At 58.6% G+C, this 56,252-nt stretch carries 55 protein-coding genes (1 of these 55 only partly in view); 30 read left to right on the forward strand and 25 right to left on the reverse strand.

From position 1 onward, the window contains the following. Positions 1-57 precede the first annotated feature (57 nt). From R1T46_RS06040 to R1T46_RS06060, 5 genes are all read left to right on the forward strand, one after another. Positions 58-279, forward strand: a complete 222-nt coding sequence (locus R1T46_RS06040; protein ID WP_075194203.1) for a hypothetical protein — start codon at positions 58-60, stop codon at positions 277-279. A 179-nt stretch (positions 280-458) separates the two neighbouring features. Further along, the gene (locus tag R1T46_RS06045) at positions 459-1,490 is read left to right on the forward strand and encodes a lipase secretion chaperone (RefSeq protein WP_317307670.1); all 1,032 of its coding nucleotides are present in this window, start codon (positions 459-461) and stop codon (positions 1,488-1,490) included. A 138-nt stretch (positions 1,491-1,628) separates the two neighbouring features. Next, on the forward strand, positions 1,629-2,624 hold the full coding sequence (hemB, locus tag R1T46_RS06050; protein ID WP_317308269.1) for a porphobilinogen synthase: 996 nt from the start codon (positions 1,629-1,631) through the stop codon (positions 2,622-2,624). 58 nt (positions 2,625-2,682) lie between these two features. Continuing rightward, positions 2,683-4,821 carry a polyphosphate kinase 1 gene (gene ppk1 / locus R1T46_RS06055; protein WP_317307671.1) on the forward strand — a complete coding sequence of 713 codons (2,139 nt, stop codon included), beginning with the start codon at positions 2,683-2,685 and terminating at the stop codon, positions 4,819-4,821. Positions 4,822-4,884: 63 nt separating this feature from the next. Then, positions 4,885-6,177 (forward strand): DUF945 family protein, encoded by a 1,293-nt coding sequence (locus tag R1T46_RS06060; protein WP_317307672.1) that lies wholly within the window; start codon positions 4,885-4,887, stop codon positions 6,175-6,177. 45 nt (positions 6,178-6,222) lie between these two features. On the opposite strand, the gene coaD is transcribed toward R1T46_RS06060, so the two are convergent. The 4 genes from coaD to R1T46_RS06080 form a co-directional block, all read right to left on the reverse strand. Beyond that, positions 6,223-6,705: a pantetheine-phosphate adenylyltransferase gene (coaD, locus tag R1T46_RS06065; protein ID WP_091642508.1), complete on the reverse strand. Its 483-nt coding sequence runs from the start codon at positions 6,703-6,705 to the stop codon at positions 6,223-6,225. 138 nt (positions 6,706-6,843) lie between these two features. After that, positions 6,844-8,436 carry a GMC family oxidoreductase gene (locus tag R1T46_RS06070; protein ID WP_317307673.1) on the reverse strand — a complete coding sequence of 531 codons (1,593 nt, stop codon included), beginning with the start codon at positions 8,434-8,436 and terminating at the stop codon, positions 6,844-6,846. Between the two features lie 18 nt (positions 8,437-8,454). Next, on the reverse strand, positions 8,455-9,099 hold the full coding sequence (locus tag R1T46_RS06075; protein ID WP_317307674.1) for a hypothetical protein: 645 nt from the start codon (positions 9,097-9,099) through the stop codon (positions 8,455-8,457). A gap of 52 nt (positions 9,100-9,151) precedes the next feature. Next, positions 9,152-10,597: a coniferyl aldehyde dehydrogenase gene (locus R1T46_RS06080; protein ID WP_317307675.1), complete on the reverse strand. Its 1,446-nt coding sequence runs from the start codon at positions 10,595-10,597 to the stop codon at positions 9,152-9,154. Positions 10,598-10,827: 230 nt separating this feature from the next. Here R1T46_RS06080 and R1T46_RS06085 point away from each other — a divergent pair, with 230 nt between their 5' ends. The 6 genes from R1T46_RS06085 (at position 10,828) to R1T46_RS06110 (ending at position 16,310) form a co-directional block, all read left to right on the forward strand. After that, positions 10,828-11,526 carry a TetR/AcrR family transcriptional regulator gene (locus R1T46_RS06085; RefSeq protein WP_317307676.1) on the forward strand — a complete coding sequence of 233 codons (699 nt, stop codon included), beginning with the start codon at positions 10,828-10,830 and terminating at the stop codon, positions 11,524-11,526. A gap of 263 nt (positions 11,527-11,789) precedes the next feature. Next, positions 11,790-12,800, forward strand: coding sequence for a TRAP transporter substrate-binding protein (locus R1T46_RS06090; RefSeq protein ID WP_036210843.1), 1,011 nt, complete (start codon positions 11,790-11,792; stop codon positions 12,798-12,800). Positions 12,801-12,860: 60 nt separating this feature from the next. Continuing rightward, positions 12,861-13,445, forward strand: coding sequence for a TRAP transporter small permease subunit (locus R1T46_RS06095; protein ID WP_041332510.1), 585 nt, complete (start codon positions 12,861-12,863; stop codon positions 13,443-13,445). Then, positions 13,445-14,761, forward strand: a complete 1,317-nt coding sequence (locus tag R1T46_RS06100; protein WP_036210847.1) for a TRAP transporter large permease subunit — start codon at positions 13,445-13,447, stop codon at positions 14,759-14,761. Before R1T46_RS06095 ends, R1T46_RS06100 begins: the two co-directional genes overlap by 1 nt. A gap of 1 nt (position 14,762) precedes the next feature. Then, entirely contained in the window at positions 14,763-15,290 is a 528-nt protein-coding gene (locus tag R1T46_RS06105) for a gluconokinase (protein WP_317307677.1), read from the forward strand. Positions 15,291-15,311: 21 nt separating this feature from the next. Further along, positions 15,312-16,310: a substrate-binding domain-containing protein gene (locus R1T46_RS06110; RefSeq protein WP_317307678.1), complete on the forward strand. Its 999-nt coding sequence runs from the start codon at positions 15,312-15,314 to the stop codon at positions 16,308-16,310. Here R1T46_RS06110 and yihA read toward each other — a convergent pair whose 3' ends face one another. Beyond that, positions 16,311-16,937: a ribosome biogenesis GTP-binding protein YihA/YsxC gene (yihA, locus tag R1T46_RS06115; protein ID WP_317307679.1), complete on the reverse strand. Its 627-nt coding sequence runs from the start codon at positions 16,935-16,937 to the stop codon at positions 16,311-16,313. Between the two features lie 174 nt (positions 16,938-17,111). Here yihA and R1T46_RS06120 point away from each other — a divergent pair, with 174 nt between their 5' ends. The 3 genes from R1T46_RS06120 to R1T46_RS06130 all read left to right on the forward strand — a co-directional run bounded on the left by R1T46_RS06120 (position 17,112) and on the right by R1T46_RS06130 (position 19,426). Further along, positions 17,112-17,720, forward strand: a complete 609-nt coding sequence (locus tag R1T46_RS06120; protein WP_317307680.1) for a c-type cytochrome — start codon at positions 17,112-17,114, stop codon at positions 17,718-17,720. Positions 17,721-17,867: 147 nt separating this feature from the next. Beyond that, positions 17,868-18,506 (forward strand): thiol:disulfide interchange protein DsbA/DsbL, encoded by a 639-nt coding sequence (locus R1T46_RS06125; RefSeq protein ID WP_317307681.1) that lies wholly within the window; start codon positions 17,868-17,870, stop codon positions 18,504-18,506. Positions 18,507-18,565: 59 nt separating this feature from the next. Next, complete coding sequence (locus R1T46_RS06130; RefSeq protein ID WP_317307682.1) at positions 18,566-19,426, forward strand: endonuclease/exonuclease/phosphatase family protein; 861 nt, start codon at positions 18,566-18,568, stop codon at positions 19,424-19,426. A 53-nt stretch (positions 19,427-19,479) separates the two neighbouring features. Here the strand turns inward: R1T46_RS06130 and rpmG are convergent, their stop codons facing one another. From rpmG to radC, 3 genes are all read right to left on the reverse strand, one after another. After that, positions 19,480-19,635, reverse strand: a complete 156-nt coding sequence (rpmG, locus tag R1T46_RS06135; protein WP_008173465.1) for a 50S ribosomal protein L33 — start codon at positions 19,633-19,635, stop codon at positions 19,480-19,482. Positions 19,636-19,646: 11 nt separating this feature from the next. Then, on the reverse strand, positions 19,647-19,883 hold the full coding sequence (gene rpmB, locus R1T46_RS06140) for a 50S ribosomal protein L28 (RefSeq protein ID WP_027829915.1): 237 nt from the start codon (positions 19,881-19,883) through the stop codon (positions 19,647-19,649). A 215-nt stretch (positions 19,884-20,098) separates the two neighbouring features. Continuing rightward, positions 20,099-20,773 carry a RadC family protein gene (gene radC / locus R1T46_RS06145; protein ID WP_317307683.1) on the reverse strand — a complete coding sequence of 225 codons (675 nt, stop codon included), beginning with the start codon at positions 20,771-20,773 and terminating at the stop codon, positions 20,099-20,101. A gap of 163 nt (positions 20,774-20,936) precedes the next feature. Between radC and coaBC the strand changes: the two genes are divergently transcribed. From coaBC to argA, 7 genes are all read left to right on the forward strand, one after another. Beyond that, positions 20,937-22,151, forward strand: a complete 1,215-nt coding sequence (gene coaBC / locus R1T46_RS06150) for a bifunctional phosphopantothenoylcysteine decarboxylase/phosphopantothenate--cysteine ligase CoaBC (protein ID WP_317307684.1) — start codon at positions 20,937-20,939, stop codon at positions 22,149-22,151. 12 nt (positions 22,152-22,163) lie between these two features. After that, on the forward strand, positions 22,164-22,625 hold the full coding sequence (gene dut, locus R1T46_RS06155; RefSeq protein WP_317307685.1) for a dUTP diphosphatase: 462 nt from the start codon (positions 22,164-22,166) through the stop codon (positions 22,623-22,625). Between the two features lie 83 nt (positions 22,626-22,708). Then, a complete protein-coding gene (locus tag R1T46_RS06160; RefSeq protein ID WP_317307686.1) occupies positions 22,709-25,336 on the forward strand; it encodes a phosphomannomutase/phosphoglucomutase in 2,628 nt (875 codons plus the stop codon). 48 nt (positions 25,337-25,384) lie between these two features. Beyond that, complete coding sequence (gene argB / locus R1T46_RS06165) at positions 25,385-26,281, forward strand: acetylglutamate kinase (RefSeq protein ID WP_317307687.1); 897 nt, start codon at positions 25,385-25,387, stop codon at positions 26,279-26,281. A 67-nt stretch (positions 26,282-26,348) separates the two neighbouring features. Then, complete coding sequence (locus R1T46_RS06170) at positions 26,349-27,587, forward strand: acetylornithine deacetylase (RefSeq protein WP_317307688.1); 1,239 nt, start codon at positions 26,349-26,351, stop codon at positions 27,585-27,587. A gap of 26 nt (positions 27,588-27,613) precedes the next feature. After that, positions 27,614-28,774: an acetylornithine deacetylase gene (gene argE, locus R1T46_RS06175; protein WP_317307689.1), complete on the forward strand. Its 1,161-nt coding sequence runs from the start codon at positions 27,614-27,616 to the stop codon at positions 28,772-28,774. A 102-nt stretch (positions 28,775-28,876) separates the two neighbouring features. Beyond that, positions 28,877-30,187: an amino-acid N-acetyltransferase gene (gene argA / locus R1T46_RS06180; RefSeq protein ID WP_317307690.1), complete on the forward strand. Its 1,311-nt coding sequence runs from the start codon at positions 28,877-28,879 to the stop codon at positions 30,185-30,187. Here the strand turns inward: argA and R1T46_RS06185 are convergent. Beyond that, positions 30,158-31,228 (reverse strand): aminopeptidase, encoded by a 1,071-nt coding sequence (locus R1T46_RS06185; protein WP_317307691.1) that lies wholly within the window; start codon positions 31,226-31,228, stop codon positions 30,158-30,160. The two genes, argA and R1T46_RS06185, sit on opposite strands and share 30 nt — an antisense overlap. Before the next feature lie 168 nt (positions 31,229-31,396). Here R1T46_RS06185 and R1T46_RS06190 point away from each other — a divergent pair, with 168 nt between their 5' ends. Both R1T46_RS06190 and R1T46_RS06195 read left to right on the forward strand, forming a co-directional pair. Beyond that, the gene (locus tag R1T46_RS06190) at positions 31,397-35,146 is read left to right on the forward strand and encodes a DUF1631 family protein (RefSeq protein ID WP_317307692.1); all 3,750 of its coding nucleotides are present in this window, start codon (positions 31,397-31,399) and stop codon (positions 35,144-35,146) included. An 18-nt stretch (positions 35,147-35,164) separates the two neighbouring features. Beyond that, entirely contained in the window at positions 35,165-36,031 is an 867-nt protein-coding gene (locus R1T46_RS06195) for a phosphoribulokinase (protein WP_317307693.1), read from the forward strand. A gap of 6 nt (positions 36,032-36,037) precedes the next feature. On the opposite strand, the gene R1T46_RS06200 is transcribed toward R1T46_RS06195, so the two are convergent. From R1T46_RS06200 to R1T46_RS06215, 4 genes are all read right to left on the reverse strand, one after another. Then, a complete protein-coding gene (locus tag R1T46_RS06200) occupies positions 36,038-36,895 on the reverse strand; it encodes a pirin family protein (RefSeq protein ID WP_317307694.1) in 858 nt (285 codons plus the stop codon). 35 nt (positions 36,896-36,930) lie between these two features. After that, positions 36,931-37,533: an FMN-dependent NADH-azoreductase gene (locus tag R1T46_RS06205; RefSeq protein WP_317307695.1), complete on the reverse strand. Its 603-nt coding sequence runs from the start codon at positions 37,531-37,533 to the stop codon at positions 36,931-36,933. A gap of 155 nt (positions 37,534-37,688) precedes the next feature. Continuing rightward, positions 37,689-38,480 (reverse strand): adenosylmethionine decarboxylase, encoded by a 792-nt coding sequence (speD, locus tag R1T46_RS06210; protein WP_300493482.1) that lies wholly within the window; start codon positions 38,478-38,480, stop codon positions 37,689-37,691. Between the two features lie 256 nt (positions 38,481-38,736). Further along, positions 38,737-39,159, reverse strand: a complete 423-nt coding sequence (locus tag R1T46_RS06215) for an OsmC family protein (protein WP_317307696.1) — start codon at positions 39,157-39,159, stop codon at positions 38,737-38,739. Between the two features lie 236 nt (positions 39,160-39,395). On the opposite strand from R1T46_RS06215, the gene crp reads away from it, so the two are divergent. Further along, complete coding sequence (crp, locus tag R1T46_RS06220) at positions 39,396-40,037, forward strand: cAMP-activated global transcriptional regulator CRP (RefSeq protein ID WP_007153756.1); 642 nt, start codon at positions 39,396-39,398, stop codon at positions 40,035-40,037. Between the two features lie 130 nt (positions 40,038-40,167). Here the strand turns inward: crp and modC are convergent, their stop codons facing one another. From modC to R1T46_RS06250, 6 genes are all read right to left on the reverse strand, one after another. Beyond that, positions 40,168-41,244, reverse strand: coding sequence for a molybdenum ABC transporter ATP-binding protein (modC, locus tag R1T46_RS06225; protein WP_317307697.1), 1,077 nt, complete (start codon positions 41,242-41,244; stop codon positions 40,168-40,170). Continuing rightward, entirely contained in the window at positions 41,241-41,921 is a 681-nt protein-coding gene (gene modB / locus R1T46_RS06230) for a molybdate ABC transporter permease subunit (RefSeq protein ID WP_317307698.1), read from the reverse strand. Before modB ends, modC begins: the two co-directional genes overlap by 4 nt. Next, a complete protein-coding gene (modA, locus tag R1T46_RS06235; protein WP_317307699.1) occupies positions 41,921-42,721 on the reverse strand; it encodes a molybdate ABC transporter substrate-binding protein in 801 nt (266 codons plus the stop codon). Before modA ends, modB begins: the two co-directional genes overlap by 1 nt. Positions 42,722-42,744: 23 nt before the next feature. Then, entirely contained in the window at positions 42,745-43,542 is a 798-nt protein-coding gene (locus R1T46_RS06240; RefSeq protein ID WP_317307700.1) for an SDR family oxidoreductase, read from the reverse strand. A gap of 64 nt (positions 43,543-43,606) precedes the next feature. Continuing rightward, on the reverse strand, positions 43,607-44,524 hold the full coding sequence (locus R1T46_RS06245) for an alpha/beta fold hydrolase (protein WP_317307701.1): 918 nt from the start codon (positions 44,522-44,524) through the stop codon (positions 43,607-43,609). Between the two features lie 98 nt (positions 44,525-44,622). Continuing rightward, the gene (locus tag R1T46_RS06250) at positions 44,623-45,546 is read right to left on the reverse strand and encodes a sterol desaturase family protein (RefSeq protein ID WP_317307702.1); all 924 of its coding nucleotides are present in this window, start codon (positions 45,544-45,546) and stop codon (positions 44,623-44,625) included. A 134-nt stretch (positions 45,547-45,680) separates the two neighbouring features. On the opposite strand from R1T46_RS06250, the gene R1T46_RS06255 reads away from it, so the two are divergent. Next, positions 45,681-46,694, forward strand: coding sequence for a helix-turn-helix domain-containing protein (locus R1T46_RS06255; protein ID WP_317307703.1), 1,014 nt, complete (start codon positions 45,681-45,683; stop codon positions 46,692-46,694). On the opposite strand, the gene R1T46_RS06260 is transcribed toward R1T46_RS06255, so the two are convergent. Continuing rightward, positions 46,684-47,421, reverse strand: coding sequence for a glutathione S-transferase family protein (locus R1T46_RS06260; RefSeq protein ID WP_317307704.1), 738 nt, complete (start codon positions 47,419-47,421; stop codon positions 46,684-46,686). The genes R1T46_RS06255 and R1T46_RS06260 overlap by 11 nt on opposite strands. Positions 47,422-47,560: 139 nt before the next feature. On the opposite strand from R1T46_RS06260, the gene R1T46_RS06265 reads away from it, so the two are divergent. Continuing rightward, on the forward strand, positions 47,561-48,337 hold the full coding sequence (locus tag R1T46_RS06265) for an META domain-containing protein (RefSeq protein WP_317307705.1): 777 nt from the start codon (positions 47,561-47,563) through the stop codon (positions 48,335-48,337). Here R1T46_RS06265 and R1T46_RS06270 read toward each other — a convergent pair. The 4 genes from R1T46_RS06270 to R1T46_RS06285 form a co-directional block, all read right to left on the reverse strand. Beyond that, the gene (locus tag R1T46_RS06270; protein WP_317307706.1) at positions 48,312-49,178 is read right to left on the reverse strand and encodes a substrate-binding periplasmic protein; all 867 of its coding nucleotides are present in this window, start codon (positions 49,176-49,178) and stop codon (positions 48,312-48,314) included. The genes R1T46_RS06265 and R1T46_RS06270 overlap by 26 nt on opposite strands. A gap of 104 nt (positions 49,179-49,282) precedes the next feature. Beyond that, complete coding sequence (locus R1T46_RS06275; protein ID WP_036210930.1) at positions 49,283-50,341, reverse strand: betaine/proline/choline family ABC transporter ATP-binding protein; 1,059 nt, start codon at positions 50,339-50,341, stop codon at positions 49,283-49,285. Between the two features lie 11 nt (positions 50,342-50,352). Continuing rightward, a complete protein-coding gene (locus R1T46_RS06280) occupies positions 50,353-51,387 on the reverse strand; it encodes an ABC transporter permease (protein ID WP_075194224.1) in 1,035 nt (344 codons plus the stop codon). A gap of 104 nt (positions 51,388-51,491) precedes the next feature. Further along, a complete protein-coding gene (locus R1T46_RS06285; RefSeq protein WP_317307707.1) occupies positions 51,492-52,460 on the reverse strand; it encodes an ABC transporter substrate-binding protein in 969 nt (322 codons plus the stop codon). A gap of 298 nt (positions 52,461-52,758) precedes the next feature. Between R1T46_RS06285 and R1T46_RS06290 the strand changes: the two genes are divergently transcribed. From R1T46_RS06290 to R1T46_RS06305, 4 genes are all read left to right on the forward strand, one after another. Continuing rightward, a complete protein-coding gene (locus tag R1T46_RS06290; RefSeq protein WP_036210939.1) occupies positions 52,759-53,859 on the forward strand; it encodes a M14 family zinc carboxypeptidase in 1,101 nt (366 codons plus the stop codon). 2 nt (positions 53,860-53,861) lie between these two features. Next, complete coding sequence (locus R1T46_RS06295) at positions 53,862-54,596, forward strand: alpha/beta fold hydrolase (RefSeq protein WP_085678759.1); 735 nt, start codon at positions 53,862-53,864, stop codon at positions 54,594-54,596. A 96-nt stretch (positions 54,597-54,692) separates the two neighbouring features. Next, positions 54,693-55,310: a glutathione S-transferase family protein gene (locus R1T46_RS06300; protein ID WP_317307708.1), complete on the forward strand. Its 618-nt coding sequence runs from the start codon at positions 54,693-54,695 to the stop codon at positions 55,308-55,310. 4 nt (positions 55,311-55,314) lie between these two features. Then, positions 55,315-55,923 carry a DUF4202 domain-containing protein gene (locus R1T46_RS06305; RefSeq protein WP_317307709.1) on the forward strand — a complete coding sequence of 203 codons (609 nt, stop codon included), beginning with the start codon at positions 55,315-55,317 and terminating at the stop codon, positions 55,921-55,923. Between the two features lie 21 nt (positions 55,924-55,944). On the opposite strand, the gene trpC is transcribed toward R1T46_RS06305, so the two are convergent. After that, positions 55,945-56,252 carry the end of an indole-3-glycerol phosphate synthase TrpC gene (gene trpC, locus R1T46_RS06310; protein WP_317307710.1) on the reverse strand. It continues 505 nt past the right edge of the window, so 308 of the gene's 813 nt are visible here — the last part of the coding sequence; the start codon falls outside the window, past its right edge; the stop codon is at positions 55,945-55,947.

The raw sequence follows: 56,252 nt of genomic DNA on the forward strand, positions 1-56,252 counted from the left end.
CCGTGCCATAACAGGCTTGGCGCGCTCGTTGTACTGTTTTCGTTGATGGAGAAAATCATGAGTGAATTCGACGAAAGCAATCTGGAGCAATCCGGTAGCTGGACACATGACAGCGACGATACACATTCCATTGCCGGCCGTGCGCGAATCCGCGCTCAGCTTCAGCAGGATATTGAATCGTTTCTGAGCCAGGGCGGCAGAATTCAGGAAGTGGATACAGCATTCCGTTCGGACCCCTCCCGCAAGGTGGATGTCGGTTTCAATAATCGCTCCCTCTGAATTCATGAAGCCGCAGCCTCTGAGGCTGCGGCCTGTTTGCGTTCGTGGCTTACGGTTGTTTTGACGCCGGTCTCACCGCTGTATCCCATATTCCTCTATGCTGCGTTCTGCAGGATAGCGTGTTCCGTGCACCATGACCGTTACTTACCCCACATTCGACCCGTAGACAGGCCGCGTTCATGAGAGGATTCCTTCGTTTTGCAACCACGGCGCTCGTCGTTATGGCGCTGATCGCGGCGGGCATGGTCATTTTCTTTGGTGATACCCCGACCCCCTCCCAGGAAACGGTTGATGCAACCACCGATACAGATAGCAGCGTTGTGCCCATAGCGGATTCGGAGTCCGGGCGTGGGACGCCTTCAAAACTGGTGGGCGAAACCACGGTAGCGGTGCCGGATACCTTGCCTGCGTCGCTGGCGGGAACCAGCGTGCCTGGCGGCTGGGTCGAAACCGACGCTAATGGCTCCCTGGTCCCCACGCCGCAGTTGCGCCAGTTGTTTGAATATTACCTGGCGGCGCTGGGCGAGGAGACGTTACCCCAACTGGTTGCCCGAATAGAGCAGGCGTTGGCCAGACTTGAAGAACCAGCTCGATCGGAAGCCCTGGACACCCTGGGGGATTATCTGGACTACAAGTTGGCTCTGGGTGACCTGGAGGCAGCTTACGGCGCTGCCTCCACAACGAATGCAGAGGACATGCAACGGCGAATGGCGGAAATACGTGCCCTGCGACGCACCTGGATGGATGCGCAAACCGCTGACGCCTTTTTTGCAACGGACGAGGCTGTTGATAGGTTCCAGGTCGAGCAACTGCGTATCCGAACGGACTCGTCGCTGTCGGATGGCGAGCGGGAGCAGGCGCTGGCAAATGCTGAGGAGGCGTTACCGGAACCGCTACGCCAGGCTCGCCGGGAAACCCGAAAATTCACCGACTACCAGCGTGCGCAGTCGGAATTTGCGGATGATCCCGCCGCCCTGCGCGCCTGGAGGGAGGAACGCTTTGGTGCCGAGGCCGCCCGTGAACTGGAGAAAGTGGAAGCCGAACAACAGGTATGGGAGGCCAAGTGGCAAGCCTACAGCCAGGATCTGGCGGAGCTTGACGACATGGGGCTTGCGGGTCCGGAGCGCAAAGCCGCCATTGACGCGCTCAGGGACGATTATTTCGAAGGTGCTGAAAAGCTGCGTGCCGAGGCCCTTGATTCCATCCGGTAACAGTCCTTTCATCTGAACGTAGTAGCCTGATGGTGTGGCTCGGCTGTAAGCCCTGCCACCGCCGCTTATGGGCGTGTATGATGGGGCGGTAGCCCCATTTTCCACAGGAGGTATTCCGTGAGCTTTTCGGCCAATCGCATGTTCCCAGCCACTCGTCTGCGTCGTAACCGGGTTGACGGTTTTTCCCGGCGCCTGGTACGGGAGAATCAGCTCAGTGCCGACAACCTGATTTTTCCGGTGTTCGTACTGGAAGGCGAAGGCCAGCGGGAGGCCGTGCCTTCCATGCCTGGCGTCGAGCGCCTGAGCGTTGATCTTCTGGTGGAACAGGCGGCCGAACTGGTGGCTCTGGGGATTCCGGCGGTGGCGCTGTTTCCCGTGGTGCCTGCGGAGTACAAGAACCTGTCCGGATCTGGCGCGTGGGATTCCGATGGCCTGGCCCAGCGTGCGGTGCGTGCGCTGAAGGACGCCTACCCGGAGTTGGGTGTTATTACCGATGTGGCACTGGACCCATTCACCACCCATGGCCAGGACGGCATCATCGACAACGATGGCTATGTGCTGAACGACGTGACCGTGGAGGCGCTGGTCAATCAGGCGTTGTCCCATGCCGACGCGGGTGCGGATATTGTGGCGCCGTCCGACATGATGGACGGCCGAGTCGCCGCCATCCGCGAGGCCCTGGAGTCCGCTGGCTATGTGAACACCCGTATTCTGGCCTATTCTGCCAAGTATGCCTCCAGTTATTACGGGCCGTTCCGTGATGCGGTCGGCTCAGCGGGCAACCTGGGCAAAGGCAACAAAGCCACCTATCAGATGGACCCGGCCAACAGCGATGAGGCGCTTCAGGAAGTGGTGATGGACATCGCCGAGGGTGCCGACATGGTGATGATCAAACCCGGCATGCCGTATCTGGATATCGTTCACCGGGTAAAACAGGAACTGCAGGTGCCAACGTTCGTCTATCAGGTCAGTGGCGAGTATGCCATGCACATGGCCGCTGCGGAGAACGGATGGCTGGATGGCGACGCCGTGATGATGGAGAGCCTGATGGCCATGCGCCGTGCCGGTGCAGACGCCATCCTTACCTATTTCGCCGTCAGGGCTGCACGGCTGATGCGTGATAAACGCACCTGACAGGTTACAGTCAACAGCAGGGTGCCTTATGGTCTCTGATAAATGGAAGCAGTAAGCAATGACTACTGAATCTGCAAACAAGCTAAAGGCTGTCGATGTTCCGGACGTGCCGGCGCCTGTGGACGCATCATCCCCCGGCGTGGATGTTAATGTGGCCGCCCAGGAAAACTATTTCAATCGCGAACTGAGCCAGCTTCAGTTCAACTACCGGGTGCTCAAGCAGGCCCTGGATACCACGCATCCGTTGATTAACCGGCTGATGTTCTGCTGCATTTTTAGCAGCAACATGGACGAGTTCTTCGAGATCCGGGTGGCGGGCCTACGCCAGCAGATCAAGTATGGTCGTGAAACCTTGGGCTCCGACGGCATGATGCCGGAGCAGGTGTTGGGCGAAATCAGCCGGGTGGCCCATGAGTACATCCGGGAACAGTACGACATCCTGAATAACGTGCTGATCCCCGAGATGGAGCAGGAGAACATTCACTTCGTCCGGCGTCGTGAATGGACCGAGGCTCAGGCCGACTGGGTGCGCCGTTACTTCGAAGAGGAAATCCTGCCGGTGGTCAGCCCCATCGGGCTGGACCCCTCGCACCCGTTCCCGCGTCTGGTCAATAAAAGCCTGAATTTCATTGTTGAACTGGACGGCAAGGATGCCTTCGGTCGTGAAACCGGGATGGCCATTGTGCCTGCGCCACGTTCGCTGCCGCGCCTGGTGAGACTGCCCGATGACGTCTGCAACGGGGGCGACAATCTGGTGTTCCTGTCCTCCATGATCCACGCCCACACCGATGAGCTCTTCCCCGGCATGGAAGTGAAAGGCTGCTATCAGTTCCGCCTGACCCGTAACGCGGACCTTGAACTGGAGGACGATCTTGAAGATCTGGCCTCCGCCCTGCGCGGCGAATTGCTGAGCCGGCGCTTCGGCGACGGCGTGCGGCTGGAAGTGGCGGACAACTGCCCGGAAGAACTGGTGCATTTTCTGCTGCGCGAGTTTGGACTGACGGCTCGTGACCTTTATCAGGTTCACGGCCCGGTCAACCTGACACGTTTGATGGCCGTCGGTGGGCTGGTGGATCGCCAGGACCTCACCTATTCCGGCTTTTCGCCGTCGATTCCAAGGCAGATCCGTGCCAAGGAATCCATGTTCGATGCCATCCGCAAGCGCCCGCTGCTGTTGCTGCATCCCTATGAAAACTTCAGTCCCGTGACCGACCTGTTGCGGCAGGCTGCAAAAGACCCACAGGTCCTGGCTATCCGCCAGACCCTGTATCGCACCGGTGCCGACTCGGAAATCGTCGAAGCGCTGATGGACGCCGCCCGGCGTGGCAAGGAGGTGACTGCGATCATCGAATTGCGAGCCCGGTTCAGCGAGGCGGAAAACCTGGAGCTGGCCAGCCGGCTGCAGGAAGCGGGTGTGATCGTGGTTTACGGTGTGGTGGGTTACAAGACCCACGCCAAGATGATCCTGATCGTGCGCCGTGAGGAAGGAAAACTGCGGCGTTACGTACACCTGGGTACCGGGAACTACCATGCCGGTAACGCCCGCCTGTACACTGACTACAGCTACATGACCAGCGACGAATCCATCGGTGACGACGTCAACAAGCTGTTCCAGCAGCTGACGGGGATGGGCAAGGCCTTGAAGATCAAGAAGCTGTTTCACTCACCCTTCACACTCCATTCCCGTCTCCTGGGCCTGGTGGACCGTGAAGCGGAACTGGGGCCCAAAGGCCGGATTATTTTCAAGTTTAACGCCCTCACAGAGCGCGAGTTGATCAAGGCGCTGTATCGCGCGTCCCAGGCTGGCGTGAAAATCGATCTGATCATCCGCGGCATATGCTGCCTGAGGCCGGAAGTGCCGGGGCTGTCGGACAACATCCGGGTACGCTCCATCATTGGCCGTTTCCTGGAGCACACCCGAGTTTACTATTTCGGCAACAACGGCCGGCCGGAAGTCTATGGGTCCAGCGCAGACGGCATGGAGCGGAACCTGCTGAGCCGCGTGGAAACGGCCTTTCCGATTGAGGATCCGGCGTTGATTGCCCGTGTCCGCGAAGACCTGGACACCTATCTGGCGGACAATTGCCAGTCCTGGGTCTTGCAGCCAGACGGCAGTTACATTCAGAATCAGGCAGCCGAGGGCGAGGATCGCCTCGCGTCCCAACTGGTCCTGCTTGAACGCCTGACCGGGAAATAACGATAACCCGCATACGCCTGCCCCAGTGCAGGCGATGTGGGCGCTGTAATGGAGTAAAGGCAGTTGAAAAAACAATGGATGGTTGCCGGTGCAGCCGTACTGGCTGTTGGTGTAGCTGCGCCCTGGGCCGTTGGTTATGTAACCGAACAGCAGTGGCAGAGTGTCACGGCGAACGTCAATCAGGCGCAGCCCCTGTTCAAGCTGCAAACCCGCGATTATGACCGGGGCTACATGGGAGCCGAGTTCGCCGGCACCATCACGATCCAGGATCCGGACACCGGCGACGAGCACTCATTCGACTATCAGGCACGGGTAAGCCATGGGGTTACCGGCAGCCTGATTGATTTTACCCCGCCTCCTGAGCTTGACGCTGAAGTTGAGAAGATCTTCCCTGACGAAAAGCCCCGGCTGACCCTGGAGACCCGCCTGTGGGGAACGGCGATCGCCGAGCTTTCCGTGCCGGCTGTGAGTGTGATCGACGAGGAAACCGGCGAGTCCTTTGATATGTCGGAAAGCTTTAGCCGGGCAGAAATCAGTGGCAATGGGTCACAGGCCGATATCCTTATGCTCTGGCCAGGCGCCGTGATTCGGGGGCCAGACCTGCGCATCAGTATCGAGGATTTTCGCCTTGAACAGACCATGGAACACCTGGCAGGCGACGTCTGGCTGGGTGACGGGGACATGTCGCTGGCGCGGCTTGAAGTGGCGGCCCGGGGCGAGCCGACCCTTCGCTTTGACGACTTTTCGATGAGTGGTGAGACTACTACCGACGATGACGGGAAGAGCATTGATTCCGAGGCTGTCGTTACTTTGGAAAAGGTAACGGCGGACGACGAGAGCTTCGGCCCTCACCGTATGGAAATGGTGTTAAGCGGCCTGGACGTGCAAAGCTGGAGTGACCTGACAACCGCCATGACGGACATGCAGGCGGCTGCTCTCAACACTGCAGGCGGCGACTCGAGTGCCATGATGCAGCAGCAGATGGAATCCATGAATCGGATCAATCAGGCCATGCTGGGGCTTGCGGCCAACGGTTTTTCATTCGGGTTTCCGGAGCTGTCCTTTGCCACGCCTTATGGCCCGGTCAATGGCGAGATCATGGTGCAGCACCCGTCGCTGTCTGACGACGAGAAAGACCAGATGATGATGGTGATGCAGCGGCTGACCGGCAACCTGGATGTCAGCATGCCGCTGGCCCTGGTGGAGCAGCATCCGGAGTTGGGGATGCAGGTGGCGCCTTTGATCAAGCAGGGCATGGTGGTGCAGGAGGGTGACCGCCTGCGAATCCAGGGCACACTGGAAGATCTGGCCCTGGATATCAATGGCAACGTGATTCCGCTGCCACCGATATTCTGATCCTTTGTTCTGTGCTGCCCGGTATGGGCAACGCTTTCCCGTTTGTCAGTCCTTGATGAATTTCTGTTTGAGCGCGGCTTCCACGGCCGGGTCGACAAATTCGGAGACGTCACCGCCCAGTGAGGCGATTTCGCGGATCAGGGTGGAGGAGATGTACGACAGGTGGTTGGAGGGTGTCAGGAACACGCTTTCCACTTCCGGCGCCAGGCGGCGGTTCATGTCGGCTAGCTGGAATTCGTACTCGAAGTCGGAGACGGCTCGCAGTCCGCGGATAATCACGGTGGCGTTCTGTTCCCGGACGAAATCGGCGAGCAGATTGCTGAAGCCGGTGACGCTGACGTTGGGCAGGTGGGCGGTGGCTTTTTCCACCAGTTCGCAGCGTTCTTCCAATGTCAGTAGCGGGGACTTCTTGGGGTTGTAGGCGATAGCGACGACGACTTCGTCGAAGAGTCGGCCCGCGCGCTCGATGAGGTCGGTATGGCCGTTGGTGATCGGGTCAAACGTACCCGGGTAGATGACTTTTGGCATTCGGAGCTCCTTTTCACCGGAAGCGCACAGGATAGCAGCCTTCTTCTCGAACCAAAATGTTGCACTTTTGCGCTGGTTACGACTTCGGACTGCGTACCTGCCTAGGAAGACCTCAAATTTCTTGCGGGGCTCCTTTCTTTAACTCCTGAGTTTTTGAGCCAGTCTGGTGCTATTCCTTGCAGCCAGTGCATAAACCGACAATTGCGGATTCGCGCCAATGCTTGTTGGGAAGATCGAGGCGTCGTGGACGCTGAGGTTGGCCACGTGGTGGTGTTCGCCGAAGCCGTTGACCACGGATTCTTCCGGGTTGCGGCCCATGCCGCAGCCGCCCATCTGGTGGGCGGTGAACAGGCGGACGCGGTGGGGTTCCATGGCGAGGTTGTCGATGCCGGCTTTGGCGTCGGCCCAAGAGGTGTACCAGGGGGAATCCAGGTGAATGATGCGGACTTTCTGGGCGCCGGCGGCGAACTGAATTTCGGCCATTTTGTAGAAGGCGTCTTTCAGGCCCTTCCAGAGGTAGTCGCTGACGGGGTAGTCCAGGATCGGGCTGCCGTCGTCGCGGAGGCTGACGGTGCCGCCGGTACTGTCGGGGTGGAAGCCGTCTCTCAGCAGGGCGATGACGGAGTTCAGCCGGGGTAGTTTCGACAGGTCGCGGATCTGTTGTTCGCCGTGGCCGGGAACCACGCCGGCGGACATGGCCGGGTGCAGGGGCGGTACTTCCAGTTTGAAGCCGGCGGGTCCGTCGACGCCCTGTGAGAAGTTGAATTCGTCGGAATAGATCGACTGAGGGGCACCGTAGTAAGGATCGACGGTGTCAGGCATTTCCGCGATGGTGGCGTTGACCGGGTGCAGGAAGGTGCGCTTGCCAATACGGTCGTGCGGGTCGGGAATATCTGAACGCAGCAGCAGGCCAGGTGAGCCGATGGCGCTGGCGGCTACCACGAAATGCCGGGCTCGCAGTTCAATGGTGAAGCCAGACGGGGTGACACCGTCCGCCGCCATGGCCGAGGCCTGGAGGTGGCTGATTCTGTCCTGCTCCATCACCAGTTTGTCGGCCCGCAGACCGTGGAACAGTCGGGCGTTGTTGTCGAGGGCGACAGGAATAGTGGTGGTCAGAGCCCCCTGTTTGGCGTTCGTGGGGCAGCCCACGCCGCAGTAACCCAGATTCCAGCAGCCTTTGACGTTGCGTGGGATCACCTCCCAGGACCAGCCCAGGGCCTCGCAACCCTGGCGCAGGATGTCGTTGTTCACATTGGGCTCGGCCAGCCAGGGCTCAATGTTATGTCGTTGCTCGCGGCCGTCGAACCAGGGCTTCATGGCTGCCGGGGTCAGGTCGTCGAGCCCGAAACGGCTGGCCCAGTGATTCAGCGTCGGTGCCGGCGTGCGGAAGCTTGAGGTCCAGTTCACCGTAGTGGAGCCGCCCACACACCGGCCCTGCAGAATGGATATCGCGCCGTCTTTGGTGACCCGGCTCATGCCCTCCTGGTAAAGGGAGGCATAGGCGTCCAATTCGTTCATCTTGAAATCTTTCTGGTGATACAACCGGCCTTCCTCTACCAGAATCACCGACAGCCCGGCTTTCGCCAGAATCTCCGCCGTGGTGCCGCCCCCCGCGCCGGTGCCGATGATCACCACATCGGCTTCGTGGGTCTGGTTCTGTGTCAGGGTGGCACCGTCGGTGACCTTCCAGCCAGCCTCAAGCCCACGGGCAATACGATCCGTTAACGACATAATAATGCTCCGGTTGGCTCAGGCGTTGTCTTTGAACTGGGGCAGGGCGTCCACGGCCCAGGCGGGTGGTCCGGGGTAGCCGGAGAGGTGCCAGTGGTCTTCGTGGCCATAGAAAGCCACGTTACTGACTTTGGTCAGGGCGATGTAGCCGTTGTTGAACAGCCCAACACCACTGGTGCGCCAGCGCTCAAGGAAGGCATCCACGGACTGCGTGCTGGCGTTCTCCCAACTCGACCAGACCCGCGCCACCGTCACCCGTGTCAGCCCGAAGTTCAGCAGGTCAAACAGACCCCTCAACTCCTTCTGGTTGGCTGGTCCGAACTGGTGAATCCCGGCATCAATGCGCTCAATCGTCGCCTGAATCTGCTGGCGGCGAACCACGGGCTCCTCAGTCAGCCCAGGGCCCACCATGGCTGGCAGAAGCGCCTGGAACAGCACAATGTCATCGCGGGTCAGGAACTGGAACTCGTAGCTCTGGTCCATCGCCCCCGGCATCGGATAGTCCCGCCCGGCGGGCGCGGTTGCACAGCCGGACAGGCCAGCGGTCACACTCACCGTACCAAGGAACATGGCGCCACCAAGCCCGGTCCGCAGAAAACTCCGACGGTCCATGGTGGTATCGGGAAGGTCCGTTTGCACGGATCGAGAAAGGCTTTCAGGCATAACGACTCTCTTGTTCTTATTGTCTTTTGTTGGCCGGCGACCAGCACCCAAGTCACCGAATAAACAACTTATATATCATCTTGTGAGCCGTCGTTCCGTGCGGCGCATACACAAACTTGCCACTGTTGAACTTCTGCTTACTGAAAATTGCCCGTTGATGAGAGAACGTCAGGAAACCTTCCTTGCCGTGGTAATGCCCCATCCCCGAATCACCGATACCACCAAACGGCAGGTCATCCTGGGCAACGTGCATCAGTGCATCGTTGATGCACATGCCACCGGAATGGGTTTGGTTGACCACATGCTCCTGCATCGACTTGTCGTAACCGAAGAAATACAGCGCCAGCGGGCGAGGACGGTCATTAATGTAATGGATCGCCTCATCCAGGTTGCCATAGCTGATGATCGGCAGAATCGGCCCGAAAATCTCATCCTGCATGATTTTCATATCCGGCGTGGTCTTCAGCGCCAGCGTAATCGGCATCTTGCGGGTGCCATCCTTCAGGTTCTCACTGGCCGGATTGATCTCAATCAACTCCGCACCTTTCTCCCGTGCATCCTCAAGATAACTCTGCAGACGCTCGTATTGGCGCTCATTGATAATCGCCGTGTAATCCTCGTTATCCCGCAGGCTCGGATACATCGCCGCAAATTGATGGCGATACTCATCCACAAACGCCTGCACACGGTCCGCCGGGCACAACACATAATCCGGTGCCACACAGGTCTGACCCGCATTCAGCGCCTTGCCGAAAGCGATACGCTGGGCGGCGTCTTCCATCGGAACATCCGGCGATACGACGGCAGGCGACTTGCCGCCGAGTTCCAGCGTCACCGGCGTGAGATTTTCCGCGGCTGCCCGCATCACCAGCTTGCCCACTGACGTGGAGCCGGTGAACAGAAGGTGGTCGAAGGGCCGGCTGGAAAAGTCTGCGGCGACATCCGCCTCACCGTTAATCACACAGACCAGGTCCTCCGGAAACGCAGATTCGACAATCTCCTTGAATAAAGCAGAGGTGTGCGGCGTGAACTCAGACATCTTGATCATCGTACGGTTACCCGCAGCCAGTGAGGCCACCAACGGCCCAACGGCCAGATACAGCGGGTAGTTCCAGGGCACGATGACGCCCACAACACCCTTGGGCTGGTAATGAACACGGTTGCTGGCGGGCTGGAACAACACGGACACATGCCGCTTGGAGGGCTTCATCCAGCCTTCCAGGTTTTTCAGGGTGTAATTGATGCCTTGAATGGACGGCATCACTTCTGCAATCAGCGACTCGTCCTTCGAACGACAGCTGAAGTCCCGGTCTATCGCGTCCAGTAAGCGATCCTGGTTGGACAGCAGTACGCGCTTGAGGCGCTTCAGGTTCTCCTGACGCTCGGTCAGTGACGGCATCGGGTTGTTGCGAAACGCCTTCTTCTGGTCCTCGAACACACGATGCGTGTGCTGGATGTGCTTCTTGCTTTCAGTCAGCTGGACAACGGTGACTACCATATCGCTCTCTCCTCGCGGCTCCGGGCCATGCCGGATCACCGCCCTTATTGTTCGTGGAACCGGCGACAGTTCCGGAATGCGTTGGTGAAAAAGTATTCAGTTTGCGCTTGGGGCTATTATTAGAGTATATACTCTAGGTAGTCAAGCTGGCCCTAATGGCTGATCGGGCCATCCACGGATCGCAGCGCCGAAGCACAGACGCCCACATAACAACATGCATTGCTGAGCCTATGAAAACCCGAGACAAGATTCTTCTTTCGAGCCTTGATCTGTTCAACGAAAGGGGAGAGCGCAACGTAACCACCAACCACATCGCCGCTCACCTGGCGATATCGCCGGGCAACCTGTATTACCATTTCCGTAACAAGTCCGACATCATTTACGAGATCTTTCTCGAGTATGAAAAGCTGGTGGATTTTTACCTGGATATCCCGGAGAACCGGCCCATTACCCTGGACGACCTGACCTTCTATCTCGAATCGGTGTTCGATGGCCTTTGGAGCTACCGGTTTTTTCACCGCGACCTGGAATACCTGCTCGACAGTGACCAACGCCTGCGCCAGGACTACCGCGAGTTCACCAACCGCTGTCTGACGGCGATCAGCCGGATATTCGAGAAATTGGCGGAGGCAGGGATTATCGAGCCTCAGCCCGAAGAGCTGCGTTCCGCGATGTCCCTGAACGTATGGTTGGTCATTACCAACTGGATGGCTTTCCTGAAAACTGCCCATGCCTCTGAGGCCTCTGCTAGCCTGACTCTGACCGAGCTGAAGCAGGGCATCTATCAAGTGCTGACCCTGGAGATTCCCTATCTGACGGCGGATTACCGGGAGCAGGTGATGACCTTGCGGGAGAAGTATCGTCCGCGTTTGCCGGATTCGGTCGACGCACCGGTTTCAGGGCAGGGCGAACCCATCCGGAATCATTGAGGAACTTTTGATCAATTGGCGTGTCAATAATTACGACATCGGGGATTCGGACATTCTCGGTGTCTCCTGAGTGAGTTCTCAGGTTTTAGCACGTCGCAAACCCTGACGTTTCACCGGCCTGTCTTCTGGCAGGTCGGCTTTTTATGCCACCCCCCTCCAAACCGACCTTCCATTGCATCCTTGTCAGAGCGTTTTAAATCCAATAAACTCGTGAATGTTACCGGTAACATGCGCCGGCACAAAAACAATCAGGAGATACCAATATGTTCCCGACAAGACTCGCAGCTGGCCTTCTGTCAGCCACCCTGGCGTGCAATGCCCTTGCCGCCGATTTCAACTTCAAGTTCCAGTCTTCAGATCCTTCCGGCGTCAAGAACTTCGAGATCCAGCAGGCGTGGGCCGACCGAGTGGAAGCGATGACCGGTGGTCGTGTCGAGATTGACCTGCTGCCGGTAGGTAGCGTTGTCAGCCACACCGAAACCCTCGGCGCCATGAAAATGGGCGTGTTGGATGGCCATATTTCCGTGACCGGGTATTTCTCGGGAAAGGATCCTGCATTCGGCCTGATCGGTAACACCGTTGGCGCCTGGTCCAGCCCGGATCAGCTCATTGACTACATCAACCATGGTGGCGGCTATGAGTTGATGAACGAGCTCTACAAGCCCTATGGCGTGAAATTTGTCGGCGGTGGCGGTACCGGCGTGGAGTCGTTTGTGTCGAAGAAACCGCTGGATGGCGTCGAGGATCTCAAGGGCCTGAAAATGCGCGCACCGGAAGGGCTGGTTCAGTCCGTGTTCGCCGCCGCGGGCGCATCCCCCGTGAACCTGCCGGGGTCTGAAGTCTACACGGCGTTGAGCAAGGGTGTGATTGATGCCGCGGACTACACTGTGTTCTCCACCAACCATGAGGCCGGTCTGAACGAGATTGCGCCGCACCCGGTCAATCCTGGTTTCCATTCGTTGCCATTGATTGAAATCGCGATGGACCTCAAGGAGTGGAACAAGCTGCCAGAGGACATCCAGGCCATCATGACGGTATCCGCCCGTGACTTTGCCCAGGATATCAGCACCCAGTTGGCGATGGCCGATCGTGAAGCTGTCAACGAAGCCCGGGCCAACCCGGACATTACCATCCACGACTGGTCCGCCGAAGAGCGTCGGAAGTTCCGGACCATCGCCCGTGACCAGTGGCAGGTCTACGCGGAGCAGTCACCCAATGCCGAGAAAGTCTACCAGTCGGTGACTGAGTACCTGGAGTCCCAGGGCCTCCTCTAAAACAGGTTCCCTCGATATCAGCCTCCGGGGCCATAGGGCACCCGGAGCGAGGAGTTCATTATGTCCGTTGAAAACAACACAGATGCCCCGGCGTCCGGTTCTGATCGCGAAGATATCCAGCCTGATAAGGGCGAGGATGTCGGGTTTACCTGGCTGGACAAGGCCATTGTCTGGCTTGGCAAGAGGCTGAGCCTGGTCTTTGCCGCGATTGTAGTGGTGTCGTTCTATGAGATTGTCCGCCGTTATGTGTTTGATTCCCCCACGCTCTGGGTGCACGAAACCGTGACCTTTGCCGGTGCCACACTGTTTGTCATTGGCGGGCTTTATGCCCTGGCTACCGATCGACACGTGCGTATTGTATTGATCTACGACGCCGTCTCTCACCGTGCCCAGCGATGGTTGCGGGTTGTCCACCACCTGCTGGGACTTGCCTTCTGCGGCATGCTGCTGTTCGCCAGCTGGTCGATGGCGACCGAAGCCGTACTGGCGCCCTGGGGTGGCTGGCGACTGGAAACCTCCGGCTCTGCCTGGAACCCGCCGTTTCCCGCGCTGTTGAAGGTGGTCATCCTGGTTGCGGTGGCGGTCATGACGCTTCAGTTCCTGTTGCACCTTATTCGCGACCTTCGTGGCAAGGGAGATAAATGATGTTTGAACTGGCCTCCCTTGGTATCGGCTATGGCAGCCTGTTGATGCTTGTCATGCTGATTGTATTGCTCCTGACCGGTATGCAACTGGCGTTTGCCACCGGTCTGGTCGCTCTTGTGTTCGCGCTCGGTTGGTTTGGCCCGGATGCCCTGCCCATTGTCAGCAGCCGTCTGTACAGTTTTATCGGCAACTATGTGTTCCTGGCGGTGCCCATGTTCGTGTTGATGGCCTCGCTGCTGGATCATTCCGGCATTGCCCGGGACCTTTTCGATGCCATGGCTCGCCTGGGTCGCAAGCTCCGGGGTGGTGTGGCCATCCAGACGCTGGTGGTGGCCGTGATCCTCGCCTCCATGTCCGGTGTGATCGGTGGCGAGACGGTGTTGCTGGGCATCCTGGCGCTACCGCAAATGCTGCGCCTCGGATACGACCGCAAACTCGCCATTGGCACCACCTGTGCCGGTGGGGCACTCGGCACCATGCTGCCTCCCAGCATCGTACTGATTATCTACGGTCTGACCGCCAACGTGTCCATCGGCGACCTGTTCAAAGGGGCCTTCTTGCCCGCACTGATACTGGCGCTGCTCTATATGGGGTATGTGTTGATCCGGGTTTGGCTGAAGCCGGAGATGGCGCCGCTGCCCTCGGATCAGGACACGCCTGAAACACCAATGCCGAACTTCTTCAAGGCATTGCTGTTTCCTCTGCTGTCCGTGGTTGTGGTGCTGGGGAGCATCTATGGCGGTGTGGCGTCGGTCACGGAAGCCTCGGCCCTGGGCGTGATGGGTATTGCCATCAGCACCTGGATTCGTGGTGAGCTGTCTCTTGCCATGGTGCGCAAGGCCACCATCAGCACGCTGCGGGTGTGCGGCATGATTATCTGGATTGGTATCGGCGCAACCGCTCTGGTGGGCGTCTACAACCTCATGGGCGGTATCGATTTCGTCCGCGACATGGTTTTCGCCGTCAGCGGTGGCCATGGCCTGACGACGATCCTGTTCATGATGCTGATCCTGCTCATCCTGGGTATGTTCCTGGACTGGGTCGGCGTTGCCTTGCTCACCATGCCGATCTTCGTGCCGATTGTGACGGAACTGGGCTATAGCCCGATCTGGTTCGGGGTGGTGTTCTGCATGAACATGCAGGTGTCCTTCCTGTCTCCGCCGTTTGGCCCGGCGGCCTTCTATCTCAAGACCGTGACGCCAAAAGACATCTCCCTGGGGGAGATCTTCCGTGCCCTGCTGCCGTTTATCGCGCTTCAGGTGGTCGCCCTTGGTCTGCTGATTGTGTTCCCTCAATTGGCGCTATGGTGGCAGTGACATGAGTGAAAGGATGACACCAAAGACACCAAAAATCGTGGTGATGGGCGTGTCCGGGTGTGGCAAAAGCCTCACCGGAGCCAGGCTTGCACAGGAACTCGGCGTTCCGTTTTTCGACGCGGACGATTACCACAGCCGTGCCAACGTGGAGAAAATGGCAGCCGGTATTCCGCTGACCGATGAGGATCGTCTCGGTTGGCTGGATGACCTCGCCAAGTTGATCCGGCGGGAGGAGGGTGGCCTGGTGCTGGCCTGTTCCGCCCTGAAGCGCGTCTACCGCGAGCGTTTGCAGGGGGGCAGCCCTGAAACCAGGTTCGTTTATCTCAAGGGGGATTTTGAAACCATCTGGGCGCGCCACTCCAGCCGAACCGATCATTACTTCAATGGTCACGCGATGCTGGAGAGCCAGTTCCATTTGCTGGAGGAGCCGGGGCCGGGTGAAAACGCGGTGGCCGTCGATGTCTCCGGTACGCCGGAGCAAGTGATCCGTCACTGCCTTGTCGGGCTCGGGTATGATAGGCCTCTTTGAACGTTCTGGCTGGAGCCGTAAATGGTAAAGAACAAACGTCCCACATTGCAGGACATTGCGGACCGGGTTGGTGCTACCAAGATGACGGTCAGCCGTTGCCTTCGTGGCGCAGACAATGTCTCCAAGCCCATGCGGGAGCGGATCTTTGCCGAAGCCGAAGCACTGGGGTATATCCCCAATCGCGCGCCGGACCTGTTGTCCAAGTCCACCAGCCACGCCATTGGTGTGTTGCTTCCGTCCCTGACCAACCAGGTCTTTGCGGATGTGATCAAGGGTGTGGAAGCGGTTACCGAGCCCGCCGGTTACCACCTGATGCTGTCTCACTACGGCTACAGCCCCGAGATTGAGGAGCGCAGCCTGTCATCGCTGCTGTCCTACAACGTGGACGGCGTGATTCTCTCCGAGAGTCAGCACACGGGCCGCACGCTGAGGATGCTTCAGACCGCTGGGGTGCCCACCGTGGAAATCATGGACACGCATTCGACCCCGTTCGAGCAGGCTGTCGGGTTTGATAACGTCAGCGCGGCTTATGATATGGTGCGGGAGATGATCCGGCTTGGACGCAGGCGCGTGGTCTATCTCGCCGTGCGGCTGGATGCCCGTACCTTGCAACGTCAGCAAGGGTACAGCCGGGCAATGGAAGAGCAGGGGCTGACGCCAGTCACCCTGCGCAGCGAGCAACGCTCGTCTTTTAGTGTGGGTGCCACCCTGATGGCGCGGATACTGGAGGAGAATCCGGACGTTGACGGCATATTCTGCACCAACGACGACGTTGCGATTGGTGCGTTTTTCGAGTGTCAGCGCCGGGCCATTCCGGTGCCAGAGCGGATTGCGATCGCCGGTTTCCATGGTCACGACGTTGGCCGCGTGATGGTGCCTCCCCTGGCGAGTGTGATCACACCACGGGAGGCCGTGGGCCAGAGAGCGGCCCAGGAGCTGCTTGCCCGCCTGGGCGGTGCCGGCATCAGCGAGCCGCGTATCGATCTGGGCTACCGGATAGAGCGTGGAGGCACGCTCTAGTTAGTCGTCGGTTTCCAGCCAGGCGGTCAGTGCCTCCCGGCATTCGTCGACTCCCCGTTTTGACGTTGCCGAGAACATAATCAGGTGCTCCACGCACTGGAACTCTTCCAGCTTTTTGGCAATGCCCATCATGGCCGTTTTGGCCTGACCAAATTTCAGTTTGTCGGCCTTGGTGGCAAGAATCATCAGTGGAAGGTTGTTATGTTCGCACCATTCCACCATCATTTGGTCGAAGTCCGTCAATGGGTGGCGTATATCCATGACCAGTACCAGCCCTCGCAGGCAGCGGCGATCATTCAGGTAGTGGCCCAGATGTTTCTGCCAGTCGTCTTTCATATCCCGGGACACTTTGGCGTAACCGTACCCGGGCAGATCGACCATTCGGCAGTTTTCCCGGTTGAGTGAGAAGAAATTGATCAGCCGGGTGCGCCCGGGGGTCTTACTGGTACGGGCCAGCTTGCCGTTGGTGGTGATGCAATTGATGGCGCTGGATTTGCCCGCGTTCGAGCGGCCGGCGAAGGCCACCTCGGAGCCGTGGTCTGGAGGGCATTCCTCCAGGCGTGAGGCACTGATCAGGAACCGGGCGCTGTTGAACGAGAGGCTTTTTTGAGTCAGGTCTGATGACACGGGTGTTGGCATTCCTATTGGATTTCAGTTATCAGGGATTAATGTATAATGCTACACCAAATCCGGGCAGTACGCTGAGCGTTGCTGCTGAACAGCCCCGGTTTGAGCCTTATTGGCCAGTGCCTGCCGGCTGCATAACGAAGAAAACTTTTGGATGAGAGAAGCGGAGCGAGCATGAAAAAACTGATCGCAGGAGTTGTTCTCGGTGTTGGCCTCACAGCGATGGCTCACGGGGCGGGAGATCCTGAAGCAGGCGAAGCAAATGCAGCAGTGTGTGCCGGGTGTCATGGCCAGGGCGGTGCCAAGCCGGTCATGGCGGTTTACCCGAAGCTGGCGGGCATTGGCGAAGAGTATCTGTACCAACAATTGGTTGCGATCAAGGAAGGCAAGCGTGAAATTGCCGAAATGACGGGCCTTTTAAGCGACATGTCTGACCAGGATCTGCAGGATCTTGCGGCCTATTTCGACAATCAGGATATCACCGTGGCTCAGGCCAACCCCGATCTGGTTGATGAGGGGCAGATGCTATACCGCGGTGGCAACATGGCTTCTGGCGTGCCGGCGTGTGCCGGATGTCACAACCCTCGAGGTATGGGCAATGAGCCTGCCGGCTACCCCAGGCTCAGTGGTCAGAGTGCTGAATACGTTGAAAAGCAGCTCAAGGCATACCGTGGTGGTGAACGTGACGCTGGCCAGAGCGCGTCCATCATGATGGATGTGGCTGCGAAGTTGACCGATACTGAGATCAAGGCCGTTGCGAGCTACGTGTCCGGTCTTCAGTGATGTTTGGCACGCGCTACGACTGAAAAACCCCGCAGATGCGGGGTTTTTTATGGGTTGCCGCTGTTTAATCCATGCACGGTGGAACTTTTCGTGCCTGCTGGGTCATAATCCCTTCAATTCATCCAATCTGATAACCGGAGACCATGAATGATCCGACTAATCCGGACCACCGCACTATCCATCCTGGCCATGTCGTTTATTGCGCAGGCCAGCGCAGCCAACTGGGAAGAAGGGACGCACTACCAGGTGCTGGATACCCCGGTGAGAACCGCCAGTGAGAGTGGTATCGAGGTGGCTGAGGTCTTTTGGTATGGCTGCCCCCACTGCTACACCTTCAAGCCGCTGGTCGAAAGCTGGGCGGAAGATCTGCCTGAAGACGTCAACTACGTAAAAATTCCTGCGGCCCTTGGCCGCTCCTGGGAACCCCATGCCAAGGCCTTTTACGCGCTGGAAGCCATGGGAGAGCTGGATAAGGTTCATGACGCCCTGTTTGACGCGCTTGCAGGTGAGCGCCGCCCGTTGAATTCGGGTGAGGCTCTCGCCGATTTCGTGGCAGGGCACGGCGTCGACGGTGAAGAATTTCTCAAGAATTACAACAGTTTCGGTGTGAACGCCAAAATGCAGCAGGCTCAGGCCAAGATTCGCGGTGCGCGTGTTACCGGCACACCGACTATGCTTGTGAATGGTAAGTACAGGGTCACGGCTTCCATGGCGGGTGGCCATGAAGCGGTACTGGAGGTTGTCGATTACCTGATTGAGCAGGAGCGTGCTGGTCAGGCCGAGTAAACGCATAGACCCGGTCCGCTGGCCGTGACCGGGTCTTGTCAGGAGTCTGAGCTGCCATCATGTACAACCGTATTCGCAAGCAGCTGAATGGTATCCTCAGGTCGACGAACGGCCCGCGCGGGGCTTGTTCCGGCGATGAGCATGTTCCAGCGTTCGAAGCGCATCGTCACATCCGGCTGCTGACCTTTAATATCCAGGTCGGCATCAACACTTCCTCTTACCGTCACTACTTCACCCGAAGCTGGCAGCACTTTCTGCCTCATCGCAACCGCATCCAGAATCTGGACCGTATCGCCACCCTGCTGAGCAACTACGATGTGGTCGCCCTGCAGGAGTGTGATGGCGGCAGTCTGCGCAGTGGTTACATCAACCAGGTTCAGTATCTGGCGGAGGCTTCAGGTATTCCTTACTGGTACCAGCAGCTCAACCGGAACCTTGGGCAGCTGGCTCAGCACAGCAATGGCCTGCTGAGTCGTTATCGTCCGCTGGATGTGAAAGAGCACCGTTTGCCCGGACTGATTCCGGGGAGAGGTGCCATTATCGCCCGTTATGGGGCCGAAGAAGATCCACTGGTGCTGGTGATGATGCACCTCTCGCTCAGCAAGGCGGCTCAGCAGCGGCAACTGGCGTATATTCAGGAGTTGATTTCCGAGTATCAGCATGTGGTTCTCATGGGGGATCTGAATAACCACGCAGAGCAGTTGTTGAGGAACACGCCGCTGAAGCATTCGAACCTGGTTCCGTTGCCCGAGACGGCCCACAGTTTTCCGAGTTGGCGGCCGGAGAGGGCGTTGGACCACATACTGGTCAGTCCCAGCCTGGAGATACGACGGTCAGAGGTAGTCAGCTATCCCGTGTCGGATCATTTGCCGATCGCCATGGACATCAAGTTGCCCAAAGGGTATCTGGAAACGTTTTAGGGGCAGGCACAAAAAAACCCGGCCATGGCCGGGTTTTTTGGGTAACAAAGATCTTACTTGATCTTCGCTTCCTTGTACGCAACGTGCTTGCGGACAACCGGATCGTACTTTTTGATCTCGATTTTTTCCGGGGTGTTACGCTTGTTTTTCTTGGTCGTGTAGAAGTGACCAGTACCTGCTGATGAAACCAGCTTGATTTTCTCGCGCATGATGCGGCTCCTTAAAATTTCTCGCCGCGGGCACGAAGATCGGCCAGCACAGCGTCAATGCCTTTTTTATCGATAACACGCATACCCTTGGTGGATACGCGCAGCTTTACGAAGCGCTTCTCTGATTCAACCCAGAAGCGATGGTTCTGCAGGTTGGGCAGAAAACGACGACGTGAGTGGTTCATCGCGTGAGAAACGTTGTTACCGGTGACCGGTCGCTTACCGGTAACCTGACAGACTCTGGACATACTTGCCTCCGACCTGAGCTTTGGTCCTGAAAATGCGTATTTAAATCGTTTAATCGGGTCTCTGGTTGCTACCTGCGCCTCAAAAAATGCACGCTGCTCGCCAGACGCCGCCAGAAAGGGACGTTTTTATACCAGAACTGCCTCCCCAACGCAAAAATTTGTTGGGAATTTGGCCAGTTTTCCGGCGAAGCACCGCCGGGTTTACATCAGGCCCTTTACATCAGTCCCCGTTCTGCAAGTGATATTACCTCACCATGGCCGACAACCATATGGTCAAGAACCCTGATATCCACCAACTCCAGCGCTTCTTTCAATCGCCGAGTCAGTGAAATGTCCGACTGGCTGGGCTCCGCGACCCCCGAGGGGTGGTTGTGGGCAAAAATAACGGCCGCTGCGTTGAACTCCAGGGCTTGCCGGACGACCTCCCGCGGGTAGACCGCCGCGCCGTCAATTGTGCCCCGGAATAATTCCTGATAGCGGATCACCCGATGTCGGTTATCCAGGAACAGGCCTGAGAAAACCTCATGGGGGTAGGTTCCCAGGCGACTGCACAGAAAACGCCGGGTATCCTCCGGTGAGCGCAATGGGTCCCCCTGGCGAAGCGGCTCGTCCATGACCCGTTTGGCCATCTCCATGGCGGCCTGGACCTGAGCGTACTTTGCGGTGCCGAGCCCTTTCACGTCGCAGAATTGCCTGCGCGAAGCGGTCATCAATCCTCGCAGGCCACCGAAGGCTTCGGTGAGATGGCGGGCGAGCGCCATCACCGGCATGCCGGTGGTGCCGGTTCGCAAAAATATGGCCAGCAGTTCCGCGTCCGACAGGCTGCCGGCGCCGTGGGCCAGCAGGCGTTCCCTCGGGCGTTCGTCGGTGGGCCAGTCTGAATTCGACATTATGGAGTCCTTTCTATCGTGATGACGCGCATCCTGCGCCTTGAATACCGGGGCGGTGGTGCCCTGTGATCAGTTGGAATTCTAGCATGCAGTGAGGCTGCCGGCAGCGCTCTGGCATGCTATCTTATAAGCCTTTAATTTCGTGATGAATACGGAGCCGTTGATGGCTGCTAAACGAATTCTTCTGGGTGTGACCGGTGGCATCGCTGCCTACAAGAGCGCAGAACTGGTTCGCCTGCTGAAAAAATCCGGTCACGAGGTGCGGGTTGTGATGACCCGTGGCGCCGAGGCCTTCGTGACACCGCTGACGTTTCAGGCGCTTAGCGGTGAGCCGGTCAGAACTTCTTTGCTGGATCCGGAAGCAGAGTCCGGAATGGGGCATATAGAACTGGCAAAATGGGCTGATCAGGTGGTGATTGCACCCGCCTCCGCGGATTTCATCGCTCGCCTGGCCCAAGGCATGGCCGACGACCTGCTGACCACCCTGTGCTGTGCCACAGAAGCCCCCATCGCGGTGGCTCCGGCGATGAATCAGGCCATGTGGGGCAACCGCAGGACCCAGAGAAACATTGGGCTGCTGGCGGCGGATGCACAGGTAACCCTCTGGGGCCCCGGCCAGGGCGCCCAGGCCTGCGGTGATGTGGGAGCGGGCCGAATGCTGGAGCCCACCGTGTTGTTTGATCTGATTTCCGGTGCTACCAACGGCCCACTGGCGGGGCGGCGTGTGGTTATTACCGCAGGCCCTACCCGGGAGCCGATTGACCCGGTGCGCTATATCAGCAATTACAGCTCTGGCAAGATGGGGTATGCGTTGGCCTCAGCCGCAAGAATGGCCGGTGCGAACGTCGTCCTTGTCAGTGGGCCGGTGTCCATTGAAGCGCCGGCGGGCGTTGAGGTTCGCAGTGTGACAACCGCGCAGGACATGCTGGAGTATGCAAGTGGCGCTGTGGATGAAGGCTGCGATCTGTTTATTGCGACGGCGGCGGTGGCGGATTATCGCCCCGATAGCTGTGCCGGCGACAAAATCAAGAAAACGGATGAAGGCATGAGTCTGTCGCTGGTGCGTAATCCTGATACCCTCGCCGCCATAGCTGCGCGTGCCGATGCGCCCTTTACCGTGGGTTTTGCAGCAGAAACCCGGGACGTTGAGCACTATGCCCTCGATAAACTGACACGCAAAAAGCTGAGTATGATTGTGGCCAATGACGTGTCTGCGCCGGGGCTGGGCTTCAACAGTGACAATAATGCTGTGATCGCTTTCTGGCCACAGGGCCGGGAGGCCATCGGGCCCGACACCAAGTTGGCAATCGCCGAGCGGCTGATTGCGCTGATTGGTGAACACCTCAAATCAAAGGCTGGCTCCGCTGGCGGTCTGTAACAAGGAAAACCAATGACCCGCAAAACCTTTCAGGTACGCATCCTGGATGACCGGATCGGTCGTTCAGTTCCCTTTCCCGAATATGCGACGGACGGCTCTGCCGGCCTGGATCTGCGCGCCTGTCTGGACGCGCCGCTCACACTGAAACCCGGGCAGACCGAACTGATAAAAACCGGACTCTCGATTCACATCGCGGATACCTCGTTGGCAGCGATGATTCTTCCGCGCAGCGGCCTCGGCCACAAACATGGCATTGTGTTGGGCAACCTGGTGGGCCTGATCGATTCCGATTATCAGGGCGAATTAATGGTTTCCTGCTGGAATCGGGGGCAAACCGAGTTCACCATCGACGTGGGTGAGCGCATTGCGCAGCTGGTGCTTGTGCCAGTCGTACAGGCAGACTTTGAAGTGGTGTCGTCCTTTGACGCCAGCGTGCGAGGTGACGGCGGTTTTGGTTCCACGGGAACCCGATGAGGTATCAGGCGCAGATCACTGCTCAGGGTCTATACTTCCCTGATAATTGAAGAATTCGGGCGAAAACACCTGCAGGATGGACTATGAAGCTTGGCAAAAAGAAGAACTCTGAGGACGCTGCACCTGACGCCAGACCGGACGGAAAGCAGGCAAAAAAACAGAGCAACGAGAAAAAATCCGCCACCGGCCCACGGCATAAACGGCTGACGTCCGTTGCTGTTTCCCAGGCCCTCGTGGTGGTGCTTGCCGGAGTGGCTTCGGCAGCACTGCTGTATTTTCTGTTGGCGGTTCCGGCAGAGTCCCGGCGTTATGAAACCCAGGCCTCCCTGGAGGCAGACGCCGCGGCTGTGCGTGTCGATCAGCAGCTCGCCTTGTTGCAGGCCACGGTTGAGGGCGTCGCCGATCAGGATTATGTGCGCGCCGCGCTGAGAGGAGAAGCCCCCGTGAGCGCCGCCGCGGCGAATCTCGCCAAGGTGTTGCCGGATATTGAGGCCGTCTACCTCTTTCCCTACGGAGACATTCCCCGTACATCCTCCAAACCTACCCTGGGTTTTTCCGGCCTCGACCTCGCCCGCCGCGCCGAGACGGGGCAGAGGCTTTTCCCGGATGCGTTCCCGCGCAGCGGCCAGTGGTACCTGCAGATGTCGACGCCGGTTCGCAACCCCCAGAGCCGAGCAGTTACTGGCAGCGTATTGGTGGTGTTCGATGCGGCCCGGCTGCAACCGCTGATGGCCGGTGTAAACCCGGCATTGGGCGGAGAGTTTTCCCTGGTACAGTCGGTGAACGGTTCAACGCGTAACATCGTCAGCCGCGGTAGTGGCAATGGCCCGACGTACGAGCGGGATCTTGTCAACCCTGACTGGAAACTCAGATACACACCTGCCTCCGCACCCGCGCCCCTTTTCAGTGGCACGTTGGCCATCGTATTCGCTCTGGTTCCGGCACTGGTCGCTGCTATCGTTGTCTGGGTTATGCTCGGCAGTGCCCAGCGAGGTCTGCGGCAGGACATAACAGCCTTGATCCAATGGACACACAAGGTCTTTGGTGGCGAGCGGGTCAAGCCACCGGCACTGAAATGGGACATGGTGGCGTCGACCGCTGAAGTGCTGCACCGGCTCGCCCAGATGGTGGAAAAACGGGTCGCCAAAGCCGGTGAATCGGCGCGGCCGAAACCAGGCAGTCGGCAGCCGTCCCAATCAACCGCTGACGAGCCGTTGTTCCAGGACAAAGATGTCCTGGACATTGATATGCTTGATGGCGATGACGACGTGCTCGGTTTCGGCGGGGCCGATGGCCTGGACGATACGCCAGACGTCGAAGAAGTGAGCCTGCCTGAGGCCGAGGTCTCAGACACCATATTCCGGGCCTACGACATTCGTGGCATTGTTGACGAAACCCTGACAGCGGATATTGTCGCCGTGATCGGCCGTGCCATCGGCAGTGAGGCTATCGAGCGGGGGGTGGACAGCCTGTGCATTGGGTACGATGGCCGGCATTCAAGCCCGGATCTGGCCGACGCGCTGGCGCGGGGCGTCATGGCCACTGGGTGCAACGTGATCCGTGTCGGTGCCGTGCCCACCCCCGTACTCTACTTTGCGACCCACGAGTTGGATAACGGTTCTGGTGTCATGGTGACTGGCAGCCACAACCCCGCCAACTATAACGGCCTGAAGATCATGTTGGGTGGCGAAACCCTGTCCGGCGAGGCCATCCAGAAACTGCTGCAGCGAATCCGCACGGGGGACTTTGCGGTTGGCCATGGTTCCCAGTCTTCGGAAGATGTGCGCCGCGCCTATCTGGATCGTATCGTGGGTGATATTGCGGTGGCGGCACCTTTGAAGGTGGTGCTGGATGCTGGAAATGGTATCGCCGGCGAGCTTGCACCGCTGCTGGTCGAAGAGTTGGGCTGTGAAGTGATACCGCTCTACTGTGAGGTAGATGGTAATTTTCCCAATCATCATCCCGATCCTGGCAAACCGGAAAACCTGGTGGACCTTATCGAGTGTGTGAAGGCCGAAGGTGCCGATATCGGCCTGGCTTTCGATGGCGATGGCGACCGCCTGGGCGTTGTGACCAATACCGGGAAGATCATCTGGCCGGACCGCCTGCTGATGCTTTTTGCCCGGGACGTGGTGTCGCGCAACCCCGGTGCCGATGTCCTGTACGACGTAAAGTGCAGCCGTCGTCTTGCGGGTGTGATCTCCGAGGCTGGTGGGCGGCCGATCATGTGGAAAACCGGTCACTCGTTAATGAAGGCCAAGATGAAGGAGTCCGGAGCCTTGCTCGCCGGTGAAATGAGCGGGCATATCTTCTTCGGCGAACGCTGGATGGGCTTTGATGATGGTTTGTATTCTGCTGCCAGGTTGCTGGAAATCCTCGGCATCGAAGACCGGCACTGCGATGAAGTGTTTGAGGATTTCCCTGAAGACATCAGCACACCGGAGCTGAACGTGGAGGTCTCCGACGAGACCAAGTTTCCGCTGATGGAGAAACTGAGTCGCGAAGGGGACTTCGGCGATGGAAACATCAGCACCATTGACGGTATCCGTGTCGAGTTTACCGATGGCTGGGGCCTGTGCCGGGCTTCCAACACCACGCCGGTGCTGGTACTCCGCTTCGAGGCGGAAACCGAGGAGGCGCTCGATCGTATCAAGGCAGTATTCCGTGAGCAGCTCCAAAAGGCGGCTCCGGACCTTGTCGCGGATTTCTGACAGCTCTGGAATAATGAACCGACTTTTTTGACTAACAAGGCAAGATGAATGGCTCTGGATCGTGAAACAGCAATGCAGGTGTCGGCCGTACTGAGTAAGGGGTTGCCCTATATCCAGCGGTTTACCGGAAAAACGGTGGTGATCAAATACGGCGGTAACGCCATGGAAAATGAGGAGCTGAAAAGCAGCTTCGCTCGTGATGTCGTTCTGATGAAGCTAGTGGGTATCAATCCGATCGTGGTTCACGGCGGTGGCCCCCAGATTGGTGAATTGCTCGAGCGCCTCAATATCAAATCCAATTTCGTGAACGGCATGCGGGTTACCGATAGCCAGACCATGGACGTGGTGGAAATGGTGCTGGGCGGCCAGGTTAACAAGCAGATTGTTTCACTGATCAACTCCCACGGTGGTACGGCTGTAGGCTTGACCGGGAAGGACGCCAATCTGATCCGCGCCCGCAAGCTGGAAGTCATGAACCGTTCTGCTGAGCTGCAGCGTCCGGAAATCATTGATATCGGTCATGTGGGTGAAGTCGCCAGTGTGAACGTGGAAGTGATCGACATGCTCACCCGTAGCAATGTTATTCCGGTGATTGCTCCGATTGGTGTTGGTCCCGATGGCGCGTCCTATAACATCAACGCCGATCTGGTAGCGGGTAAGGTAGCGGAGGCCATGAAGGCGGAAAAGCTGATCCTGCTAACCAATGTGTCCGGCCTCAAGAGCAAGGAAGGCAAAGTGCTGACCGGGTTGACCGCAAAACAGGTTAACGACCTGATTGACGATGGCACCATCCACGGCGGTATGCTGCCCAAGATCCGCTGCGCTCTGAACGCCGTGGAGAATGGCGTTCGAACCTCCCATATCATCGACGGCCGCGTGGCCCACGCGACGTTGCTGGAAATCTTCACGGACGAAGGTGTCGGCACCCTGATCTCCCGTAACTGACCATTGCCGCCTGTTGCCTCCCAGTGCGGGGTAACACCCTGGCGTCACGCCCCAAGAGGACCAAATCATGAAGCGCCTGCTGACCTTTTTGGTAGTCCTGGCCCTTATAGGCTACCTGTCGTTCAAGGGGGCGGTCTGGTGGCTGGCTGACCAGCGGCTGGCCGATGCCCAGCAGGCGATTGAGGAATTGGGCGTTATTGATCGGGGTAATATTCGCTCCGACCTTGTCGGCCGACTGGTGTTGGGTGATGGCAGCTACCAGGACTTCCGGCTTACCCGTCCAGTGGCGTTCGATCGGTTAATGTTCAATGCAGGCTCTCCGGTCGCCCTCGTGCGCGCGCTCCTGGACCCATCGGACCTGCCCCCGCATTGGTCATTGGTGGCGGAGAACCTGAGCCTGGGTCTCGACACCAACATGTTCCGCAACTGGGTGACGGCAGCGGGCGACGCAACCCCGGCGTTGTTCTCACCGGTCTGCGGTCCTGATCATCGCCAGCAACTCGGTAGCGGTGACCTGATGCGTCTTGGAGTCGATGGTGTGTCCGGTGAGGCTATGGTTATTCAGAGTGTCGATGGTCTCTACGTCGAGCTGACGACCGCCAACGCCGGCAGCGTGGAGCTGGACTGGCCCGGCGCTCGCCTGAACCCCTTGTCATTGCCGGCCCTGCCGGAATCCACACAGTCGCCGGCAACCGTGACATTGCGGGATGGGGGCCTGATGCGTCGAGTTGCGGCCTACTGTGCCCGGGAATCGGGTGTGGAAACCGGGGAGTGGGCCGGTATCGTCATGGCAGCGTTTCGCGAGTCGCTGGCGGCTCGGGGCTTTGGCGCCAGTGACCAGTTGCTGGCCCTGTACCGACAGTGGCTGACAGAAGGCGGGGAGCTGACCCTGGAATTGAATCCTTCGGCACCGGTATGGGGCGTGCCTGTTCGCAGCGATGAAGCCGCAGACGCCAGCCTGACCGTTCGCTACAACCGTTCGGTGGTGCCCGATGTCTACCTTGAGCGTGTTGAACCCGCAGTGCCGGACGTGCCGCAGGAAGTGCTTGAACCGGTGGTGCCGGGAGAGAGCGCCCCGGTCGTTGATGGCTGGAACCTGGCCGACACGGAGAATGCTGAAACCTGGGTCGGGCGCACGGTGAGAGTTACGCTGGACAATGGTAATGTTGTGGAAGGTCGCCTGGTCAGCGTGGGCGACGAACGACTGGAAGTCGCACGGCTGATCGATGGCGGGGAAGTGGCGTATCCGATCGCCATCAGACTGATTGCAACGTTTGAGGTCTGGCGCCAAGGCCAGGCCCGCTAGCCCCACACCGGGGCGGAGAGTGTTCTATGTCCGGATCCATCCAACACCTGCCTGGCATTCGCGAGATGCTCACCAGGCTGATCTCACAACCGTCAATCAGCAGCGCGTCTGCCGAGTGGGATCACAGCAACGAACCGGTGGTGCGTACCCTGGCCGAATGGCTGGAGCCCATGGGGTTCAACGTCGAGATACTGGAAGTGCCCGGATTGCCCGGAAAGTACAACATGATCGCGACACTGGGCAGTGGCCCCGGCGGTCTGGTGCTCTCGGGTCATACCGATACCGTCCCGTTTGATGACAAGCGCTGGCAAAGCGACCCGTTTACCCTGACCGAGCGGGATGATCGCTGGTACGGCCTTGGCACCTGCGACATGAAAGGCTTTTTTCCACTGGCCATTGAAGCGGCCAAAGCCTTCGTCGACCAGGATCTGAAGCAGCCATTGATCATCCTCGCCACCGCCGATGAGGAATGTTCCATGGACGGTGCCCGGGCGCTGGCCGAGGCCGGTCGTCCCATGGCCCGCTATGCGGTCATCGGCGAACCCACCGGTTTGAAACCTGTGCGCATGCACAAGGGCATCATGATGGAACGCCTGGTGTTTGAGGGCCAGTCCGGCCATTCATCTGACCCGTCCCTTGGACGCAATGCCCTGGAGGGCATGCACGAGGCGCTGGGTGAACTGCTGGCCCTGCGGTCGGGGTGGCAGGCGAAATACAGCAATCCCAATTTCAAGGTTCAATTACCTACCATGAACCTGGGGTGCATCCACGGCGGTGATAATCCTAATCGCATCTGCGCCCGCTGCGAGTTGCATTTTGATCTGCGGCCGTTGCCCGGCATGGACATGAAGGCACTGCGCCAGGAGATACTCGACACGCTGCAGCCGGTCGCCAAAAGCCGTGAGTTGTCGCTGACATTTGAGCCGTTGTTCGATGGTGTGCCGCCATTTGAAACCCCGGCCGAAGCCGAGCTGGTCCGCGTCTGTGAGAGGCTGACGGGCCACAGTGCGGAAGCGGTGGCCTTCGCCACAGAAGCACCCTGGTTGCAGAAATTGGGTATGGAAACCCTGGTTATGGGCCCCGGCTACATCGACCAGGCACACCAACCCGATGAATTTCTGGAGTTGTCGCAGTTGGACCCGGCGGTAAGGATCCTCAAGGGACTCATCAATGAGTTCTGTCTTTAAACCATACGAAGGCAGCTCAGTAGAATAACGAGGGTATTGGCGGGAGAGTCTCCCGCCAATACCCGGAACGCTCCATAAGCTGAAAACTCGCAGGAGAAGAGTTTGAAATCGAACGAATGGCTGCACGGATTCCGCCACTCATCGCCGTATATCAATGCCCATCGTGGTCGTACCGTAGTGTTGACGATAGGAGGCGATGCGCTTGCTAACGACAATCTGATCAACATTATCCACGACATAGCCCTGCTCAGTAGTTTGGGCATCCGACTGGTGGTGGCGTTTGGTGCCAGGCCGCAGATTCAGGCGAGGCTGGACGCGGCAAGCGAAGAATCCACTTTCCATCGAGGTCTGCGGGTAACGCCGGAGCAGCAGTTGGCGCCGGTGCTGGAAGCCATTGGTGGGTTGCGGGCGTATCTGGAAAGCCAGTTGTCCATGGGGCTGGTGAACTCACCCATGCATAATGCGCGTATTCGTGTCAGTAGCGGTAATTATGTGACAGCACGGCCAGTGGGGGTTCTCGACGGGATCGATTTTGGCTATACCGGGCGTGTGCGCCGGGTGGATGTGGCCGGTATCGAGAAGCTGTTGGAGTTAGGACACATTGTGCTTTTGCCGCCGCTTGGGTATTCGCCCACCGGTGATGCTTTCAACCTGTCCTACGAAGATGTGGGCAGCCAGGTTGCCGCCGCATTGCAGGCCGAGAAGCTGATCATGTTCACCGAGAATCAGGGGCTTCTGGATGAGGGCGGAGCATTGATACGGGAGCTGTCCGCTCGGCAGGCCTCCGATCGGCTGGCGGAGGACATGGTGCAAGGCCACGATGGCGATCTACTGCGGGCCGCGTGTGATGCTTGCGTCAAGGGCGTGCGCCGCGCTCATATCATCAGTTATGCCGACGATGGCGCATTGCTGGAAGAACTGTTCACCCGTGACGGGTCTGGTACGCTGGTCAGTGGTGACAACTACGAGCAGATCCGCCAGGCCCGGGTGGAGGACATTGGGGGTATCCTCGGCTTGATCCAGCCGCTGGAAGAGCAGGGCATTCTGGTGCGCCGTTCCCGGGAAATGCTGGAAACCGAAATCAATCGGTTTGTGGTGGCTGAACGGGACGGTACGATTGTGGGATGCGCCGCGCTTTATCATTACCCCGATGAAAGCGCGGGTGAGCTCTCATGTTTCGCCGTGGACCAGGCCTATCGTCGAGCCGGTCGCGGCGATGACGTCCTGGCGATGGTAGAAAAGCTGGCCCGGGGGCAGGGCATCCAGCGGTTGTTCGTGCTGACCACCCAGACCGAACACTGGTTCCGTGAAAGGGGGTTTCAGCCCTCCACGGCGCGTGAATTGCCAGGGCCGAAACTGGCTTCCTACAATACTCAGCGTAACTCAAAGGTCTTCGTGAAAGCGTTGTCCTAGCTGGAGCAGTCTGCGCTGGCGAATTTCCGGAGACTGCCCCGCCAGGGCATCCACGGTGTTATAGAAGGCGCGGAAGTCGCCAGTGTGGTCCCGGAGTAGCTGCCGGAAGGCGGGTACATGCTGGTTGTACTGGCTGAACAGGGCGAGATTGGCGTTGTTCAGTCCGGTCGGGTTCTCTCCAAAGGGGCCAGGCTGTTCCCAGGTTGCCGATAGGGTCTGGTACTCGTCCTGAAGGGCCTGGAACAGCTGCGCCTTTTGGTGCCGGAGTTTGGCCCTTGGCAGCGTGTCCTGTTGCTTGTAGAGCGCTTCAAGCTGCCGGGATGCATCGTCGACCAGGGCGAGGGTCTGGTTGCGTTGGTGTAGCCGCGCCAGCGCTCTGTGAAACCCCGAATCGTCTTTCTTTGCCTCCAGCCACAGCCTGAGGCCCTCCAACTCCACGGCGGTTGCGAAGCTCTCGTTAAAGGCCGTATCGTCGCTTATATAAACCGCTTGATGCGCCAGTTCATGGAACATCAGCGCTACCATGCGGTTGGCTGATAAAGACGTAAAGCCGGTGTGTAGAGGATCGTCGAACCAGCCGAGGGTCGAATAGGCGGTGACACCACCGATGAACGTATCGTAGCCGGCCTCAATGAATGATTGCTGCTCATTCCGGGCGTTCTCCAGCTCATAATATCCCCGGTAAGCCTGGCAGCCGACCACCGGATAGCACCACCGGTGGGCCTGAAGGGAAAACTCCGGAGCGGCCACCAGGTTGACAACCACCCAGGGCCGCCCGAGCTCAGCGTACTCTGCAAAGGCGTCTCCCACCGGCAATGCCAGACGATGTGCGGCAAAACGACGGGCGTCGTTCGCCACCAGGAGTTTCTGTTTCAGCGCTGGCGGCGTTGATGGTGCATTGATCAGCTCGGACACGGGTTGCGTGGACATCATCAGTGACAGGTGGCCACTGACCGCCTGGCTGTAATAACCTAAAGTCGTACACCCTGAAAGTGTCGTTATCAGTAGCATAACGAGGTAGATCTGACTAAGCTGTTTCATAGTCCAGGTTGTTAGTTAGTGGCTGGCTGGCGTAGCTGCCAAGCGCTATATTACAGCCATGTTCCCCCAAGTAGCAGGTAGCTACCGCTGCCTTTCAGGGATACCGGCCGGTGACAGGAACAGTTTACCCTATCTAGTCACTCGGCTTTACCAGATATCAGGTAGTTCATGGATCCGAAAGAACGTCGTTCGAGCCCCCGCCAACCGATTAAACTCGCTGCTCAGCTGGACGTTGGCAGTGGTGACAATCTGCCGTGCCAGATCGCCGATTTCTGCGCGGAAGGCCTGTTTGTACGTTATTCCGGGGAAACGTCCAGAAAATTGGATCAGGTGCTCTTGCGGGGTGCCGAGGATCTGGTGGTACGGTTCCGCAGCCCTGACGGCCTCAAGCGCCACGAGCTCCATGTGAATGTCAGGCGGCGCATAGAGGGCGCGATGGGCGTTAGTTTTACCCGCTCCAACCCTGAAGCGGTCAGTGCCATGCTGGAGCAGTGTGGCGCCAGCCGTCATCAGGATCGTGCGTCACTACGGGCACCCAGTGACAAGGTCCAGTTTGTTCTGCACCAATCCGCAAAGGCGGTTATTCAGTACATTGAGCCGTTGATGGATGCCTGTCTTGTGCAGATGACAACCGCCTTGCGGGACGCTGCCCAGAAGGCCGGTAATGACCAACAGGCCAATGAATACATGGACGCGTCTGGCCAGATCCAGGCCCGACAGCGGGTCATCTGGCACCAGATGGCGCGCAGCCTGGAGTCGCCACTAAAACCCGCTCCAAAGGGATTTCCCGGGTCTGAACTGTCGGTTGTCGACAAGGGCGAGTTTGAAGACTGGCTGACGATCCGGGTGATGGTCACGAAGGCGGATACCCAGTATCGGGGTGAATTGCTTCAGTTGAAGTTGCGGCTGGATAAACTGGGCATTGCCAATTCCACGGGGCATCATAATCCGTTGGGGCCCTCGCTGATCTGTGAGTCCTTCCATGTCGGCTTGAGCCAGCTCAAGGCGGATCGTGACGTTGAAAAAGTCTGCCTGCGTGTCTTCGAAAAATCGGTGCTGATGCACCTGGGGCCGCTATACCGGGAGTTGAACAGCATCCTGATCCGACATGGTGTGCTGCCGGACCTGGACCTCAGCAAGTATCTCAGTGAACAGGCGCCAAAGAAATCCGAACAGAGCGAGGAAAAGCGGGCTCAGCCGCCTGAGGCTCCGCAACCGGACGACGCTGGAGCGGCGGTAAAGCAGGCCCCAGAGCAAAAGACCAGCCGTCCGTCATCCCGTAATTCAGTGACCGAGTTCCGTGGCTATGCCAGCGCCGCCCAGACCGCGTTTGCCACCGTAAAGAATCTCCTCGGTACCCTGTCAGCCAGCCGCCTGGCGAGAGGTGACGTTGCTCCGCCTGATTTTTCCTCCGGTGCGAGGGAGTTGTCAGCCGGAGAATTACAGAAGCAATTGCAGGAGCTCCAGGTGCAGGCTGCGACGGTGGCTTCGGACCAGCCATCCCTCCGCGAACGTGTCGTGGAAAGGGTGAAGGAAAGCGGTGAACATGCTCTGGGCGAAGAACAACAGGGCACGCTGGACGTAGTGGACCGCTTCTTCAGCAGTGTGGTGGAAAGCCCGAAACTCAGTGAATACGCCCAGTCACGGATGCGCCAGCTGGAAGTGCCGGTGCTGAAAGTGGTGATGCGTGACCCGGAATTCTTCGACGACCAGGAAAGCCCGGTACGCGGCGTGATGAATCGACTGGCCCAGCTGGGCGTGAAAGGCGGCCGCATCAATCCGGTGGTGCAACGGCGCATTGATGAGTTGATCCAGCGGATAGCCACGGATTTTGAGCAGGATACTGGCGTGTTCGAGAACGCAGTGCAGGAGCTGGACTCGCTGATTGATCGCCAGAACCTGGTCTACCGCCGCAACGTGGAAAGAGTAACGGCAGCAGCGGAGGGCGCCCAGAAGGTTTCTGAATCCAAGAAGGCGGTTGCCCGGGTACTGGAGCTTAAGCTGGCCGGGAAAAAAGTGCCGAAAGCCGTGGTCAGTCTGCTGGATGGCGGCTGGCGAGACCTGCTATCGCTGACCTGGATACGTCAGGGAGAGGACAGCCCACTGTGGCAGGATTACCTGTCGGTGATCGATTCGCTGATGACCTTCGCGGAGGATCCGCAAAGCAATATCAATCTGCCCGAACTGCTGCGGGTGATCCAGGATGGGCTGGCGTCTATCTCCAGCAACCACATGCCGTCCTCCCAGATACGCGACGAGCTCAAGCAGTTCCTGGTGCGCAGCCCTGAAAGCCCGCCTGAGATGGTGGAGATTCCACCGTCGAAAAGCGAGGACGACAAGCGCCAGGCTCTGTCCGAACGTGATCAGCGCAGCCTGCAGCGATGGATCAACCGGGCCCAGCAACTGCGTACCGGCGACTGGTTGCGGGATCAGGAAAAACCGGATGAACCCCAGTATATCCGCCTGGTATGGGTTGCCCGAGGCTTCAGTCGATTTGTATTCGTCAATCATCAGGGCATGCGCGTGGTTGAACTGGAGTTGGAGGCTTTGGCCCAGCACATGCGCAAAGGCATTATCGTTCCGGACAACCAGTACGATCGGCCCCTGGTGGACGAGAGCATCGACCGGATGGTGCGTAAGGTCTATGACCAGTTGTCGTGGGCGTCCACCCATGACGAGCTGACCGGGTTGCTGGGGCGCCGCGAATTTGAACGTATGCTGGATCAGCAGCTGGCCCGGCGCGAGGACCAGCGGGCTCTGGTGTTACTGGACCTGCGCCAGTTCCGTCTGCTCAACGATACGGCCGGTTACCAGGCCGGTGATGAAGCTTTGCGCAGGGTGGCTGATGTGCTCCGTAGCCACGTTGGTGATGGCATGCCGCTGGCTCGGTTCTCGGGGAATGAGTTCGCGTTTATGCTGCCGGCGGAAAACGCCCTGGACGCGTCCCGTGGGATTGTCGCGGCCATAGAAGCCATGGAGTTTGTTTTCGACAGCGGCAGTTACCATCTATCGGCCAGTGTTGGCCTGGCACCTGAGTTGCCGGCGCTGGCGAACGCCGAACGTTGGCTGAAGGCGGCGGAGGAAGCCATGAAGTCGGCCAAGAAACGCGGCCATGGCAAGGTGATGGAATACTCCCTGGATGCGCACGACCATGCCCGTCAGGAGCAGATTGCGGCGAAGGTGGCCAACCTTGGGGATCTCAACGAGGAGCGTATGTTGCTGCGTTGCCAGAAGATTATCCCGCTGCACGCGCGCACGTCCATGGCAGCGCAGTACGAGGTTCTCATCAGTATGTATGATGACGATGGCAACCTCATCACCGGCAAGGATTTTGTCCGCATGGCGGAGCGCTATGACCGAATGCAAGCGGTTGACCGCTGGGTGGTGGGGCACATGCTGGACTGGCTTCGCGACCACGCACCCGACCCGGAGCACATGGGTGGGATCTGCATCAATCTCTCTGGCCACTCGCTGAACGATCAGCAACTGATGGAGTTTATTTACGACAAGCTGAGCCAGAAAGATGCTCCCATCGAACGGTTGTGGTTCGAAATAACCGAGGCATCCGCAATCAACGACATTCAGGGCATTTCGGAATTCATTGAGGAAATGAAAGAACTGGGATGCCGTTTCTGTCTGGGGGATTTCGGCAGTGGGCCAACGTCGTTCCAGTTCATGCGCAGCCTGCCGGTGGATATGATCAAGCTGGACAGCGCCTTCACCAGCCAGTTGGACGCCAGTGAAACTGATCAGGCCATGGTGAAGTCGATGGTGGATATGGCGCACTACATGAAACGGGAAGTGATTGCTTCACGGGTTGAAACCCGCGCGGTTCTCGATATGCTGACCAGTCTGGGTGTGGATTACGCTCAGGGTTTTACCATCGAAAAACCGCGGCTGCTGACCAGCCTGGACTGACTTTCCGGACCTCATGCTATGTCTAAACGCCATCCGATCATCGCGGTCACCGGCTCCTCCGGCGCTGGAACCACCACTACGGGTGAGATATTCAGCCGCCTGTTTGCCAGCGAAGGGCTGCGGGCAGCCATGGTCAGTGGTGACAGCTTTCATCGCTACAATCGTGAGCAGATGGCCCGCCTTGCGGCCAAGGGGCAGTTCGGTGAACGCAACCATTTTGCCATGGCGGCGAACCATATCGACAAGCTGGAGGCGCTGTTCTATGACTATGGGCATACCGGCAACGGCCAGTTCCGCCAGTATGTTCATGATGAAGACCGGCGGTTGATCGAGGCCGGCCACAAACCGGGTACGTTCACCCCCTGGGGGCCGCTGGCGGCGGAAACGGACCTCCTGTTCTACGAGGGCCTGCACGGTGGCGTGGTCAGCGATGCCTACAACATTGCCCAGTACGTGGATCTGTTGGTGGGAGTGGTGCCGATCGTCAACCTGGAGTGGATCCAGAAAATTCACCGCGACACCAACAAGCGCGGGTACTCACAGGAAGCCGTCGTTCAGACCATTGTCAACCGTATGGACGATTACGTGCATGACATTGTCCCGCAGTTCGCTCACACCCATGTGAACTTCCAGCGCATTCCACTGGTCGACACATCCAACCCGTTTGTGGTCCGCGACGTGCCGACGGAAGACGAGAGCCTGATCGTCATCCGTTTTCGGGACCCATCGGAAGTGGATTTCCCCTATCTGTTGCAGATGATCGGCGGCAGCAGCCTGTCCCGGTATGACACGCTGGTCATCCCGGGAACCAAGCTATCGCTGGCCATGGACCTGACCATGCGCCCGCTGGTGCAGGACCTGATCGCCCACAAGCCCTTTGCCTGAAGGCCTTCAGGCCGTCAGGCGACCATCCCTGTAGTCCCGGAGGGTCTGCTCGATCTCTTCACGACTGTTCATCACGAACGGGCCATATTGCACCACAGGCTCGCCAATTGGTTTGCCGGCAATCAGCAGCGCTCGGGCTCCGTTCTTACCGGCGCCAACGTGGACACTGTCACCTTCGGAAAGAATGCTTGCCGCTGAGCGTTTCAGGGGCTGCGGGCCCGCCTCTGAAATCAGGGATGCCTCTCCGGCATACAGGTAAAGCAGGCCTTCCAGTTCCGGATCGATCGGCAGCAGAGTTTCCTTTCCCGGTTCCAGGTGGATATCCGCATACAACGGGCGTGTGCTGCCGCCGGTGATGGTACCCTGGTGTGCCTGGCCGTTTACGGTCAGCTCTCCAGCCACCAGCTTGATCAACCCACCATCCAGGGTAATGGCCGGTATTTCATCAGGCTGGATATCACGGTAACCCGCCGGTTTCATTTTCTCCGCAGCCGGCAGATTGAGCCACAGCTGGAAACCGCGCATCTGCCCCGATTCCTGCTGGGGCATTTCGGAGTGGACAATGCCGCGTCCGGCGGTCATCCACTGCACGCCGCCATTTTTCAGATTGCCCCGGTTACCGAGATGATCCTCATGCAGCATGTGGCCTTCGATCATGTAGGTCACCGTTTCAAATCCACGATGCGGATGGGACGGGAAGCCGGCCATATAGTCCTGAGGCTGGTCGGAACCGAACTCGTCCAGCATCAGGAAGGGATCAAGACGGACGTTCTGCTGCTGCCCGAGGGAGCGCTTGATACGAACGCCAGCGCCGTCGGACGTTTCGGTACCGGGAATAACCTGTCTGAGGGTTCGTTCGGTCATGACGGATCTCCTTCCAGTGCCTAGAATCGCCGGACTCAGGCGGTCAGGGTTTCAATGGCTCGTCCGGCCTCTTGCAGGGAATTCGCTTTCTGATTATCCCCCATGTTGAGACCCTCGGCGTAGACAAAGCGAACGTCCTTAAGGCCGATAAAACCAAGGAAGGAACGAATGAACGGCGTCTGAGTATCGTTCGGCGTGCCGGCGTATAGGCCGCCGCGCGCCGCCAGGATATACACCGGCCGGTCTTCCAGTAGGCCAACGGGGCCATTTGCGGTGTATCGGAAAGTGATGCCGGCACGGGCAATGTGGTCGAAATAGGCTTTCAGCACGGACGGCACACCGAAGTTGTACATCGGCACGCCCATAACAATGACGTCTGCATCGACAACTTCACTGATCAGCAAATCTGAATAATCGACAATACCTTGCTGCGAGCCGTCGCGGTCGTCCGCTCTGGTCAGGAAGGCACCGAACCGTTCGGCGTCCAGATGCGGTACCGGCTCTGCGGAGAGATCCCGATAGGTGGTTTGGATGTCGCCGTAGGTCTGCCGGATCTGGTCCAGTGTTTGATCGACGAGCCTGGATGACTGGCCGTCCTGGCCAAAAATGCTTGCGGTAATAACGAGAATATTCTTCATGTTCAGAGCCTCTTGGGTGATTAAAACGCTATGAGGCTATTGAACTGCGTGACGGGAAAAGATGAAATCGGAGAATCTTGGAAAGGTTGTTCAGTTAAATTGATCAAATTGGCCCGCGCCCGGTAAGGCGCAGGCCAATCTTCCTGTGCACGTCACTATTCGACGTTGCGGGAGTAAAAAATCTCCAGCATCTCCCGGCGCAGACGATCCTCGATGGATTGCGCCTCCTGGGGGTCGAGGTCGCTGGCATTGACGCCGAACACATAGTTATCCAGATCGAAATTTTTGAGCATCATCTTGGTGTGGAACAGATTTTCCTGATACACGTTGACGTCAATCATCTGGTAGGCGTTCTGGGTATCTTCGGACAGGTAGTTCTGGATCGAGTTGATGTCGTGGTCAATGTAGTGCTTGGTGCCGTCCACGTCGCGGGTAAAGCCGCGTACCCGATAGTCCACCGTGACCACATCGGAGTCGAAGCTGTGAATCAGGTAGTTCAGTACTTTCAACGGCGAGATCAAACCGCAGGTCGACACGTCGATATCCGCACGGAAGGTGCTGATGCCTTCGTAGGGGTGGCTCTCCGGGTAGGTATGTACTGTTACGTGGCTTTTGTCCAGGTGGGCCACGATGGCATCCGGCAGAGGGCCTGGTGACTCCTCGTTGTCCGGCTCACCGTTGCTGAGTTCGTGTTCGGCAATCAGCATGGTGACAGAGGCGCCGTGGGGCTCATAGTCCTGACGGGCAATATTGAGCACGTTGGCACCGATGATCTTGACCACGTCGGTGAGGATCTGGGTCAGGCGTTCGGCATTGTACATCTCATCGATGTAGTCAATATAAGCTTCACGTTGCTCTTCGGTCTGCGCATAACAGATGTCGTAGATGTTGAAGCTCAGTGATTTGGTCAGGTTATTGAAACCATGTAACTGTAGTTTGGTTTCCATGTTCAGCCCCCCCAATTGTCTGGAGATGAATGTCAGTGGTCATGTCTGTCTGATGCATGCCACCAAGGCCGCCACCGATAACTGACCGGATTGTTTACCTTTTGCGCAGACCGGCGGAGAAGGGTGCGTATTATGCACACCGACCCTCAATTTGGGTAGAGTGCAGGGCAACATTCTAGCATCCGTAATAACCGCCGGTTTGCCACAGACTGGCAGGCCTCTGTGACCGCGCTGAGGGGACCTGTTGTCTGCCGGTTCAGGCAGTGTCGCGTATTTCATGGCTGTGCGTGATGGCAACGCCCGCCTTTTCCAGCATGATGGACGCAGAGCAGTACTTCTCGGCCGACAGGCTGACAGCGCGCTTCACCAGATTTTCCTTGAGGTTGTTTCCGGTGACCACGAAATGCAGGTGGATGCGGGTAAACACTGCCGGAACGGCGTCAGCCCGCTCCGCTTCGAGTTCGGCATGGCAGGCGGTGACGTCCTGACGGCTTTTTTGCAGAATGCTCATGACGTCAAAGGATGAGCAGCCTCCCAGCCCCATCAGCATCATTTCCATGGGGCGTGGCCCCAGGTCCTTGCCGCCATGGTCGGGTGGGCCGTCCATCTGCGCCGAGTGGCCGCTGCCGCTGGTTGCCCGGAAGCTTGCGTCGCCGGTCCAGTCAATGGTTGCTTTCATCTGATTTCGCGCTCCGAATGGGATATAACGTACGATTGGCAGCGATGCTAGCATATCCCGTTAGCGCCAGCAGCCTGCTGAAAAGCAGCCCCGCTGATCTGGTCTATACTGTTTCAGGTTGCCGAAACCGGGCCTTCTTGTTATAAGTTGCGCTCATAATGAATAAACCCGCAGGGAAAGCAGGGTGAATAAAAACATTGGAATCCCGCCAGTACAAAGGAGGCATGACTCGCACTATGGCCACTATCGTCAAGCCGGTTGAGCAGAAAACCAAGCATCTGGACTATTTTCTTTCGCAGTGCCATCGCCGGCGTTACCCTGCCAAGAGCACCATTATTTATGCAGGGGACAAAAGCGATTCCCTGTTTTACATCGTCAAGGGCTCCGTTACCGTCATTATCGAGGACGACGATGGCCGCGAGATGATCATGGCTTACCTGAACGCTGGGGATTTCTTCGGTGAAATGGGGCTGTTCGACAACATGGATTCGCGCAGCGCCTGGGTAAAGGCCAAGACGGAGTGCGAAGTTGCCGAGATCAGCTATACCAAGTTTCGTGAAATCGCCCAGCAAGACCCCAGAGTTCTGTACTTCATCGGCGAGCAGATGGCCTCACGGCTGCGCCAGACCACCCGCAAGGTGGGTGACCTTGCCTTCCTCGACGTGACTGGACGGGTTGCCCGCACGCTGCTGGACCTGTGCAAGGAACCGGACGCCATGACCCACCCTGATGGTATGCAAATCAAGATCACCCGCCAGGAGATCGGTCGGATCGTTGGTTGCTCCCGGGAGATGGTCGGACGGGTTCTGAAAACCCTCGAAGACCAGGGCCTGGTACGGGTCAAGGGCAAGACCATGGTGGTGTACGGTACCCGCTGAAACCGATTGCTACCCTGTCCCGAAAGGCCGCTGGAACCAGCGGCCTTTTTCGTTGTGTGGGATAGCTCAGGGTAACCATCCGGGCCCCGACGCCGGATAGCAGGGCGGGCCAAACACCGGGCCAAAGGTGTCAGTCCACGAGAGCCACGGACTTTATTTGCATCCACACGGTCTTGCCGGGTTCAAGGCCGAGTTGGTCTACGGACCGGGTGGTCAGCCTTGATAACAGTGGGGTTGGCCCCGCGAGAAGCCGCACAAGGCTGACGCCCGGCGCCACATCCGGATCGACCTGATCGATGATGGCCGGAACCAGGTTCTGGATGCTCTGGTCGGAATGCTCGGTCAGTGCGAGGCTGATATCTCGCGCCAGGACCTGCACTCGAACCCTGTCTCCGGGTGTCAGCCGGTCGTCCTGGCGCAACCACAGTTGGCCGCCGTCGAACCTGAACAGGGCTAGATGCCAGCGCTCGTCCAGATGGTCGATCCGTCCTTCCAGCAGAACCCCGGCATCGTCTTCCAGTCGAAAAGGGTTGTTGGTGCGGGCGAGCGTTTCCTGCAGCGGCCCCTGGGCCACCACCCGGCCATCCTCCATCATCACGATGTGGTCGGCCAGGCGGGCGACCTCTGGCGTGGAGTGGGACACGTAGATGATGGGAATCGCAAGGGTGTCCCGGAGCCTCTCGAGGTAGGGCAGGATGTCCTGTTTGCTGGCGCGGTCCAGAGCGGACAGCGGCTCATCCATCAGTAACAGCCTTGGACTGGTCAGCAGTGCCCGCGCAATCGCGACCCGCTGGCGCTCACCGCCGGAAAGTCCGGCAGGCATGCGCTCCAGGAGGGATTCCAGGCCGAGCCAGCGAACGGCATCATCGAATCTGATCTGTCGTTCGCCGGCGGGAATGCGGCGGTAACCGAACTCCAGGTTCCTGCGCACGTTCAGGTGGGGAAAAAGCTGGGTTTCCTGGAACACGTAGGCCAGGGCGCGCTTGTGTACCGGCCGGACGAGCTCTTCCGTCTGCCAGGGTTCGCCCAGAACGGTCATGGTTCCGGGCGCGTGCTGAAGGCCTGCCATGCACCGAAGCAGTGTGGTCTTGCCGCAACCGGAGTGCCCGAACAGGGCGGTAATGCCGGTACCCGGGAGGGTCAGGTCAACGTCCAGGTCGAACCCCGGAAAGGCACACCGGAAGCGGGCATGGATAGTGGCGGTCATCTGAGAGCTCCCGCGCGGGCTTTGCCGTTAAGCGCGTAGAGGGTCACCAGAACCACAAAGGAGAACACCACCATGCCGGCGGACAGCCAGTGGGCCTGGGCGTACTCAAGGGATTCCACGTGGTCGTAGATGGCCACCGACAACACCTTGGTTTCACCCGGGATGTTACCACCGATCATCAGGATCACGCCGAACTCACCGATGGTGTGGGCGAAGGTGAGCACGGAGGCGGTCAGGAATCCGTTTCTTGCCAGGGGCACTGCGATAAACAGGAATCGCTCCCACGGAGCGGCACGAAGGGTTGAGGCGGCTTCCATGAAGCCCTCGCCGACGGCTTCAAAGGCATTCTGCATAGGTTGAACGGTGAATGGCAGGGAGTATATGACCGACGCCACCACCAGGCCCTCAAAAGTAAATGGCAACAGGCCAATGCCCAGAGACTGTGTTACTTGGCCAACCCAGCCGTCAGGCCCCATGACCAGCAACAGGTAGAAACCGAGCACTGTGGGTGGCAGCACCAGGGGCAGGGCAACGATGGCTGCGACTGGCTGACGCAACCAATGCCGGGAGCGGGCCAACCACCAGGCGATGGGGGTGCCTATGAGCAACAGCAACAATGTGGTCGTCGTGGCCAGCCTGAGCGTCAGCCAGACCGGGTCCCAGTAGGTTTCAAGCATCAGTCAGCCGTGTCGTAAGCGAGGTCATAGCCATAGCCCCGGATCGTGGCGATGGCAGTGTTCGATTTCAGGAAGTCCATCCAGGCCAGGGCTGCCTCGTTGCTGGTTCCCCGGTTCAAAAGGATAGCCTGTTGGTCAATGGGTTGGTAATAGTGTTGGGGCACGGTCCATAGGGCGCCCTCCTTATCTGCCCAGGATGTTACCTGAGACAGGGCCACAAAGCCGGCCTGGGCGTTGCGGCTGACCACAAACTGAAAGGCCTGGGCGATGGAATCGCCACGAACCAGCTTCGCCTGCAGTGCCTTCCAATGGCCCAAATGTACCAGAACCTGTTGTGCTGCAAGACCGTAGGGCGCGGTCTTCGGGTTTGCCATGGCCAGCCTTGAGAACGTTTGTTGGGCCAGGTAGCTATCAGCGTCCCCGAAAGCGTCCGGGGTCGGGCTCCAAAGCACCAGCTTGCCCCGGGCATAGGTGAAGCGGGTATTGGGGGCGCCGGCCCGCGCCTTCTCAATAAGCGCTGGCCTGCGTGCATCGGCGGCCATGAACACGTCGAAGGGCGCACCGTTCCGGATCTGGGCGTACAGCTTGCCGGTGGACCCGAAGCTGGCTGAAACCGTGTGGCCAGTCTTGGCTTCAAACTGTTTGGCCAGTTCGCGGGTGGTGTCGGTGAAATTAGCAGCAACGCCGAGGCTGACTTCACCGGCCATGACCGGGAGGCTGGCTATTGAAAAAAACAGCAGCGTGGCAATGCGTAAGAAGCAGACTCTTGGTTGATGATCCGCTGACGTGGATTGGTACATAACCGTTTTCAGTGACTCCAGATTCAGTTCTGCTTGCGCGCCAACTTAAACATCATCTCGGGAGCGACACGCTTGACCCAAAGCGCTGCCATTTCCTTGCCCTTGCCGACGGGAATCTCGCGTTTTCCCTTGGCCAGCGCACTGACGATGACATCCGCGCACTCGCCGACGTCCATGCCACCGGCAATGTTCTCGTCTTCCTCGCCGAAGGCCGAGCCATCGGCCGCCAGGGCATTGCGGGAAATGTCCGTGCGGATGAAACCGGGGGTAATGGTGGAGACCAGAATGTCATCGTCTTCCACCTCGGCCCGCAGGGCGTCGAAGAAGCCCATCACCGCGTGCTTGGCGGCACAGTAGCCGGTGCGCAGGGGGACGCCGACTTTACCGGCCACGCTGGCGGTCACTGCCAGGTGTCCGGATTGGCGCTCCAGCATATGGGGGAGCACGGCCTTGGTCAGCGCAATCTGCCCCATCACATCCACATCCAGTAGCTTCTGGTACACCGACAGCTCGGTATCTTTGCACAGAGAACGTTGGGAAAGGCCGGCGTTGTTGATCAACAGGTCGATCTGGCCGAAGTGACTGATGACGTGGTCGGCAGCCACCGGAAGTGAGGGCAGGTCGGTAACGTCAAGAGGCAATACCAGCATGTTTTCCGGGGCAGCGCCGGCATCAATGCAGTGCTGGCGGACCCTCTCCAGCTCTGGCTGGCGTCGCGCCGAAAGAACAACTCTTGCATTTTCGCGCGCAAACCTGGCTGCCAGGGCCTCACCAATGCCGGACGAGGCGCCGGTGATCCACACGACTCTGTTGGTAAACATGGGCTTACTCCGATTAGTTGGGTGGCATTGATCTTAGCGCCCCGGGCCGGTCGGCGTCATGTTTTTACGCGCCGGAGTCTGTCCCGGTACGCAGGCAGTCGAGGATGTGGTGCCAGACCTCGTCAGCATTGGTTTCATTGACCAGTTCGTGACGGGCGCCGGGAAACAGACGGTCGGAGGCAACGAGCAGGCCGGCGCCACGAAGGTTGGCAACATGCCGGTTGAAACCGTGTCCCATCTCGCCAACCGGGTCGCTGTCACCGGCCAGCAGGTGTATCGGAAGGTCCTTGCGCCATGTTTTTGGATTGATGGTCAGCATGCCACCAATGAAGTCGGACCATAGCCCAGCCGTGCAGGGGAAGCCGCAGAGTGGGTCTCTCAGGTAGCGGTCCACCTGTTGCGGGTCGCGGCTGAGCCAGTCATGGCTGGTGCGATTGGGGGAGAACGCCTTGTTGAAGGCACCGAAGGTCATATTGTCGATCAGGCGGCTGTGGTGCCGTTTCCCGCGCAGTGCCCGGATAGAGCGGACCAGCGCCAGGGAGGTCCGCAACTTCGGCTTGTCGATACGATTGGTCGCGCAGAGGATCAGTCTGTCGATCTGGTCACCATACTGCTGGCTGAAGGCCTGGGCGATGAACGAACCCATGCTGTGGCCGAACAGCGTTAGCGGGAGGTCGGGGTGTTGCTTTCTGGCGTGGACAACGACTTGCTGCAGGTCGTCCACCACTTTCTGCCAGCCCTTGTGGTCGGCGTAATGGCCAAGATCAGTTTCGGGGCAATGCGGTCCGTGGCCTCGATGCTGGATCGCAATCACCGATACCCCCTGTTGGTTCAGCCAGAGCGCCAGCGGCTGGTAGCGGGCTGCATGCTCCGCCATGCCGTGGGCAATGACCAGCACGGCCGACGGGGTTTCCGCCGCCCACGACAGCAACGGAATTCGATGGTGATCGGGGCTGTTGATGAAACTTTCCTGCAGGTCCATGTTGGTCGATTCCGGGCGGTTTGGTGGCGTAAACGGGAGTCTAGCCGGAAATCGGACGTTAATGTGAGACGGAGCCGGAAAATCCGGCTTTTGTGGCGCTAGTCCGCGTCCCGATCCCATTCAGGTGGCTTCCACAAGTGCTTCAGGCGGGCTTGCAGGCCGCCTGGTCGGGCCATGGCCCGGAACAGGTCCACGTACTCGTGGGTCCACAGCACCAGCAGGTTCCTGGAGTGTATCGGTCGGGTAATGCCGTAGTCCGGTGGTGCCTGTTCGTCTTCGGCGACAAAGGTGCCGAACAGTCGGTCCCAGACGATCAGGGTGCCACCGTAGTTGCGGTCGATATAGCCGGGGTTGCGGCCATGGTGAACCCGGTGATGGCTGGGGGTGTTGAACACGGTTTCCACCCAGCCTGGCAGTTTGCCAACCAGCGTGGTGTGAATGAAAAACTGGTACACCAGTGAGAGGGCATAAGCCACGCCGATCCACACAGGATTGAAGCCGATCAACGCCAAGGGCACATAGAACAGCCACATGCCGTTAAAGATATTGGTGGCATTCTGGCGCATGGCGGTGGAGAAATTCATACGCTCGGAGGAATGGTGGACCACATGGGCGGCCCAGAACCAGCGTATGCGGTGGCTGGAACGGTGCATCCAGTAAAAACAGAAATCCACTCCAACAAACGTCAAAAGACCCATCGCCCAGTTCAGTTCCAGATCCAGCAGTCGGTGGTGGTAGAGGAATGCGTATACGGGAAAGGCGATCAGGCCCGCGAACAGCAACTCCGTCAGTTGGTAGCCAGCACCCAGGGCAAAGTTCCGCAGGGCTTCCGGTACGTCCATGCGTTTGGGGTCGTGGCGAATCCGCAGGTACTCCCACAGGGTGACGGCAATGAACACCGGCGTTGCGACAACGAATATCAGTTGGCGTTCGTCCAGTGCCAGCCAGGGGGCGAGGGCGTTCCAGAGGGGGAGCAACCCGCTCTCCTCAAGAACCGCCCTCATCATGTCCATCAATGCCATGGTGAAACCGTATTGTGATTGTAGGTGTGACTGTATTCTGCGCCGATGGCGATGCCATAAATTGACAATAAACGCCACAAAATTGATGATTAGTGCCAACAATGAATGACGCAGCGCGTGGAGGACGGTGAACCATGGCCAAGGTAATGCGGGTAACCGGTGCCTGGACGGGACTGCTATCGGACTGGCTTGAACAGGAGGGACTGGAGAATGCCCCGGTCAGGATAGCGCTGGCGCGCTGGGCGTCGGAAGACAACGTACTGGTGCCGGTGTGGCGTGACCTGCTGGCGCAGGGACTGGCTCTGGCGCCTCAGTATGCCGCTCCCGAGCTAAAGGTGGGGGCCTGTGTGCGTCCTGCCCATGTGGGTGTGCTCGGCTATCTGGTGCTGGCGTCCGACACCCTCGGCGAGGCCATGTTGGCCTACCAGCGCTACGAAACCCTGTTTTATGGTGCCAGCCTGGCGGAAATCGAGGTCGTCGGCGATCAGGCGGAAATGCGCTGGCCGCCCTCGGAGAATGAGCTTGGCCAGCAGGCGGACGGCGCTGCAATTGCAGCATTGGTGACCTTTATGCGTCGCCAGATTGATCAGCCACCTCCGCCCTCGCTAGTGAGTTTTCTGGGTGACGTCGGTGCTGAGGCGGCCAGGGAATACGAACGGTTTTTTGGCTGCTCGGTGACCTGGAACGACAGCCATGTGCGAGTCCGGTTTCCGCTGCATTACCTCAGCCTGCCCATGCCCCGGCGAGACCCGACACTTCGCGAGTTGCTGGACCGGCAGGCCCGTGCCCTGCTGCGGGCGTTGCCGGAGGCGTCACAGGCGGGCTCGGGCATTGATCGCCAGCTACAGCAGGTACTGCTGAAACTGTTGTCTGATGGCGAGCCCACCCTGGCGCGTGCAGCCCATGCCATGCACATGTCACCGCGAACGCTGCAGCGACGCCTGGCCCGGTATCAGTTGAGCTGGCAGCAGTGGCTCGATCGGAACCGGGAACAGCTGGCGCGACAGTACCTGGACGACACCTCACTGACGCTGACCGACATTGCTCTGCTGTTGGGCTTTTCCGAGCAAAGTGCTTTTACCCGGGCCTACCGCCGCTGGACCGGCAATTCACCCGGCCGAGAGCGCCGTCAGTGGCTCAGCGATTAGCAGCATAGACCTTTTCCAGCGTGTGGATCTGTGGCTGCCATTGATCCAGCCAGGCCTGGATGTCTTTGGGGATTTTCGTCGGTTTTGGCCAGGGCACCGGGTATTGCCCGGGCTGGAACATGGGTGCGAACAAGGAGGCCGCGGCGAGGTCGGCGCGGGAGAAACTATCTCCAGCCAGGTAGGGCTTCTCCTGGTAAGCATTCGCCAGTTCGGTCAGGTAGCGCTCCATGGTTTCCCGCGACTGCGCGGCGGTTTTCTCGTTGATCTTCATCCATTTGCGCATGACCTCGTCCACCCGGCTGAAGGCCAGTCTCAGTAGAATCCGATTGTAGAAGGGCGTGCCCGCAGCCAGCATGGGAACGACCACCTTGGGGCGTTGCAGGAAGTGGTGGTAGGAGTAACAGCGCACGCTGGGGCCGGCTTCGTCGTCCAGCCGCTGCTCCCAGGACAGCGCAGCCTCGCGGGCCTGCGGGTCGGTCGGCGTCAGCGGGTTCTCGGGAAACGTGTCGTCCAGATAGTCAATGATGGCTTTCGATCCCTGAACCCGGTGACCGTCATGGTCCAGTACCGGTACCGATGAATCAGCGCCCGTCAGTTTGCGGATAGTGTTGATGTGCTGGCCGGGCAAAAGGCTGATGGCTTCGTAGCTCAGCCCTTTGTGATCCAGGGCCCAGCGAGCCTTTTCGCAGTAGTGTGAAATAGCAAACTGGTAGAGTTTTATCGCCATGACGTGGAATGCTCCCGGGTGTTTTGATGGCCTAAGCGTAATGCTTTAAGGCAGGAAATGGTAACGGCTCTGCTTTAAAATCGGCAGCCATCATGGATAATCTGCAACTGTTACAACCACAGGGAATGAGGAATAAACAATGAAAGGAATCGCCGCATTATGGCCGCTGACGTTGGTCATGCTTGGACTAATTGCCGGCTGCGCGTCCAGCCCTGATGATGGTAGTAAGAAGGAGACAGCCAAAGCCTGCAGCCAGGCGCTGCCACCGTGCTTTGTTCCGGGGCCGATTGAACAGCCTTTTGTTGCCCGGGGGAACGAGCCGTTCTGGCGGGTGATCGTCGAGCCGGGACAGCTGGTGCTGGAGCGAATGGGCGAAGAGCCCATCGCGCTGCGTTATGACATAGTCGAGCAAAGCCCTACCGAGCGGACTTTTCGCGCTGAAGGCGATGGCGTTCGGATTGAGCTCAAAGCGGCCAGCCAGCTATGTCGCGATTCCATGTCAGGCATGGCTTATCCCCGCCAGGTTCGACTCGACATAAACGGCGAGGCAGCCAGCGGCTGCGGGGGTGAGCCCGAAGAGTTGCTTCTGGGGCCTGAATGGGTTGTCGAGGATATCGGCGGTCGCGGCATTATTGACAGTTCCCGGGTCACACTGAACTTTCAGGCAGACCAGCGAGTCTCCGGGCGGGCGTCCTGTAATCAGTTCAGCGGCGGCTGGAACCTGACCGGTGAGGGGCTCGGGTTCACCCGGATGGCGTCCACCAAGAAGGCCTGCGCGCCGGCGCTGATGAATCAGGAAGACCGATTCCTGTCGTTGTTGGGTGAGGTGCAACACTTCGACATTGGCCGGCATGGCGAGTTGCTGTTGCTGACCGGAGATGGACGTCCGATCAGGGCATTTCAGTCCACAGACTGAGTCCGTATTGGTCCAGGATCTGTTGTACCCGGCCGCTGTCCATGAGTTTTCGGGTGCCTTCCGTTAACAGTTCCGCGAGTTCTTTCGCGTCTTCCCGTACCGGGGAAAACGCAACGAAGGCTTCGATTTCGTCGACCAATCCTGCCTGCCGGGGTGCGGTGACGGATTCGTTGTTGTTCATTTCCCACCAGGCCATTACGTAGATATCTTCCGCAAAGAGGTCGGTGCGATGTTGGTCCAGCAGGTAGATGGCCCGGTCAAGGGGGGACGGCCCCGCGATCACCCAGATTCTGTCCGGATTGGCGTGATTCTCCTCAATGTACCGGTCCAGATCATTGGTGTAGGAGTACCCATTGATGACCAGAAGCTTCTGGTTATGGAGCGATGCCAGCCCGTCGTATACCCAACGGTTGTCGGGGTGGGTAAACAGCGCAATGGCTGAGCGCCCCTGGGGGGTGTCTGGAAACACGAAATCCGGGGCATCGGTTGTGAAGGCACCGACCACTGCGTCCAGTTGACCTTCACGCGTTAATTGCAGCGCCCGTGCCCAGCTAACGTTGACGTACTCCACGGTATAGCCGGCTTCGCCAAGGACCTCGCGGGCAATGTCCACCATGTAGCCCTCGCGATCGCTCCCCGCTTCGCAGTTATGGGGGCACCAGGGATCGGATGCGATAACGATCGTCCGGGGCCGGGGTGTCGTATTGGAAAGGGCAGCGGACAGGGCCTCATTGGTTGGCGTCTGCGTGTCGACGTCTGAAGAAGGGCTCTCTTCGTCAGGAGGAGGTGAGCAGCCGTGCAACAGGAGTACGGTTAGTAGAGCCACTGCCAGTCTGGGCATGATCGTTGTCTGGGGCACCGCGAAGCTACGGCGACCTATTTATAATAGCCCGTCTGTCACGCTGCTGTCATCCAGGAGCCCACCTCCACCGGGATGGCCCCCGATCAGTAACGGCTGCGATTGTCTCCTTCCGATGCATCGACCGGCACCAGTGCCTTGACCAGTTCTTTCATCTCGAGAATGCCTACCTGGTTGCCTTTTTTGACCACCCGATAGACAAGGTCGGTATCGCCGTCGGACCTTGCGATCACCGACTCCAGGTTGTCCCGATCGGAAATGTCGCCGGCACTGTCAGCGGGAGGTTCCGTGGTTTTTGCCATCACGGAACGCACTCTCAGAACCCGTGCACGATTGATGTCGCTGATGAAATCCGTAATGTACGGATCGTTGGGATGCATGAGAATTTCCTGGGGTTCGCCCTGCTGGACGATGTGTCCGTCCTTGAGGATAACCAGGTGGTCAGCCAGCTTTAGCGCCTCGTCCAGATCGTGGGTGATGAACACCACGGTTTTCTTCAGTTCCTCCTGCAACTCCAGCAGCAGGTCCTGCATGTCGGAGCGAATCAGCGGGTCCAGGGCGGAGAAGGCCTCGTCCATCAGCATCACGGGCGAGTTGGATGCGAGTGCCCGGGCAATGCCCACGCGCTGCTGCATACCGCCGGATAGCTGGTGCGGGTATTGGTTTTCGTTGCCTTCCAGCCCCACCCGGGCGAGCCATTTCTTGGCTTCGTCCTCGAAGTCCCGCACCGTATGGCCTCTTACCAGCAGCGCCATGCCGGCGTTCTCCAGCACGGTCTTGTGGGGAAGCAGGGCGAATTTCTGGAAAACCATCGACATTTGTTCACGCCGCAGCTTCCGCAATCCGTCCTCGTCGAAGGCGAGTACGTTTTTGCCATCCACCTTGATCTCACCGGCAGTGGGTTCGATTAGCCGGTTGAGATGGCGTATCAACGTGGACTTGCCTGAGCCAGACAGACCCATGATGACGGTGATCTCGCCTTCTCGCATATCCACGTTGATATCCTGGAGACCCAGTACGTGGTTGTGCTTTTCCAGCAGTTCGGCCTTTCCCATACCCCGGCGCACATACGCCAGGGCGACATCGGGAATGGGGCCGAAAATCTTGTAGAGGTTCCGGATGGAAATCTTGATATCCCGGTCCACGATTCGCTCCCTTACTGTTTCTGTGAGGCGTTGATGCGCGCCAGTGAGGCCTTGGTTACCCGATCAAGGATCACCGCCAGAATCACGATGCCAAGGCCGGCAACCAGCCCGACACCCAGCTCCAGGTTGCGAATGCCCTGAAGCACCAGCACCCCGAGCCCCGGTGCCGACACCAGGGAAGCGATAACCACCATGGCCAGGCTCATCATAATGGTCTGGTTTACACCCGCCATGATGTTGGGCAGCGCCAGTGGAATCTGGACCTTGAAGAGTTTCTGGTGGCTGGTCATCCCGAAGGCGTCAGCGGCTTCGATTACATCCTTGTCCACCAGGCGGATACCCAGGTTGGTGAGACGGATGACCGGCACAATGGCGTACAGGATGATGGCAATGCCGTAGAGCTTGGACTCGGTCACGCTGAACAGGAAGATCAGCGGAATCAGGTACACAAAGGGCGGCAGTGTCTGCAGCATGTCGAGCACGGGAATGGTCAGGCGCTGCATCATGTCGCTGCGGGACATGGCAATGCCGATGGGCACGCCCAGCAGCACACAGAGGAACGCGCAGACAAAGATGATCGACAGCGTCTCCATCGCATACTGGTAGTAGTCAATAAAGGCCAGCAGAACCAGGCTGCCAGCCACAAATCCCACCAGTTTCCAGGATTTGGTGACGACAAACACCACGGCCAGCAGCGCCGGTATCACGATCCACCAGGGCGTGTTCAGCATGCCGTAGAGTGTCCCGTCCAGAAACCAGCTTAGCGGTTGGGTCAAAGGGTCCAGAACAACACTCAGACTGTCCTTGATGGACAGGAAGCCCTCTTCAAGACCTTTTGTCAGTTCCCTGGATTTGGGGAAGGCCGCGCAGGACTCGTTAAGCGCGTCCATGGATGGAAAAGGCAGGTCCCATAGTGACTCTGCTTCGGCGTCCGTTCCTTTGGTTTTTTGCAGCAACGCCGCCATTGACATGGGGGCATCACTTTGGCCGTCAGAGCACCAGTCTTCCAGACCCAGTGATGAAAACACGAAATCGTAGGTCGCCATTTGCGGTCAGTTCCCAGAAGCGTTCAGATGAAAATGGGTAATGTGAGTTCGCCTGTTCGGTTTGACAGGGCCGGGAGACGGCCCTGTCAGGGTAGGTGGAGAGATTACTCTCCCAGCACCGAAGCCAGGCGTTTCTTGGCCGAATCGTTCAGCCAGCTTGACCACTCGTCGCTGTTGTTGCTCAGGAAATACACGGCCGCTTCTTCTGCCGACGCGTTGTTGGAATCCATCCACGCCAACAGGGCGCTCATGGTGTCGGTTTTGAATGTCAGCTTGCTGAGCATTTCCGCAACTTCCGGCTCACGATCCTTGAAGTCCGTGGTCACGGACGTCAGTACGGTGGCGGCGGGAAATTCAGACACGCCAGGGTTGTCCGCATCCTGGGTCTGGTTACGGGTGTGAACCTCCGGCTTGTAGTCACCCAGTTCGACGCGGGTCATGTCGAACTTGCCGAGCGGGACAGTGGGGCCCCAGTAATAGCCAAACCAGGGCTCTTCAGACTGCACGGCAGAGGCCATGGACGAGGCCAGGGTTTCACCGGAACCGTGGTTGAACACCTCAATGCCAGAGCTTTCCAGGTCGAGCGCCCTGATCAGGTTGTCACTGACCACACGACAACCCCAGCCACTTGGGCAATTGTTAAAGCGGTTGTCCACCAGTTCCGGATTAGCCATGACACCTTCGATGGTGGTCAATTCGGGGTGCTTCTCGGCCAGGTAGGTTGGAATCCACCAGCCTTCAACGCCACCGGGCTCCAATACTTTGGTCAGACGCTCGATCTTGCCCTGTTCTTCCAGTTCCAGGTAGGCCTCACCTGCGGAGTTGAGCCACAGTTCGGTAACGATGTCCGGTTCACCATTTTCGGCGACCGAGGTAACAGCGGGGACGGTGTCGGAGGGAACCACGGTGACATCACAGCCGTACCCCTGCTCCATGATGAATTTGGCAACGCTGGTGACAACTGTGTTGGATGCCCAGCCCATTTCGGTGATGGAAACTTCACCGCAATCGGCCTGGGCAAGTGCAGGCACGGACATCGCGCAAAGCAGCGCGACTGGCGTTAGCTTTCGCATGATTGGTTCTCCTTATGGATTTTGAAAATACGCGGAAACAGATCCGCTGGAGCGGTTCTGAAGACCGCTCTAGAGGTGAATACGCCGTATTGATACTGCGTTTTCAGAGGGCAAGACAAATGTTGTGACCTCGGTTACTACGTATATTTAAGAGTAACGCCCTGAGCGTGAGTTACAAGCCATTCATGTAAAATGTCGCCAGAAAATGCACATGCTTTCCGGTGTTTTGAGCCCCAGTGTCAACGAATTGAAGCAATTCAGCAGTAGTTTGAAGGGTTGTCTGAAACGGGAGAGCCCCATGACCGAATTGCGCAAACTGACCCCCCATTCTGCTATTCCTGCCGAACAGGCCCGTCGGGATAGCCGCCAACGCCATCTGCTGAGAACCTTTCTGCCGGAGATGATTCGTCTTGAGCGTGTGCTGGCGGAAGCGCCGGGACAGGTTACTGTGAAGACGCTCTCTCGGGTTGCGATGAAACACATTGACCTGCCGATCTACCGGGTTGACCTCGGCAGCGAGGCACCCGATGCGCCAGTGGTGATGCTGGTGGGTGGCGTTCACGGTCTTGAACGCATCGGCAGCGAAGTCGTCATGGCCTGGTTGCGCAATCTGCTGGCAAGGATGTCCTGGGACGGGCATCTCCAGGCCCTGCTGAAAAAAGTGCGGGTTACCCTGCTGCCCATCCTCAACCCCGGCGGCATGTACCTGAATCAGCGCAGCAATCCCAACGGGGTCGACCTGATGCGCAACGCACCGATCACCGCCCAGGACCGCAGTGCGTTCCTGTTGGGCGGGCAGCGCTTCTCCCCGCGCCTGCCGTGGTTCATTGGTGATCCCGAGCAGGGTATGGAAGCGGAGAACCAGGCCCTTGAGTCGGTGATCTCGGAGCTCCTGCCAGGCCGTCCTTTCAGTGTCGCGCTGGACTGTCATTCCGGTTTCGGCTGGCAGGACCAGATCTGGTTCCCCTATGCTTACCGTCGTCGCCCCATGCGACGGATCGAATCGGTGATGGCATTGAAGCTGATCTGGGAGCAGGCCTGGCCGGAACACAACTATCGCTTCGAGCCCCAGTCCCGTCATTACCTGACCCACGGCGATCTGTGGGACTATTTCTACAAGAAGATCAACCGCAGCGGTGAGGGCGCCTTTATTCCCCTTACCCTGGAACTGGGCTCCTGGCGATGGATCAAGAAGCGCCCACGACAGTTGCTGCGACTGGACGGCTTTTTCAATCCGCTGGTACCCCATCGCCATCGGCGCGTACTGCGAAGTCACCTGACCTTTATCGATTTCCTGGTCAGCGCCGCCGCCCATCACGAAAACTGGTTGCCGCACTCGGATGAGGCGTCCATGCTAAGGGAGGCCGCCATCGCCCACTGGTACAGGGATCATCACTGACAATGCACTGGATTCTGTTGCGCGGACTGACCCGGGAGCAGTCACACTGGGGTTCTTTTCCCCACAGGCTTGAGGAAGCCTTTCCCGGTCATCAGTTTCATCTGGTTGATCTTCCGGGCACGGGCGTGCACTTCAAGGATTCCAGCCCTGACCGTATCGCGGAGATCCGGGAGAAGGTTCGCCGCAGTGTTGGTCACATTCCAGCGCCATACAATCTCATCGCTTTGTCCATGGGCGGGATGGTCGCCCTGGACTGGGCTCAGCATGTCACCGAGGGTGAAATTCAGAACCTGGTGCTGATCAACACGAGTTCCGGATTCAGCCTGCCCTGGCGACGGATGCGTCCGGGGGCCTGGCCTCGTATCGTTCGCCTCCTGACGCGCCGGGAACTGTTCGATCGTGAGGTGGATATTCTGCGGTTGACGAGCAATCGACCGGTCGACCTCGATGTCATGAAACACTGGTACAGCATCCAGCGCCAGCGGCCAGTCAGCTATGCCAACGCCTATGCCCAGATGAAAGCGGCGATGGCCTACAAACCCCTGCCTCAACGCCCTCTGCCGAACGCACTTGTACTCGCCAGCAAGGGTGACCGTATTGTCCATTGGAGCTGCAGTAAGGTGTTTGAGCAGCGTTGGCAATGGACGCTGAAAGTTCATTCGTCCGCCGGCCATGACCTGCCAATGGACGACCCTGAATGGGTCATCCAGCAGATAAAAAACTGGCTGCCCAAATGATTACGGTTGCTTGACGCAACCGGTGTTCCGCGTCAGTCTTCTACACAATTCCTCAGATTCACCCCGAGATACTTATTTGGATTGGAGTCGATAACAATGAAAATCTTTGAGACCAAGACAGCGCCCAACCCACGCCGGGTAAGGATGTTCATGTCTGAAAAGGGCCTGTTGGACAAGGCCGAGTTTGTTGAGATCGATCTGCAGAAGGGTGAGAACCTGACGCCGGAGTACGCGGCCAGGAACCCAATGAAGAAAGTACCCGTGATGGAGCTGGACGACGGCACCTGCATTGCCGAAACCATGGCGATTTGCCGCTATTTCGAGGAAAGCTACCCGGATGCGCCAACCCTGCTGGGCGACACAGCATTGGAGAAAGCGCAGTTGGAGCAGTGGCTGCGGTGGATCGAGTTTTCCTTATTCCTGCCCACGGGTATGTGTTTCCAGCACACCAGTGGCTATTTCAAGGACCGCATGAATCCGATCAAGGAATGGGGTGAGGAGTGCCGCACCTCGGTGGAAAAATTCATGCACTTCCTGAACAAGCATCTGGATGGCAGGGAATATATCTGTTGCGACCGATTCACGGCAGCGGACATCAATGCCTTTACCACCTTGGCCTTCGCCCGTGTGGTGGGTATTCGCATCAAGCCCGAGCAGGCCAATCTCCAGGCCTGGTATGATGGTATCAAGCAACGTTCTTCCGCTCAGGTATGATCCGATGACACAACAGACCCTCCTGGCCTGTGTCCTGGATAAAATCGATACCGCCAACCGTGCAGACCCCAATATCGAGCAGGTTGGCGGCGTACCCTTGCCCAAGGAGTACGCCTACAGCCAGCACATGACCCGCTGGCTGTTCGAGCTTGAGCCGCAGCCCTCCGAGCGCATGCAGATTGCCTGCCGCGCCCAGCACATTGAGCGCTGGACCATCCCCCGTAGCGATTTTCCGGAAGGTCGCAAGGCCTATTACGAATGGCGTCAGGCCTGTGGTCGCATGCATGGCCGCCGGGCTGCCGGGATTATGGCGGAATGTGGCTATCCACAGGAGGAATGCCAGAAGGTGGAAACCATCCTCACCAAGCGGGAGTTGCGCAAGGACGAAGACACACAACTGCTGGAAGACGTTGCCTGCATGGTCTTCCTGGAACGCTACTTCGCGGATTTCTATGAGGAAAAAGCCGATTACGACCGGGAAAAATGGCTGCGCATTGTCCGTCGTACCTGGGGCAAGATGTCTCCGCGTGGGCATGAGGCTGCGCTGAAGCTGGCCGAAGGGATGCCGGCGCATTTGCTGGCGTTGCTACAGGAGGCGTTGGCTGAAGATTAGTCCGTGCTCAAGTCAGCCCTCCTAAAAAAACAGCTCCTGCAGTTTCTTACCAGGTTCTTCGGCCCGCATGAAGGACTCGCCCACCAGGAAGCCGTAGATACCCCGGTCGGTCATGGTCTCCACATCGGCCCGGGTCATGATGCCGCTTTCGGTAATGGTAAGGCGGTCGGCAGAAATCCGTTCATGAAGGTCGAAGGTGGTATCCAGTGAGACGTCAAAAGTGTGCAGGTTGCGGTTGTTGATGCCCACCAGCGGTGTTTTCAGGGTGAGGGCATCGTCCATTTCCTCGCCGTCATGAACCTCGACCAGCACGTCCAGGCCGATTTCAT

The organism is Marinobacter salarius, assembly GCF_032922745.1.
Classification (GTDB): Bacteria; Pseudomonadota; Gammaproteobacteria; order Pseudomonadales; family Oleiphilaceae; genus Marinobacter.

What these genes read in the sequence shown, in the direction of transcription:
- R1T46_RS06040 (WP_075194203.1), top strand. Translation starts at nt 58, where the DNA reads ATGAGTGAATTCGACGAAAGCAATCTGGAGCAATCCGGTAGCTGGACA.
- R1T46_RS06045 (WP_317307670.1), top strand. Translation starts at nt 459, where the DNA reads ATGAGAGGATTCCTTCGTTTTGCAACCACGGCGCTCGTCGTTATGGCG.
- hemB (WP_317308269.1), top strand. Translation starts at nt 1,629, where the DNA reads ATGTTCCCAGCCACTCGTCTGCGTCGTAACCGGGTTGACGGTTTTTCC.
- ppk1 (WP_317307671.1), top strand. Translation starts at nt 2,683, where the DNA reads ATGACTACTGAATCTGCAAACAAGCTAAAGGCTGTCGATGTTCCGGAC.
- coaD (WP_091642508.1), bottom strand. Translation starts at nt 6,705, where the DNA reads ATGCCAAAAGTCATCTACCCGGGTACGTTTGACCCGATCACCAACGGC.
- R1T46_RS06070 (WP_317307673.1), bottom strand. Translation starts at nt 8,436, where the DNA reads ATGTCGTTAACGGATCGTATTGCCCGTGGGCTTGAGGCTGGCTGGAAG.
- R1T46_RS06075 (WP_317307674.1), bottom strand. Translation starts at nt 9,099, where the DNA reads ATGCCTGAAAGCCTTTCTCGATCCGTGCAAACGGACCTTCCCGATACC.
- R1T46_RS06080 (WP_317307675.1), bottom strand. Translation starts at nt 10,597, where the DNA reads ATGGTAGTCACCGTTGTCCAGCTGACTGAAAGCAAGAAGCACATCCAG.
- R1T46_RS06085 (WP_317307676.1), top strand. Translation starts at nt 10,828, where the DNA reads ATGAAAACCCGAGACAAGATTCTTCTTTCGAGCCTTGATCTGTTCAAC.
- R1T46_RS06090 (WP_036210843.1), top strand. Translation starts at nt 11,790, where the DNA reads ATGTTCCCGACAAGACTCGCAGCTGGCCTTCTGTCAGCCACCCTGGCG.
- R1T46_RS06095 (WP_041332510.1), top strand. Translation starts at nt 12,861, where the DNA reads ATGTCCGTTGAAAACAACACAGATGCCCCGGCGTCCGGTTCTGATCGC.
- R1T46_RS06100 (WP_036210847.1), top strand. Translation starts at nt 13,445, where the DNA reads ATGTTTGAACTGGCCTCCCTTGGTATCGGCTATGGCAGCCTGTTGATG.
- R1T46_RS06105 (WP_317307677.1), top strand. Translation starts at nt 14,763, where the DNA reads ATGAGTGAAAGGATGACACCAAAGACACCAAAAATCGTGGTGATGGGC.
- R1T46_RS06110 (WP_317307678.1), top strand. Translation starts at nt 15,312, where the DNA reads ATGGTAAAGAACAAACGTCCCACATTGCAGGACATTGCGGACCGGGTT.
- R1T46_RS06120 (WP_317307680.1), top strand. Translation starts at nt 17,112, where the DNA reads ATGAAAAAACTGATCGCAGGAGTTGTTCTCGGTGTTGGCCTCACAGCG.
- R1T46_RS06125 (WP_317307681.1), top strand. Translation starts at nt 17,868, where the DNA reads ATGATCCGACTAATCCGGACCACCGCACTATCCATCCTGGCCATGTCG.
- R1T46_RS06130 (WP_317307682.1), top strand. Translation starts at nt 18,566, where the DNA reads ATGTACAACCGTATTCGCAAGCAGCTGAATGGTATCCTCAGGTCGACG.
- rpmG (WP_008173465.1), bottom strand. Translation starts at nt 19,635, where the DNA reads ATGCGCGAGAAAATCAAGCTGGTTTCATCAGCAGGTACTGGTCACTTC.
- rpmB (WP_027829915.1), bottom strand. Translation starts at nt 19,883, where the DNA reads ATGTCCAGAGTCTGTCAGGTTACCGGTAAGCGACCGGTCACCGGTAAC.
- radC (WP_317307683.1), bottom strand. Translation starts at nt 20,773, where the DNA reads ATGTCGAATTCAGACTGGCCCACCGACGAACGCCCGAGGGAACGCCTG.
- coaBC (WP_317307684.1), top strand. Translation starts at nt 20,937, where the DNA reads ATGGCTGCTAAACGAATTCTTCTGGGTGTGACCGGTGGCATCGCTGCC.
- dut (WP_317307685.1), top strand. Translation starts at nt 22,164, where the DNA reads ATGACCCGCAAAACCTTTCAGGTACGCATCCTGGATGACCGGATCGGT.
- R1T46_RS06160 (WP_317307686.1), top strand. Translation starts at nt 22,709, where the DNA reads ATGAAGCTTGGCAAAAAGAAGAACTCTGAGGACGCTGCACCTGACGCC.
- argB (WP_317307687.1), top strand. Translation starts at nt 25,385, where the DNA reads ATGGCTCTGGATCGTGAAACAGCAATGCAGGTGTCGGCCGTACTGAGT.
- R1T46_RS06170 (WP_317307688.1), top strand. Translation starts at nt 26,349, where the DNA reads ATGAAGCGCCTGCTGACCTTTTTGGTAGTCCTGGCCCTTATAGGCTAC.
- argE (WP_317307689.1), top strand. Translation starts at nt 27,614, where the DNA reads ATGTCCGGATCCATCCAACACCTGCCTGGCATTCGCGAGATGCTCACC.
- R1T46_RS06185 (WP_317307691.1), bottom strand. Translation starts at nt 31,228, where the DNA reads ATGAAACAGCTTAGTCAGATCTACCTCGTTATGCTACTGATAACGACA.
- R1T46_RS06190 (WP_317307692.1), top strand. Translation starts at nt 31,397, where the DNA reads ATGGATCCGAAAGAACGTCGTTCGAGCCCCCGCCAACCGATTAAACTC.
- R1T46_RS06195 (WP_317307693.1), top strand. Translation starts at nt 35,165, where the DNA reads ATGTCTAAACGCCATCCGATCATCGCGGTCACCGGCTCCTCCGGCGCT.
- R1T46_RS06200 (WP_317307694.1), bottom strand. Translation starts at nt 36,895, where the DNA reads ATGACCGAACGAACCCTCAGACAGGTTATTCCCGGTACCGAAACGTCC.
- R1T46_RS06205 (WP_317307695.1), bottom strand. Translation starts at nt 37,533, where the DNA reads ATGAAGAATATTCTCGTTATTACCGCAAGCATTTTTGGCCAGGACGGC.
- speD (WP_300493482.1), bottom strand. Translation starts at nt 38,480, where the DNA reads ATGGAAACCAAACTACAGTTACATGGTTTCAATAACCTGACCAAATCA.
- R1T46_RS06215 (WP_317307696.1), bottom strand. Translation starts at nt 39,159, where the DNA reads ATGAAAGCAACCATTGACTGGACCGGCGACGCAAGCTTCCGGGCAACC.
- crp (WP_007153756.1), top strand. Translation starts at nt 39,396, where the DNA reads ATGGCCACTATCGTCAAGCCGGTTGAGCAGAAAACCAAGCATCTGGAC.
- modC (WP_317307697.1), bottom strand. Translation starts at nt 41,244, where the DNA reads ATGACCGCCACTATCCATGCCCGCTTCCGGTGTGCCTTTCCGGGGTTC.
- modB (WP_317307698.1), bottom strand. Translation starts at nt 41,921, where the DNA reads ATGCTTGAAACCTACTGGGACCCGGTCTGGCTGACGCTCAGGCTGGCC.
- modA (WP_317307699.1), bottom strand. Translation starts at nt 42,721, where the DNA reads ATGTACCAATCCACGTCAGCGGATCATCAACCAAGAGTCTGCTTCTTA.
- R1T46_RS06240 (WP_317307700.1), bottom strand. Translation starts at nt 43,542, where the DNA reads ATGTTTACCAACAGAGTCGTGTGGATCACCGGCGCCTCGTCCGGCATT.
- R1T46_RS06245 (WP_317307701.1), bottom strand. Translation starts at nt 44,524, where the DNA reads ATGGACCTGCAGGAAAGTTTCATCAACAGCCCCGATCACCATCGAATT.
- R1T46_RS06250 (WP_317307702.1), bottom strand. Translation starts at nt 45,546, where the DNA reads ATGGCATTGATGGACATGATGAGGGCGGTTCTTGAGGAGAGCGGGTTG.
- R1T46_RS06255 (WP_317307703.1), top strand. Translation starts at nt 45,681, where the DNA reads ATGGCCAAGGTAATGCGGGTAACCGGTGCCTGGACGGGACTGCTATCG.
- R1T46_RS06260 (WP_317307704.1), bottom strand. Translation starts at nt 47,421, where the DNA reads ATGGCGATAAAACTCTACCAGTTTGCTATTTCACACTACTGCGAAAAG.
- R1T46_RS06265 (WP_317307705.1), top strand. Translation starts at nt 47,561, where the DNA reads ATGAAAGGAATCGCCGCATTATGGCCGCTGACGTTGGTCATGCTTGGA.
- R1T46_RS06270 (WP_317307706.1), bottom strand. Translation starts at nt 49,178, where the DNA reads ATGCCCAGACTGGCAGTGGCTCTACTAACCGTACTCCTGTTGCACGGC.
- R1T46_RS06280 (WP_075194224.1), bottom strand. Translation starts at nt 51,387, where the DNA reads ATGGCGACCTACGATTTCGTGTTTTCATCACTGGGTCTGGAAGACTGG.
- R1T46_RS06285 (WP_317307707.1), bottom strand. Translation starts at nt 52,460, where the DNA reads ATGCGAAAGCTAACGCCAGTCGCGCTGCTTTGCGCGATGTCCGTGCCT.
- R1T46_RS06290 (WP_036210939.1), top strand. Translation starts at nt 52,759, where the DNA reads ATGACCGAATTGCGCAAACTGACCCCCCATTCTGCTATTCCTGCCGAA.
- R1T46_RS06295 (WP_085678759.1), top strand. Translation starts at nt 53,862, where the DNA reads ATGCACTGGATTCTGTTGCGCGGACTGACCCGGGAGCAGTCACACTGG.
- R1T46_RS06300 (WP_317307708.1), top strand. Translation starts at nt 54,693, where the DNA reads ATGAAAATCTTTGAGACCAAGACAGCGCCCAACCCACGCCGGGTAAGG.
- R1T46_RS06305 (WP_317307709.1), top strand. Translation starts at nt 55,315, where the DNA reads ATGACACAACAGACCCTCCTGGCCTGTGTCCTGGATAAAATCGATACC.